A 52,942-nucleotide genomic window follows, 5' to 3' on the forward strand; every position below is an offset into this window, starting at 1 on the left:
GCTGCATGGTTCGACCGTGCTATCGATCGTCAATGGCGTGTCGACAGCCACGCCCAATGTCGATGGCCTGTCGTCTCATCGGCTGGGCGACAAGCTCGTCGACGGTAGCTATGCACCCGCGCTTGTCACCTACGGCAGCGACGACGCGATCGGTGCGCTCAACACCGCCTTTGTCGCCGACGGCTATTTCGTCGACATCGAAGAAGGCACCCAGGTCGAAAAGCCGATCGAACTGCAAAATATCCAGGCCGGCGGCCAGAGCCATGTGCGCCTGCCGGTGCGCGTCGGCGCTGGCGCCAAGGCGACCATCGTTGAACGCCAGACCGGCGACGGTGCTGGCCTCGTCAGCTCCGTCAGCCAGCTATTGCTTGGAGATGATGCCGAGGTGTTGTGGCTGATCGTTCAGGATCAGCCTGAAACCGCGACCCACCTTGCGCAGTTCAAGGCCGAACTCGGCAAGAATTCCAAGCTCACGCTGTTTGTGATGAATGCCGGTGGCAAGCTTGTGCGCCAGGAAGTCATCGTCAAGGCGGCCGGCGAAGGCGCGGATTTCAAGCTGCGCGGCGTCAACCTGCTTGCCGGCGACACCCATGTCGACGTCACCATGGTGCTCGACCACGCGGTGCCTCACACCTCGTCGACGGAAGTGGTGCGCAATGTCGTTACCGGACGGGCCAAGGGCGTGTTCCAGGGCCGCATCAATGTTCACCAGCTGGCGCAGAAGACCGACGCCCGCATGGCCTGCAACACGCTTTTGCTGTCCGACGATGGCGAATTCTCGACCAAGCCCGAGCTTGAGATCTTCGCCGACGACGTCGCCTGCGGCCATGGCGCGACAGTCACCGAGATCGACCGCAACCATCTGTTCTACCTGATGGCGCGCGGCATCGACGAGAAGACCGCTCGCGGCCTTCTGGTTCGGGCATTCCTGGCCGAGGTCATCGAGGAGCTCGATGACGAAACGGTCGTCGAGCCCTTGGAAGAGCTGCTGACCAGCTGGTTTGCGACGCACGCCTGACCACGTCCTTCTCCCCGGGGAGAAGCTGCTGGCGGGTGAATGAAGGCATGGGAACTTGTTGATGGATCAGAAGATCGAAGCCTACGACGTCGAGGCGATCCGCCGCGATTTCCCCATCCTGTCGCGCGAAGTCTACGGCAAGCCGCTCGTCTATCTCGACAATGGCGCCTCGGCGCAGAAGCCGCAAATCGTCATCGACACGATCAGCCACGCCTATTCGAACGAATACGCGAATGTCCATCGCGGCCTGCATTTCCTGTCGAACGCTGCCACCGAAGCCTATGAAAAGGCACGCGAAAGCGTCCGCCGCTTCCTCAATGCCGGCAGCGCCGAGGAGATCGTCTTCACCAAGTCGGCGACCGAGGCGATGAACACGGTCGCCTATGGTTTCGGCATGCCGAACATCGGCGAGGGCGACGAGATCGTGCTCTCGATCATGGAGCATCACTCCAACATCGTGCCGTGGCACTTCATCCGCGAGCGCCAGGGCGCCAAGCTGGTCTGGGTGCCGGTCGATGACCTTGGGGTCTTCCATATCGAGGAATTCGAAAAGCGCCTGACCGACCGCACCAAGCTGGTCGCCATCACCCATATGTCGAACGCATTGGGCACGGTAACGCCGATCAAGGAGATCTGCCGCATCGCGCACGCCCGCGGCATTCCGGTCCTGGTCGACGGCAGCCAGGCCGCCGTGCACATGCCGGTCGACGTACGCGACCTCGACGCCGATTTTTATGTTCTCACCGGTCACAAGGTCTACGGCCCGTCAGGCATCGGCGTGCTCTACGGCAAGCGCGAGATGCTGGAGAAGATGCGGCCCTTCCAGGGTGGCGGCGAGATGATCGTCGAGGTGACCGAAGACAACGTCACCTACAACGAGCCGCCGCACCGCTTCGAGGCCGGCACGCCACCGATCGTCCAGGCCATCGGCCTGGGTGCGGCACTCGACTACATGGACAGCATCGGCCGCGAGCGGATCGCCGCGCATGAAGCGACGTTGCGTGACTATGCCCATGAGCGGTTGCGGGCCATCAATTCGCTGCGCATCTTCGGCGATGCGCCGGGCAAGGGCGCCATCGTCTCCTTCGAGTTGCAGGGTATCCACGCCCACGACGTGTCGATGGTCATCGACCGCCAGGGCGTTGCCGTGCGCGCGGGCACTCATTGCGCCCAGCCGCTGTTGAAACGCTTCGGCGTAACCTCCACATGCAGGGCCTCCTTCGGCATGTACAATACGAAGGCCGAGATTGACGTTCTGGCCGAAGCGCTTGAAAAGGCGCGGAAATTCTTCGGGTGAGCACCATGGAAAACGCAACCGCAGCGACCACTGAAGAGACATTGCCCGATGCCGGCGGCAACGGCGTCATGTCGGCCTCGGCCATTCCCGCCGACGATCTGGCGCGGATGACCGACGACATCGTCTCGGCGCTGAAGACGGTCTACGACCCGGAAATCCCCGCCGACATCTACGAACTCGGCCTGATCTACAAGATCGACATCGAAGACGACCGCACCGTCAAGATCGACATGACGCTGACCGCCCCGGGCTGCCCTGTCGCCGGCGAAATGCCGGGCTGGGTGCAGAACGCCGTCGGCGCTGTCGAAGGCGTGTCGGGCGTCGAGGTCAACATGACTTTCGACCCGCCATGGACCCCCGACCGCATGTCGGAAGAGGCGCAGGTGGCGGTGGGCTGGTACTGACCCTTTGCTGCGGTGAGGCTTGCATGGCAATGCGATCTTCACCATCTTGATTTGAGATGAAACATTCCGCGGGCCTTGAACCCGGCGACGAATGGAGACTGGAATGGGACGCTTCGCCGTCATCAGCATGACCGAAAAGGCCGCCGAACGTGTGCGCGAGATCATGGCCACGCGCGAGAATGCGCAAGGCATCCGCCTCGGCATCAAGAAGGGCGGCTGCGCCGGCATGGAATACACGGTCGACCTGGTGACCGAGCCGAACCCCAAGGACGATCACATCGAGCGCGACGGCGCCCATGTCTATGTCGCGCCCGAGGCGGCGTTGTTCCTCTTCGGCACCGAGATGGATTTCGAGACCACCACGCTGCGCACCGGATTCACCTTCTCAAACCCGAACCAGAGTTCGGCTTGCGGTTGCGGCGAATCCGTCGAACTCAAGCCCGCCGACCTCAAGGCGCTCGCCGAGGCGCGCGCGCAAAGCCCGGCGTAGAACTGTCCGATGAGCGCCGAAGCCTATCGCTGGCGGTGCTCATGTTGCAGCGAAGAGCATGTCGGCTTGCCGATGGACATGATGTTCGGAGAGCCTGTCGATTGGGATGCGCTCGACGCCGCCGCTCGCACTGCCTCCACTCTGGACGACGATTTTTGCGAGGTGCGCCACTCGACCGGTGAGGTCGACCGCTTCATTCGCTGCCTTCTGCCGCTGCCTGTGCCAAAAATGGCGACAGAGTTTCGCCTCGGCGTCTGGATGTCGGTGTCCGAGCGCAGTTGGGATATCTACAGGGAGGGTTTTGTCTCCGGGGCATACGCCGAAGACGGCTGCTTCGGCTATCTCATGCACGACGTCCCCGAATTTCCAGGTTCCCTGCTGCTGAATGCCGACGTCTGGTTCCAGCCAGGGCGGCTTCGACCGCGCGTCGCGCTCCATGAAACACATCATCCGCTGTATCTGGCTCAGTGTGTCGGGATCGAACCGACCCAAATCGAGCGTTGGGCAATCTTGATGCACGACGGTAGTTGAGGGGAAACCGATGAGCGATGAAGCCATTCGCGAGGTTTTCGCAGGGCTCGGTGAAGTCGCCATCCGCAAGATGTTCGGCGGCAAGGGCATCTACCACGAGGCCCTGATCGTCGGTGTCGAGGTGCGCGGCGAGATCCTGCTCAAGGCCGACGCCGTGAGCGCGCCGGATTTCGAGGCGGCGGGCGCGACGCGCTGGACCGACGCCGGCGGCAGGCCGGTCAACATGCCTTACTGGACCATTCCCGAAAGTGCCGTCGACCATCCCGACGAACTGACGGTCTGGACACGCAAGGCCTTCGAGGCGGCGCTGCGCAGCAAGAAATAGTCAGATCGCGCCGGGCGGCACGAAGAAGCAGTTCTCGTGGTCTTCGGTCGGGTGAAGGCAGATGTGGAAGTCGCCGTCGCCCGACGGGATTTCCGAGCCATAGGGCACGAAATAGCGATTGTGGCGGGTTACCTTACGGTGATCGCCGGGCTCCAACTGGATTGACCAGCCGCCGCCTTCCTCCTTGACCGACTTGTCTGGGATGGCCTGGCATTCGCCACTTTCGATGTCGCCGTGACAGCAGGCCGGCGGATATGTCCAGCCGGAGGTTGCCTGATGCGCCGATGCCTGGAGGGTGACCGAAAATGCCGGCAACGTAAGAAGCGCTGTCGCGCAGCGGCGTGCGAATGGCTGCGTTTTGGCGTATCGGCAAAGTCCGTACAAGCCGGACATCATTCCGCTCCGATGATGGGTCCGGAACGCCCGGACGACAGGCTCGCCGCAGCTTATTTTAGGCCTGTACGTCCGGGATGTATATTTTCATCTTCTAATGTAGTTGTGTTGCGAGGGCCGCTCAGGCTTTGGCCAGCGCGATTGCCACCTTCGCCGCCAGTCGCGCATTATTTTCCACCAGCGCGATATTGGTCTTGAGGCTCGCGCCATTGGTCAGCTCGAGGATCTTCGCCAGCAGGAATGGCGTCACCGCCTTGCCCGAGATGTTCTGGGCCTCAGCCGCCTTCTGTGCAGCTTCAATGTAGCCGGCCATTTTTTCGGTCGGGATCTCGTCGATTTCCGGCACCGGGTTTGCCACCAGCATGCCGCCGTCGAGGCCAAGCGCTGCGCGTGTCTCGTGGAGGCGCGCAATCTTTTCGGCGCTGTCGAGCCTGAGCGGAGCGGTGTAGGGCGACTTGCGCGACCAGAAGGCCGGCACGATGTCGGAGCCATAGGCAACGACCGGCACACCGAGCGTTTCCAGCACTTCCAGCGTCTTTTCGATGTCGAGGATCGCCTTGGCGCCCGCCGAAACCACGATGACTGGGGTGCGGGCCAGTTCGTCCAGGTCGGCCGAGATGTCGAACGACTTTTCGGCACCCTTGTGCACGCCGCCGATGCCGCCGGTGGCGAAGACCTTGATGCCGACGAGATGCGCCGCGATCATGGTTGCGGCCACCGTGGTGCCGCCCGTGCAGCCTTCGGCGACGGCAAAGGCGATGTCGGCCCGCGACAGCTTCATGGCGCCACCGGTCATTGCCAGCGACTCGCGTTCACCGTCGGAAAGGCCAACCTTGATGCGTCCGTTGATGACGGCGATCGTCGCGGGCACCGCACCTGCATCGGTTATGATCTTTTCGACATTCGCCGCCATCGCGCTGTTGTCGGGATAAGGCATGCCGTGCGTGATGATGGTGCTTTCGAGCGCAACGACCGGCTTTCCCGCCGCGAGTGCCGCGGCAACGGGGGCGTGGATGTCGATGAAGGGGCGGGCGGTCTCTGGCGTCATGATGGTCTCCTTGGGCCGCGTCATGCCATTTCCGAGGCTTGCGGCACAAGGGCCAGCACCTCGTCGAAGGCTGTTTGGGCGAGTTCGGGCACGGCCGAAGCGCACTCGATGGCGAGCACTGCGGCCGCAATGCCATGTCTCAGCGCGGAGTCGAGCGGTTCTCCGCGCAGCAGTGCGACCGTTGTCGCACCCGCCAGCGCGTCGCCCGCGCCGGTGACGTCGACGACCCGCCGAGGCGGGGGAGGTGCTATGACCAGAAGCCCTTGCGCGTCATAGGCAAAGACAGCGCTGCCGCCGGCCGTCACCACGCCGCGCCGCAATCCCGCCGTCATGAGCCCGCGCACGATATCGGCAGCGTCGGCATCCGCATCGGTGCCCGCAAGCACTGCCGCCTCGCGGCGGTTCATGAACAGGCACGACAGCCTGTCGAGGATTGGCCTTAGCCGCACCGCTTTGGCCGGCGAAATGGCGATGGCAAACAGCGGCGTCGCACCAACGACCTCGGCCAGGCGCCAAAGTGCGACTTCAGGCAGATTGCCATCGCAAAGCACGGCATCTTGCGTAGCGAGTGACTCGCGAAGCTTGGCGCGCCGCATCTGCTTGGGAAAGGCAAGTTCGTAGAGCCCCATGTCGGCAAGGGCAGCCACCACGTCGCCATCGCGGTCGAGCAGTGCCGTGTAGCTCGGCGTCGCGCGGTCGAGAAAAACTGCCGACAGGTCGGTGATGCCATTGGCGCCGATCTCCGCGGCCACGGCCTCGCCGGCGGCATCGCCACCGCGCACCGACATCAGCGCCCCCACCGCGCCGCGCCGCACCGCGCCGCGCAAGGCGTTGAACGCCCCGCCGCCGACCTCTTCGCTCATCGCCCCGGGAATAGAGGCACCCGGCACGAAGGGAGCGGTCATGCGCCCGCGTCGGTCGACATGGGCGCCACCGACGGCGAGTATCCTGGGGTGCTTCATGCTGTTGCTGTCCGTGGGCGTTTCAGGCGGCGAACTTAGTGTTGCAAACGAGAGGCGGCAACCGCCGCCGAATCGCAGTTTGGGCAAATATCGAACGTTGGCTGCTCAGCGTCATGCGACATCGGATCACGTGCGGTCCAAAAACAAAAAAAGAACACGCCACATATTTCTCTTCAATATCAATAATTTGGATACTCTTGCCAAATGCGAACAAAACCGGTACAAATTTACATCGGCATCGGACAGACCGGCCTTCATTGATGACCACGGGGTGATGTATCATGGCTCAAAATTCATTGCGGCTTGTAGAGGAAAATTCGGTGGACAAATCTAAAGCTCTGGACGCGGCGCTGTCGCAGATCGAACGCGCCTTCGGCAAGGGCTCGATCATGCGCCTCGGCGCCAACGAGCAGGTTGTCGAGATCGGCACGGTCTCCACCGGCTCGCTCGGCCTCGACATCGCGCTCGGCGTTGGCGGTCTGCCGCGCGGACGTATTATCGAAATCTATGGTCCGGAAAGCTCGGGCAAGACGACGCTGGCTCTCCACACCGTTGCCGAAGCCCAGAAGAAGGGCGGCATCTGCGCCTTTGTCGACGCTGAACACGCGCTCGACCCGGTTTATGCCCGCAAGCTTGGCGTCGATCTCGAAAACCTGCTGATCTCGCAGCCTGATACCGGTGAGCAGGCTCTCGAAATCTGCGACACGCTGGTGCGCTCTGGCGCCATCGACGTCCTGGTCGTCGACTCGGTGGCGGCATTGACGCCGCGCGCTGAAATCGAGGGCGAGATGGGCGAGTCGCTGCCGGGTCTTCAGGCGCGCCTGATGAGCCAGGCGCTGCGCAAGCTGACCGCATCGATCTCGCGCTCCAACACCATGGTCATCTTCATCAACCAGATCCGCATGAAGATCGGCGTCATGTACGGCTCGCCGGAAACCACCACGGGCGGCAATGCGCTCAAGTTCTACGCTTCGGTCCGCCTCGACATCCGCCGCATCGGCTCGGTCAAGGACCGCGACGAGGTCGTTGGCAACCAGACCCGCGTCAAGGTGGTCAAGAACAAGCTGGCCCCGCCCTTCAAGCAGGTCGAGTTCGACATCATGTACGGTGAGGGTGTTTCCAAGACAGGCGAGCTTGTCGACCTCGGCGTCAAGGCAGGCGTGGTAGAGAAATCGGGTGCCTGGTTCTCCTACAATTCCCAGCGCCTCGGGCAGGGGCGCGAGAACGCCAAGCTTTTCCTGCGCAACAATCCCGACGCGGCGCGCGAAATCGAACAGCTGCTCAGGCAGAATGCCGGGCTGATCGCCGAGAAGTTCCTCGAGAACGGCTCGCGCGAGGAGGACGACGGCGACGAAGCGGGTGCGATGTAGGCATCACCAGGTACGCTCCGCCAGGTGCCGGAGCAGATCCAACACGGACGATCTCAGCGACCGCCGGCCATCGAGCCGGCGGTTTGCGTTTGTGAAGGCGGCTTTGCTGGTCCGGGCTGCTGAATTGCTGGCTTTTGGCGATCCGGTGTTTCTGGACAGGGTCAAGGCGGGCCGCTAAAAGGCCAGTTCCATTTTCCGCCTGCCAGGGGCGGGTGCATCTGTTCAGGGCGGCGATCAAAGGCGACAATATGAGTGGCGTGAACGAGATCCGGTCGACATTTCTCGACTACTTCAAGAAGAACGGACACGAGGTGGTGGCCTCCAGTCCGCTCGTTCCGCGCAACGACCCGACCTTGATGTTCACCAATGCCGGCATGGTGCAGTTCAAGAACGTCTTCACCGGCCTCGAGACACGCTCATATCCACGCGCCACGACGGCTCAGAAAAGCGTCCGCGCCGGCGGCAAGCACAACGATCTCGACAATGTCGGCTACACCGCCCGCCATCTCACCTTCTTCGAGATGCTCGGCAACTTCTCCTTTGGCGACTATTTCAAGGAGCAGGCCATCGAGCTTGCCTGGAACCTGATTACCAAGGAGTACGGGCTCAAGAAGGACAAGTTGCTCGTCACCGTCTACCACACAGACGACGAGGCGGCCGACCACTGGAAAAAGATCGCCGGTTTCTCCGACGACCGTATCATCCGCATCGCCACCTCGGACAATTTCTGGGCCATGGGCGATACCGGTCCTTGCGGCCCGTGCTCGGAAATCTTCATCGACCGCGGCGACCATATCTGGGGCGGCCCTCCCGGCAGCGCCGAGGAGGACGGCGACCGTTTCCTCGAGTTCTGGAACCTCGTCTTCATGCAATACGAGCAGGTGACGAAGGAAGAGCGCATCGACCTGCCGCGCCCATCGATCGATACCGGCATGGGCCTCGAGCGCATGGCCTCCATCCTGCAGGGCGTAGAAACTGTTTTCGAAACCGATCTGTTCCGCCATCTCATCGACGCGGCGTCATCGGCGATCGGGCGCGGTCCGGATGAGAGCAACGTCGCGTCCTATCGCGTGATTGCCGACCACCTGCGCTCGTCCTGCTTCCTCGTCGCCGATGGCGTTCTGCCGTCGAACGAAGGGCGCGGCTACGTGCTGCGCCGCATCATGCGCCGTGCCATGCGCCACGCGCAGCTTCTCGGCGCCAGCGAACCGCTGATGTGGAAGCTGGTGCCGGCGCTCGTCCGCGAGATGGCCCAGGCCTATCCGGAGCTCGGCCGTGGCGAGGCGCTCATCACCGAGACGCTGAAGCTCGAAGAGACGCGCTTCCGCAAGACGCTCGCTCGTGGCCTTGGCCTGCTTGCCGATGCCACCGAGACACTGGGTGCTGGCGACATGCTCGACGGCGAGACCGCCTTCAAGCTCTACGACACCTATGGTTTCCCGCTCGACCTGACGCAGGACGCGCTGCGCCAGCGCAGCATTTCAGTCGATCTTGCGGGATTCACCGAGGCGATGGAGCGCCAGAAGGCCGAAGCGCGCGCCAACTGGGCAGGTTCCGGCGAAGCCGCTACCGAAGTCGTCTGGTTCTCGGTGCGCGAGAAGGCTGGAGCCACTGACTTTTTGGGCTACGAGACGGAACAGGCCGAAGGCGTGATCCTCGCGCTGCTCAAGGACGGTGCTGTCGTCGACGCCGTGGACGAAGGCGATAGCGTCGCCATCGTCGTCAACCAGACGCCGTTCTATGGTGAATCGGGCGGCCAGATGGGCGACACCGGCACTATCACGGGCGAAGGTTTTGCTATCGAGGTGACCGACACGCAGAAGAAGGCCGACGGGCTGTTCGTCCACTATGGCAAGGTCACCAAGGGCAAGCTCAAGACCGGTGCTGCCGTCGAACTGAAGGTTGACCATGCGCGCCGCACGCGCCTGCGTTCGAACCATTCGGCAACCCACCTCATCCACGAGGCGTTGCGCGAGGTGCTCGGCACCCACGTCGCGCAGAAAGGCTCGTTGGTCGCGCCCGAGCGACTGCGTTTCGACATCTCGCACAACAAACCGATCTCGGCCGAGGAGCTCGAGGAAGTCGAGCGCATGTCGAACGAGATCGTCGTCCAGAATAGCCCCGTGACGACGCGCCTGATGAGCGTCGACGATGCCATTGCCGAGGGCGCCATGGCGCTGTTCGGCGAGAAGTATGGCGACGAGGTCCGTGTCGTGTCGATGGGCACTGGCCTGCATGGCGCCAAGGCCAACCGGCCCTATTCGGTCGAGCTTTGCGGCGGCACCCATGTGCGCTCTACAGGCGACATCGGCCTGGTGCGGATCGTCTCCGATAGCGCGGTCGCAGCCGGTGTCCGCCGTATCGAGGCGCTGACCGGCGAAGCGGCCCGCCGCCATCTCGACGAGCAGGACCGTCGCCTGAAGACGGTCGCGGCAACGCTGAAGGTTGCGCCGGCTGACGTGCTGGCCCGTGTCGAAGCCCTCGTCGAGGAGCGCAAGAAGCTTGAGCGCGAGCTCACCGATGCCCGCAAGAAGCTGGCGCTCGGTGGCTCCAATGGCGGCGGTGCAGCTGACGAAGGCGAGACCGTCGCCGGCGTCAGCTTCCTCGGCAAGGTGGTATCAGGTGTGTCGCCGAAGGATCTCAAGCCGCTCGCTGATTCCGGCAAGGCGTCGCTTGGCTCGGGCGTGGTGGTGTTCGTCGGCGCGGGTGAGGACGGCAAGGCGAGCGTCGTTGTCGCTGTCACCGACGATCTGACCAAGCGTTTCAGCGCTGTCGATCTGGTGCGCGTGGCGTCAGCCGCTCTTGGTGGGCAGGGCGGGGGCGGTCGTGCCGACATGGCGCAGGCCGGTGGCCCCGATGCCGCCAAGGCAGCCGATGCGGTGGCTGCCGTTAAGGCGGCAATGGCCGCGGCCTAAACGGTTTGGACTGACACAGCTGTGAACGGGCCCGCTTCGGCGGGCCTTTCTTTTTTCTGGAGCGCCGCCGTAAGTCAGCAGGATTTGTCAAATCGGGCTATGGTCTTGTCCAGCCGATCGATTTGCATGAGGTTTCGGCATGAACGGTGAAGCGGCATGGGCGGTCTATGAAAGCCGCCTGAGAAGGGTTTCGGCCCATATCCACGAGCACCTCGACGAGGAGCTGGATATGGACCGCCTGGCCGAGATCGCCTGCCTGTCGAGCTATCACTGGCACAGGATCTACCGCGCCATCTACGGTGAATCGGCTGCCGCCACGGTCAAGCGCCTCAGGCTGCACCGCGCCGCCGGAGACATCGTGGGGACCGATCTGAGTGTCGGCGATATTGCAAAGCGGTCTGGCTATCCCAATGTCCAGTCGTTCAACCGTATCTTCAAGGCCGCCTACGGCATGCCGCCGGCGCGCTACCGGAGAGAGGGAAGCCACAAGCTCTTCGAAACCCATAGAGGAAAGGCTTCCCACATGTTCGACGTTCAGATCCGCACCATCCCAGACACCAGCCTGGTCGGTGTTTCCCATCAAGGTTCCTACCTGCAGATCGGCCAGGCCTTCGAGCAACTGTTCGGCACGCTCTACGCCCGCGGCCAGGCGCGGCCCGACATGCGCATGATCGGTGTCTATTGCGACGATCCCGATCTGGTCGCCGAGGAAAAGCTACGCTCCGTCGCCTGCGTCAGCACCGATGCCGCCGCACCCGCTGCACCGCCGCTGGAGCGTCGCGCGATCTCGGGCGGCGAATATGCCGTACTGCGCCACAAGGGCCCCTATGCCGAGATGCACATGGCCTACAAATGGCTCTATGCCGAATGGCTGCCGAAGTCGGGCCGCCAGCTGCGCGACGCGCTGATGTTCGAGGAATATCTCAACAACCCGCGAGACGTCGCACCCGCAGAACTCCTGACTGACATCCATATGCCGCTCGCCTGAGCCGCGAGACGCGAGCAAAAAAAGCCCCGGAGCGACCCGGGGCTTTTCTCGTTCAGATCTAGGCAGGCGACGGATCAGCCCATCGCCTTCTGCAGGTTCTCGTCGATCTTGTCGAGGAAGCCGGTCGTCGACAGCCAGGGCTGGTCCGGGCCGATCAGCAGCGACAGGTCCTTGGTCATGAAGCCGCTTTCGACGGTCTGGATGCAGACGCGCTCAAGCGTCTCGGCGAAACGCTTCAGCTCGGCATTGTCGTCGAGCTTGGCGCGGTGCGCGAGTCCGCGCGTCCAGGCGAAGATCGAGGCGATCGAGTTGGTCGAGGTCTCCTCGCCCTTCTGGTGCTGGCGGTAGTGGCGCGTCACGGTGCCGTGGGCGGCTTCCGCTTCCACCGTCTTGCCATCCGGCGTCATCAGCACCGAGGTCATCAGGCCGAGCGAGCCAAAGCCCTGTGCCACCGTGTCGGACTGCACGTCGCCGTCATAGTTCTTGCAGGCCCAGACATAGCCACCCGACCACTTCAGGCTGGAAGCCACCATGTCGTCGATCAGGCGGTGTTCGTACCAGAGCTTGCGCGCCTTGAACTCGGCCTCGAATTCCTTCTCGTAGACGTCCTGGAAGATGTCCTTGAAGCGGCCGTCATAGGCCTTGAGGATGGTGTTCTTGGTCGACAGGTAAACCGGGTAGTTGCGCAACAGGCCGTAGTTCAGCGAGGCGCGGGCGAATTCGCGGATCGACTCGTCGAGATTGTACATGGCCATCGCAACGCCGGCGCCTGGCGCGTCGAACACGTCGTGCTCGATCACCTGGCCGTCGTCGCCGACGAACTTGATTGACAGCTTGCCCTTGCCGGGGAATTTGAAGTCGGTTGCCTTGTACTGGTCGCCGAAGGCATGGCGGCCAACGATGATCGGCTTGGTCCAGCCCGGCACCAGGCGGGGCACGTTCTTCATGATGATCGGCTCGCGGAAGATGGTGCCGCCCAGGATGTTGCGGATCGTGCCGTTGGGCGACTTCCACATCTTCTTGAGTTTGAACTCTTCGACGCGCTGCTCGTCAGGCGTGATGGTGGCGCATTTCACGCCGACGCCGTGCTTGTTGATGGCGTTGGCCGCGTCGATCGTCACCTGGTCGTTGGTGGCGTCGCGGTGCTCGATGCCGAGATCGTAATATTCGAGGTTGAGGTCGAGATAAGGGTGGATCAACTTGTCCTTGATGAACTGCCAGATGATGCGGGTCATCTCATCGCCGTCGAGTTCGACGACGGGGTTGGCCACCTTGATCTTCGCCATAGGAAAATGCCTCTTTTTGCCTGGAACCAGCCGGTCCCGGAGGGTTCACGATTGGGAGTGCGGCCCCTATACCAAAGCGAATCGGACGGTGCAAATGATTGCGATTGCGACCTTCGGTCTGTTCGCTGACATTGTATGAAATGGCTGGCAGCGATGCCGCTCTTCGCGCATCCCCCAGGTCATTTCTGCTTCGCAACCGGCTTTTTCGGCGGCATTGGCCCGACGAAGCGCGAAGCCATTGCGATCCAGCCCTCGATCGCCCTGTCGTCGAGCTTGTCGGCGGCCACCATGATGAAACCCTTCATCTCGCGGCCGGTGAAATCCATACGCTTCGCGCCGGGCAAAGCGAGGGCCGCTGGCTCCTGTTCTTCGCCGACGCGCACCAGCAGGCCGCCATCCTTCAGCGTGCCGACCATCATGTTGCCATTGAGTGTGAAGCGGGTGCCGCCGAACATGCGGATTTCGCCGACATTGGGATCGTCGCTGACAAAGGGCCGGATCTGCTCCGCGAGATCGTCCGACATGGCTGGCCCTTACCGGAACTTCATTTTCGCGCGCAAATATGTCAGGGACGCGCAAAAGGCGCAATTCTCGGTTCAATCGCAACGATGTCAGAAAACCCCATGCCAACAGCGGCCCCCGTGATCATCCTCGTCGAGCCGCAACTCGGCGAGAACATCGGCATGGTGGCGCGCGCCATGGCCAATTTCGGCCTCGGCGAACTGCGCCTGGTCAATCCGCGCGACGGCTGGCCGAACGAGAAGGCGCGCTCCGCCGCCAGCAACGCCGATCATGTCATCGACCGCGTGGTGGTCTTCCCCGATCTCGCTTCCGCGGTGGCCGATCTCAATTTTGTCTTCGCCACCACCGCGCGTGAGCGTGACGGCTTCAAGGAAGTGCGCGGACCCGTCGAAGCCGGACGCATGCTGCGCGGCCATTCCGTTTCGGGACTGCGCACCGGCATCCTGTTCGGGCGCGAGCGTTTCGGCCTCTACAACGAGGAAGTGGGCCTCGCCGACGAGATCGTCACCTTTCCGGTCGATCCAATGTTCGCCTCACTCAACATCGCCCAGGCGGTGCTGCTGATGTCCTATGAGTGGATGAAGTCTGGGCTGGAGGACGAAACCCAGACCAACTTTACCGGCCCCGAAATGACGCCGGCCACCAAGGAACAACTGCACGGCCTGTTCAATCACCTTGAATCGGCCCTCGAAGCACGTGGCTATTTCCGCCCGGCAGCCAAGAAGCCAAAGATGGTGGACAATCTGCGCTCGGTTCTGACACGACCCGGCTTCTTCGCCCCGGAGCTCAAGGTCCTGCGCGGCGTCATTGCCTCGCTCGACTATTTCTCGCCCAAGGAGCCGCGCGGCAAGGGCTACCCCGAACGCAAGGCGAAAGTCGATCATGCCGCACATTCCGGCAGCGCTGGTGCCGATGAGGATGAAACGCCACCCATCGGCGGCAAGGGGACCGACAATGACTGATCGTCCGATCCTGATGTTCGATTCGGGCATCGGGGGATTAACGGTGCTGCGCGAGGCCCGCGTGCTGATGCCCGACAGGCGCTTTGTCTATGTCGCTGACGATGCCGCCTTTCCCTATGGTGCGTGGGAAGAGCCGGCGCTGAGCGCGCGCATCCTGGGTCTGTTTGGCGGTTTGCTGGAGCGGTTCGATCCGGAAATCTCGGTCATCCCCTGCAACACGGCGTCAACGCTCGTCATCGACGCTCTGCGCCAGGCATTTCCGGGGCATCCGTTCGTTGGCACGGTGCCGGCAATCAAGCCTGCTGCCGAACGTACCCGCTCCGGTCTGGTGTCGGTGCTGGCGACGCCCGGCACGGTCAAGCGGCAATACACGCGCGACCTGATCACCCAATGGGCGACGAAGTGCCATGTCCGGCTTGTCGGAAGCGACAGGCTGGCGCAGATGGCCGAAACCTACATGCGCGATGGTTTCGTTGACGAGCAGGCCGTCAAGGCAGAGATCGCACCCTGTTTCATCGAACGGGACGGCCGCCGCACCGACATCGTCGTGCTTGCCTGCACGCACTATCCGTTCCTCGCCAACCGCATGCGCAAGACCGCTCCCTGGCCGGTCGACTGGATCGACCCCGCCGAGGCGATCGCCCGGCGCGCGCTGTCGCTGCTCAAGAGCGACGGGCAGGAAAGGCGTTCCAACACGCCGGCTTTCGGGCACGATCTTGCGATCTTCACCTCTGGCAAGCCGCATTTTGCGACGGCGCGGCTGATGCAGGGGTTCGGTCTCAGCTTGGCTTGACGCCGCCGCTCGCCTGCGAGCGGCGCACCATCGCCGACGCCGTCACGATGAGAAGGATCGTTGCCACATAGGCGGCGATCTGGATGCCTTCGGGCCGCGCCACATAGCCGACAAGTATGTGCAGCAGCAAGCCGAACGCGTTGGTCTGCGGCAGGATTTCAGACGTGTTCCAGATGTCGTAGCCGAGCGGCGGCAGCACGCCGGCCTGCACCAGGAAGGCGGCTGCCTGCGCGGCAAGCCCGGCGGCCAGAAGGACGATGATGACGCCGGTAACGCGGAAGATGTGCTTGAGCGGCACCCGCAGCAGTCCGGCATAAAACAGCGTGCCGACAATGGCAGCGGCCGCCACGCCCAGCAATCCGCCCTGCAGCATCGGCGCCACTCCATATTCGCCGTCAATGGCGATGCCATACAGAAACAGCACCGTTTCCGAACCCTCGCGCAAGACCGCGACTGCGCAGATGATTGCCAGCGCCGACAACGGCCTTGCACCTTCCTTGACCGCCTTGCCGACGGCACGGCTGTGCCCGGCAAGCTCCGCCGCATGCGCACTCATCCAGATCTGGTGCCAGGCCAGCATGGCAACGGCGATCAGCAGGATCGTGGCGTTGAACAGTTCAGTGCCGTTGCCGTCGAACAAATCGGACAGGCCGCTGGCGAAGAAGGCAACGATCGCCGCGCCAGCAAGGCCTCCCGCCACACCGCCGGCCACCCAGCCGGCGCGACCCGGAATGCCCTTGCTCGCGGCCAGCACGATGGAGACGATCAATGCCGCTTCGAGCGTCTCGCGAAACACGATGACGAAGGTCGACAGCATCGGTTTACTCCGCGAAGAGATTGCCGAGTGCGGTTTCCTTGTGTCGGTCGCCAAAGAAGCCGTAGCTTCCTGCCGACAGCGGCCCGACATGCAGGGTGATCTGCTTGCCGCCGGCCACCATTTTTTCGACGTGGAAGTCGTTGCTTTCGAATTCTTCGGCGGTCGGGTCCTCATTGACCACCACCAGATCGAATTCCTTGCCGGCGGGAACAGTCACGCTCTGCGGCTTGAAGCGGTGGTCCTTGATGGTGATCGTGAAGGAGTTTCCGTCGGTTGCGGCATAGGTGAGGCTGCCGGAAGCGACGAGCAGCCCGCTTGCGAGGGCTGTGATTGCGCTACGGAAAGAGAACATGGCTTGGACCTTTTCCACCTCGCCATCGTCGATGAAGCTCGGCGAGAATTGGCGCTAGGATAGAAAGGTGATGGGTCGTGTCAAGTTAATTTGACAGCTTAGAATCGTTATAAATACAATGATTACAGTATGTTAGAGGATTGTTTCCTGTTTGGCTGGATTCCCCGGAACCCAACCGCCGGGCCGGCGTTGAACCAGCATCATGGTCTATGACATCGCCGAAGGAGGCCAAGCCATGCCAGCCGTATCCAAAGCCCAGCAGAAGGCCGCTGGAGCGGCCCTTGCCGCCAAGCGCGGCGAGATCAAGAAGAGCGAACTGTTCGGCGCATCGAAGGAAATGTACGAGTCGATGACCGAAAAGCAGCTCGAAGAGTTTGCCGAGACCAGGCGAAAAGGCCTGCCGGAGCACAAGACGACGCACTGAGCTCCGGCAAGTCCGATCAGTAGCCGACTGTGAAGCGCTTGCCTGCATGCTTTGGCGTTTCTGCCTCGTCGACAATGGCCACCGCCAGATCCTCCACCGAGATGTGGCTTTCGCCCTTGGCGTCGAACACCGGCTGCTCGCCGCCGATGCGGAACTTCCCGGTACGCACGCCGGGCGCCATCATGATAGCGGGCGAGATGAACGACCATTCGAGCCCGGTTTCGGTGCGCAGTGCCGCAAGTGCGTCGCGGGCCGCTCGTGCCCCGTCCTTGTAGGCTTCGGGGAAGTGCGGTCCGTCGACGAGTTGCTTGCCGTCGATCTCCAGGCTGCCGGCCCCGCCGACGATGATCACGCGCTTGCCGGCCGCCTTGGCCGCTTCGACGATAGCCTTGGAACCGGCGCTGTGCTTGGCGTAGATTTCCGGGTCGCCCCAACCGCCGTTGAAGGCCGAGACGACGACATCGGCGTCGGCGATGGCCGCCGTCAGCGCGGCGACGTCGGTGACATCGGCCTTCACGGCGGTGACCCCATCCAGTTTTTCGACCTTGGCCGGGTTTCGGTTGATGGCCGTCACCTTGTTGCCGCGTGATGCGGCCTCCTTGAGTACTGCGCTGCCGACAAAGCCGGATGCACCGATAAGCGCGATTTTCATGGCTGTTCTCCGTTCCGCCCGCTTTGCCTTGGCTATCAATGCGGGTATGATCTGTAATCAAGTTACCAACGATAACTATATAGATGAGACGGCTGGACGCGAAAAGAACGCATGATTTCGTGCCCAGATTACCTCAGGAGAACCGCATGAACGCCAGGATCAAGCCTGCCGGCACTCGAACCGAGCCCGACACGGCTGTCCCGCTGCTGCACACAACGGCCGGCTTCGCCAATGACGGCAGCAGCTGTCCCATCCGCGAGGTGCTCGACCGGGTCGGCGACACCTGGAGCATCCTCGTCATCATCAACCTTCAGGAACAGCCGGTGCGCTTCAACGCGCTCAAGCGTTCCATCGAAGGCATTTCCCAGCGCATGCTGACGGTCACCTTGCGCTCTCTCGAGCGCGATGGGCTGGTTACGCGCACGGTGCGGCCAACGACACCACCGGAGGTCGAATACGGGCTGACCGAACTCGGGCAGTCGATCGCCGTGCCGATTTCATCGCTCGGCAGCTGGGCGGCGAGCAATCGCGACAGCATGCGCCGGGCGCGGGAGGCGTTCGATCTTCAATCGTGAACGCGCGCAGGAAACGGAATGCGGCGGCTGACGGGACGGCCTAGCCTCGGCACAAGCTGAGATGGAGCGCCGCTATGAACACAGACAACATCGTTTCGAATCTGGATTGGGCGCGAATCGCGCGCGACCTTGACGAGTTCGGGGTCACGCCGACTGGCCCGTTGCTCGACCGGCAGGCCTGTCTCGATCTGAGGGCGCTCTACGACAACGATGCACATTTCCGCAGCCGGATCGTCATGCAGCGCCACGGCTTTGGTTCAGGTGAATACAAGTACCTTGCTAACCCGTTGCCCGATGTGATCGGACGGCTTCGGCGCGGTTTCTACGAACGCCTCGCTCCCTTTGCCAACGCCTGGAACGAACGCATGGGGCTAGACAGGCGTTACCCGGCTGAACTCGATGCCTTCCTTGCCGAATGCCATGCCGACGGCCAGACCAGGCCGACGCCGCTTTTGCTGAAATACGGCCCCGGCGACTACAATTGCCTGCACCAGGACGTTTACGGCGCGCACCTTTTTCCGATCCAGCTGGTGATTCTGCTCTCCGACCCCCAGACCGAGTTCGAGGGCGGCGAATTGGTGATGACCGAGCAACGACCGCGCATGCAGTCGCGCGCCGAAGTGGTATCGCTTGGGTTGGGGCACGGCGCGCTGTTTGCCGTCAATGACCGGCCCAAGGCCGGCACGCGCGGCGATTACCGGGTAAAGATGCGCCACGGCGTCAGCCGCATCCGCTCAGGCGAGCGCTTCACGCTCGGCATCATCTTCCACGACGCAAGATGAGCCGGCTGCCGGCCCAGCGTTGACATTCGTAGATGTTTCGCCTAGTTAGCCGCCAACGCCGGGCGGAAACGCTCGGTGTTTCATTTGACGTGTCCCGTGGATCTTTTCCGCAAAGCGTGCGTGGAAGATCCTGTCAGGTCTCGAAAACGGAGGCCAGAGGAGGGCGCGTTTCCTTCACTCGAAACATGAGGTTTCGGGTGTATTGTTTTGAAAGGGAATGCGATGAGCAAGCGCGAATCCGCGAAATACAAGATCGACCGCCGTCTTGGCGAGAACATCTGGGGCCGCCCGAAGTCCCCGGTCAACAAGCGTGAATACGGCCCCGGCCAGCACGGCCAGCGCCGCAAGGGCAAGCTCTCGGACTTCGGTCTGCAGCTGCGCGCCAAGCAGAAGCTGAAGGGTCACTACGGCGACGTTTCGGAGAAGCAGTTCCGCAAGACCTACGAAGAGGCGAACCGCCGCAAGGGCGACACCTCCGAGAACCTGATCGGCCTGCTCGAGTCGCGTCTGGATGCGGTTGTCTACCGCGCCAAGTTCGTGCCGACCATTTTCGCTGCCCGTCAGTTCGTCAACCACGGCCATGTCAACGTCAACGGCAAGCGCACCAACATCTCGTCCTACCGCTGCAAGGCTGGCGACGTGATCGAAGTCCGCGAGAAGTCGAAGCAGCTGGTCATCGTTCTCGAGGCCGTTGCTCTCGCCGAGCGTGACGTTCCTGACTACATCGAAGTCGATCACAACAAGATGGTCGCGACCTTCGCTCGCGTTCCTGGCCTGTCGGACGTTCCGTACGCAGTCCAGATGGAACCGAACCTCGTCGTCGAATTCTATTCGCGCTAATCCTTCGGATAGCATCGGATTCAAGAGAGCGGCCGGCAACGGCCGCTCTTTTCGTTTGAAGAGCATGTCTTGCACGACAGGCGGAATTGCGGAATACCGCAGGCAACGGCATTGCCGCAGCGGATTTTGAAGGACCGGGCAGATGGGCATTCATGAACAGGACGCACTGGTCGAGCCTGCCGAGGGCGCGTTCCCGCTCTATCGCGACGCCCCGTCCTCGGTCGAGTTCAACAAGCTGCGCAAGCGGTTGTTGCGGAATACCCGCCAGGCCATCGAAGACTATGCCATGGTCAAGCCTGGCGAGCGCTGGCTGGTGGCGCTGTCGGGCGGCAAGGATTCCTACGGGCTGCTCGCAGTCTTGTTAGATCTCAAATGGCGCGGTCTGCTGCCGGTCGAGCTGCTCGCCTGCAATCTCGATCAGGGCCAGCCGAATTTCCCCAAGCACATTCTGCCCGACTACCTCAATGCCAATGGCATCGCCCACCGCATCGAATATCGCGACACCTATTCCGTCGTCACCGAGAAGCTACCGGAAGGCAGCACCTACTGTTCGCTGTGCTCTAGGCTCAGGCGCGGCCACCTCTATCGCATTGCGCGCGAGGAGGGCTGTTCGTCGCTCGTGCTCGGCCACCACCGCGAGGACATCCTCGAAACGTTCTTCATGAACCTGTTCCATGGCGGCCGCCTTGCCGCCATGCCGCCCAAGCTGCTCAATGACGAGGGCGACGTCATGGTGCTGAGGCCGCTGGCCTTCTGCGCCGAGGCCGACATGGCCAAGTTCGCCGAGGGCATGAAGTTCCCGATCATCCCATGCGACCTTTGCGGCAGCCAGGAAGGGCTCCAGCGCAACGCCATGAAGGCGATGCTGGACGACATCGAAAAGCGCATGCCGGGCCGCAAGGACACGATGCTGCGCGCGCTGGCCAACACGCGGCCATCGCATCTGCTCGACCGCAAGCTGTTCGATTTCACCAGCCTGATCGCTGGCTGATACCGACCAAGCCACCAAGAAAACAGCCCGAAACCTACTGGGTTTTCGGGCTGCTTCTGTTTCGGAGCGGTGCGCTGCCGGCCCCCTCAGTGCGGCTCGGCCACCATCGGCTTCGGATCATGTTGGCCGCGGAACAGCTTGCCCTTTTCGGCGATCAGCACCATCACTAGGCCGATGACCGCGACGCCGCAGAAGCCGAAGGCCAGCGGAACCGTCGTTCCGTCGAAGGACTGGCCGATGGCTGCCCCGATCAGTCCGCCGCCCAGCGTCTGCATGAAACCCTGCACCGAGGACGCAGTACCCGCGATATGGCCGAGCGGCTCCATGGCGATGGAGTTGAAATTCGAGCCGATCCAGCCGAACTGGAACATTGCGGCGGCAAACAGCACGATGTAGGCCGCAAACGGCACCGGCCCGGTCAGCGACCAGATGAGCCAGATCGTGCTGACCAGAAGGAAGCCGATCAGCGCGCCGTGCGACAGCTTGCGCATGCCGAGCTTGACGACGAGACGCGAGTTGAGGAACGACGATACCGACATCATGCCGGCGATCGCAGCGAACACCAGCGGGAACCACACGCCGAGCCCGTAGAGGCCGACATAGACCTGCTGGGCCGAGTTGATGAAGCCAAACAGCGCGCCGAAGATCGTCATGGAGGCGAGCGTGTACCACAGCGACATGCGCGTGGTGAGCACGATGCGGAAGCCCTTGGCGATGGACAGGATCGACAGTGGCCGCCGGTCTTCGGGGTGCATCGTCTCGGGCAGGCGGATCACCGCCCATAGCGTGATCGCCAGCGCCGACACCGCCATGACGATGAAGATCATGTGCCATTCGGAAAACAGCATGACGATCTGCCCAATCGCGGGCGCCACGACCGGCACGACCATGAACACCATGAAGATCAGCGACATGATCTCGGCCATCTGTCGCCCGCCGAATCGGTCGCGCACCACCGACACCGCGATCACGCGCGTCGAGGCTGCACCGATGCCCTGGACGAAGCGCAGCGCAAGCAAGGTTTCGAAGCTTGGCGCAAAAGCGGCGGCAAAGGCTGCGAGCACATAGATGCCGAGGCCAAACAGCAGCGGCTTGCGCCGGCCGAACCGATCGGAGGCCGGGCCGTAGGCAAGCAGCGCCAGCGCCAGGCCAGCGAAATAGGCGGTAATCACATACTGGCGGTGGTTTTCGCTTTCGACGTTGAGACTGGCGCCGATCTGCTGCAACGCCGGCAACATGATGTCGACGGCGAGCGCGTTGACCGCCATCAGGGCTGCGGCGAGCGCTATGAATTCCCAACGCGGAATCGGGAATGCGTCCTGACGGAGGCTGGGAGCGACTTTCTGTTCCATCTGGAATCCAATTCAAACGGAAATGCGCCGGAAGGCCGGCGCATTTGCCACAAACGGGACCCCGGAACAGGCCGGAGCCGGTACTTCTTAGATCAGGCGGCGCCCTTGACGCTCACGCCCTTCTCTTGAAGGTACGACTGCAACTCGCCGGCCTGGAACATCTCGCGAATGATGTCGCAGCCGCCGACGAACTCGCCCTTGACGTAGAGCTGCGGGATCGTCGGCCAGTTGGAGTAGTCCTTGATGCCCTGGCGAAGTTCGTTCGAGGTCAGCACGTTGACGCCCTTGTAGTCGACCCCGAGGTAGTCGAGAATCTGGACGACCTGGCCGGAAAAGCCGCACTGCGGAAAGCCGGGCGTGCCCTTCATGAACACGACGACGTCCTGGCTCTTCACTTCGCTATCGATGTATTCGTTGATTCCGCTCATGGCGCACCTAAACCTCAGATCTGGCCGGCCGGACCGGCAATGTTCGTTAGACTGCTAGCATCTGCCACTATGTGGTTGCAACAGTCGAGCATTCCAAGCATCGGCGCGACCCGAAATCCGCAAAAGTGACCTTTTTGCCATCTCGTCCTGTCCCGGCCGGGCAGTCAGGTGCTTCGGCGCGCCTTCGAGCGCGAACGCACGGTGCGCTTGCGGCTGGTCTGCTTCTTGGCTGGCCTCAAAAGCTTCTCGATCTGGCGCAGTGTGGCCGAACTCGAAGACGTCGCCCGCTTGCGGCGGCGGGTTCGCTTCGAGGTGCTCGACGGCTTCTTCAGAATGTCCTTCAGCGCGCCGTCGACGGCACCCTGCAAGAGATCGCCGATCAACGACATGCTGGACCTATTCCGGAATGCTGGTTTGCAGGGCGAGCGCGTGCAGCACACCGCCCATGTTGCCCTTCAGCGCGTCGTAGACCATCTGGTGCTGCTGCACGCGGGTCTTGCCGCGGAAACTTTCCGACACGACCTCGGCTGCATAGTGATCGCCGTCACCGGCGAGATCGCGGATGGTTACCTTGGCGTCCGGAATGCCATCTTTGATGAGTTTTTCGATATCACGGGCGTCCATCGCCATGCTGCATGCTCCATAAGTCGTTCACTGAGATATGGCCGTGATAAGGTGCAAGGTCAATGCAACTTGGCGCGCGCAAGCGCTCGCTATGCACCCAGTATCCCGCACGGAGGAAGAACCGTGGAAGTCATAGAGGCAATACACACGCGACGATCCGTAAGGCAGTTCCTGCCACGAAAGGTCGAGCGTGCGTTGCTTGAGCAGGTTATCCTCGATGCGGCGTGGGCGCCCCCTCCAACCAGCCTCCAGGTTCCCTGGACTTTCAACGTCGTCGAGGGACAGGAGCGCATTTCCGCTTACGGCAAGCTGGCAAAGGAATACGCGCGGGCTCACCGTCCGGAAGCAGAGGGATGGTGGACCGAAAATCCCGACTTCGAAGTATTTTGGGATGCCCCGACCATAATCATCATCTCAGGTCCGGTCGAGGATTGTTGCCGTGCCGGCCAGAACCTGATGCTGTCAGCGCATGCCCGCGGGCTGGGTACCTGCTGGGTCGGCGCCCCAATGCTCTGGCTGCGGACGCCCGAAACCAAGGCCGAACTGCATATTCCGCCGGACGTCACGCCGGTTTCCGCACTGTGCATCGGCTATCCGGCACACATCCCGGATGCGCCGCCGCGCGGCCGGCCGGCGATCATCTGGAGCCACTGAAGAACCAGCCTTGCGGCGACGTCAGTCGCCAGCGTACCCGCCGGAGCCGTCGCGGCTCGCACGTTCGAGCGCGAGCCGCGTTATCGACTGCTCCAGGTCAAAGAGTCAGGTCGCCGCCCATGAAGCGGGGGAACCAGGTTTCGTGAGCCTGAGTCAGTTCGTCGATCGCCACGGCCCGTGCCTCGCCCAGCTTCAGGTCCTTGCCGCCGGTCGTTCCGATCCACGGAGCGTGGATGCCGAGCGCCTTGGCTTCATTCCACAATTCCTGCATCTCGGCAGACTTGGGGTCGAGCTTGACGGTCACCAGGTAGCGACCCTGGTCTTCGCCGAAGAATACCGGGATCGGGTTGGTGCCGCTGAGGCCGGGAACGGTCGCACCGATGCCTGAGGCCATCGCCATTTCGGCGAGCGCGACGGCAAGGCCGCCGTCCGACAGGTCGTGCACGGCCGTGGCCGTGCCGCTGCGGATCAGCTTGCGCACGAAGTCGCCGACCTTCTTCTCATGCTCGAGATCGACTGCCGGCGGCGGGCCGTCGGTCCGGCCGTGGATGTCGCGCATGTAGATCGACTGTGCCAGGTGGCTGCCCCACTGGGCCGGCCCGCCGACCAGCAGGATCACTTCGCCCTCCTTGGCAAAGCAGGCCTTGGCCATTTTCGACCAGTCGTCGATCAGGCCGACGCCGCCGATGGTCGGCGTTGGCAGGATGCCCTGGCCGTTGGTCTCGTTATAGAGCGAGACGTTGCCCGACACGATCGGGAAGCCGAGCGCGCGGCAGGCGTCGCCAATGCCGGTCACGGCTTTCACGAACTGGCCCATGATCTCGGGGCGCTCGGGGTTGCCGAAGTTGAGGTTGTCGGTGGCAGCCAGGGGCAGGGCGCCGGTCGCTGTCAGGTTGCGCCAGCACTCGGCCACCGCCTGCTTGCCGCCTTCATACGGATCTGCCTCGCAATAGCGCGGCGTCACGTCGGACGAGAACGCCAGCGCCTTGGTCGCATGACCCTCGACGCGCACCACGCCGGCGTCGCCGCCGGGGCGCTGCAGCGAGTTGCCCTGGATCATCGTGTCGTACTGCTCGTAGACCCAGCGGCGCGACGACAGGTCGGGTCCGCCAAGCATCTTGAGCAATGCATCAGCGACGTCTGCCTGCGGAACGTCATCGGCGGCCAGAGGGGCGCGAGCCTTTGGCTCGACCCACGGACGGTCATATTCCGGAGCCTCGTCGCCCAACTCCTTGATCGGCAGGTTGGCCACTTCCTTGCCCTGGTGCAGCACGCGGAAGCGCAAATCGTCGGTGGTCTTGCCGACGATGGCGAAGTCGAGGCCCCACTTGACGAAGATTGCCTCGGCTTCCGCTTCCTTTTCGGGACGCAGCACCATGAGCATGCGCTCCTGGCTCTCCGACAGCATCATCTCGTAGGCGCTCATGCGCTCTTCGCGCACAGGCACCTTGTCGAGGTCGAGTTCGATGCCGAGGTCGCCCTTGGCGCCCATCTCGACGGCCGAGCAGGTGAGCCCCGCGGCACCCATGTCCTGGATGGCGATGACCGCGCCCGAGGCCATCAGCTCGAGGCAGGCTTCCAACAGACACTTTTCGGTGAACGGATCGCCGACCTGCACGGTCGGGCGCTTCTCGTCGATCTTGTCGTCGAATTCGGCCGAGGCCATCGTCGCGCCGCCGACACCGTCGCGGCCGGTCTTGGCGCCGAGATAGACGACGGGCAGGCCGACGCCCTTGGCCTGCGACAGGAAGATGCCGTCGGTCTTGGCGAGGCCGGCGGCAAAGGCGTTGACCAGGATGTTGCCATTGTAGCGGGCGTCGAAATTCACCTCGCCGCCAACGGTCGGCACGCCGAAGGCGTTGCCATAGCCGCCGACGCCGGCAACCACGCCCGACACCAGATGGCGGGTCTTGGGGTGATCTGGCGCGCCGAAGCGCAGCGCGTTCATCGAAGCCACGGGACGGGCGCCCATGGTGAAGACGTCGCGCAGGATGCCGCCGACTCCGGTCGCCGCACCCTGGTAGGGCTCGATGAAGGAGGGATGGTTGTGGCTCTCCATCTTGAAGACCACGCAGTCGCCGTCGCCGATGTCGACCACGCCGGCGTTTTCGCCTGGGCCCTGGATGACGACGTCGCCCTTGGTCGGCAGCGTGCGCAGCCACTTCTTCGAGGATTTGTATGAGCAGTGCTCGTTCCACATCGCCGAGAAGATGCCCAGCTCGGTGAAGGTCGGTTCGCGTCCGACAAGGTCGAGTATACGCTGATATTCGTCTGGCTTGAGCCCGTGCGCGGCGATGAGTTCGCCGGTGATCTTCACGTCATTCTGAATGGTCATCGTAGATCGCAGAATCCGTTGGGGGAGCGTTGGTGGCTCCATAGCGCATGATTGGCCCGGGATATACCGCCAATGGCCAGAAAGTCACCCTTTATGGCACGGAAACGCCCATCTGCCCCAAGCTGGCGCCGGCTCAACCGAAACTGTCGTAGCCGGCATCGCCCTCGTCGAGCAGGCGACGGACCGTGGCCAGTCCCTTTCCGACGTCACCGCGTGTGCGTGGCGCGGAAATGCCTATCCTGACGCGGTGGAACACCCGGTCCGATCGCCCGGCCTTGAACTCGTCCTCGTCGTCGATAAGCACGCCTTGCCCATAGGCGGCGTTCTTGAAGGTACCGGAGTTCCAGGGTTCGGGCAGGGCCAGCCAGATGAAGGGAATGTTGGGGGTGGTGTTGAAGTCGCTGCCCTCCAGCGCCTTGCGCACGATGTCGAGACGGGCGTTGATCTCGGCGATCGAGCGCGCGCGAATGGATGCGGCCTCACCCGACAGCACCAGTTGAGCGCACAATTCTGCCAATACAAACGGCATGCCGCCGGTGACCATCTTGTGGGCAACCCGGATGCTGTGCCGGAAATGCGCTGGGCAAGACACCCAGCCGCCACGAACGCCGGCTGCCACCGACTTGGACAGGCCGCCGACGACGAAGGAGCGCTCGGGCGCTAACTCCGCCAACAGAGGCGTGCGGTCGTCGGTGAGCGCCCCGTAGATGTCGTCTTCGACCAGCAGCACGTTGTACTTTCGTGAGATCGCTGCAATCGCCGCGCGGCGCTCACCGGGCATGACAACGCCTGTCGGGTTCTGTGCCGTCGGCATCAGGAATGCGAGTTTGGGGTGCTTTTGGGCACAGACAGCCTCGAAGTCGTCGGGGTCGACTCCGTGCGCGTCCGCATTGACCAGTGCCATGCGCCGACCGATCAATCCCGCGCTACGGGCGATCTGGGTGTAGGTCACATGCTCGAACAGGACGTGGTCGCCGGGAGAGGTCACCGCCGCAATGACCGCCATGACCGCGGCATGCGCGCCGAGTGTCGGCACGATCGTGTCGGGTGAGGGGCGAAAACCGTTGCGCGACAGCCAGACGCTTCCAGCCTCGAACCAATGGTCGGGGAAGGTCCTGGTGTAGCTCGTGACCTCGTCGGGATTGTCCCTGCTGATTGCCGCCAGAATTGTCTCGATTGCGCTGCTTTGGCCAACATTGGGTGCTGCCGTGCTGTCGAAGTGCAGCTTTCCCGGCGGGGGTTCCACCGCGCGCGAACCCTCGTGGGGCAGGGGCGGCGGTGTACTGGGTGTCGCCTGGGTGCCGTGCGGGCCAAGAATGTGCTCGCTGCGCTGGGCCAGAATGTAGGTGCCCCTACCTACTTCGCCGCTTACCAATCCGCGTTCGCGCAACAGCGCATAGGCGCGTCCAACCGTGCCGATGGTCACGCCGATGTCATAAGCGAGGTTGCGCTGCGGAGGCAGCTTTGTACCGGCAGGCAGGACACCGCTGTCGATGTCGCTTTCGATGCGCTCTGCCAGGCGCAGGTAGAGCGGGCCGGCGCCGGTTGAGAGGTCGGGTAGCCAAATTGTCATGGTGACAATTCCTATATTGCGATCATCTCTGAGTCAATTCATAGCATTGTTTGTCGAAAATAGATACAATACGGATCGCTATTATGAGTACAATAGATGCAATTGGCGAAGGCGTCACGGCTGCATCTGCTGCGGAGACGCATGGCTCATTCCGAAATCTGGCCAAGGCTCCGCATCGTTTGATGCGCTGGCTGGCGCGCTGCATCGAGCGGCGGCGCACCCGGATGAGCTTGCTGGAGCTCACCGACGAGCAGCTTGCCGACATCGGCATTTCGCGTTGCGATGCCTATCGGGAAGGAATCCGCCGGTTCTACGACTGACCACTCCCATGGTCGCGGACCGTCACGTCCCACTGATGGTCCGATTTGGGTGGAGGCGCATTCGCTGTGCCTCCACCACTTTTGCGGATGATAGAAGTGTCGCTGCGCCCTTACGCAGTGCCGGTGCAGGACGGATTGCCCGAGCTCCAGCGGGTGATGTCCGAACCGATGCGTGCGCCGAGCGCCTGGTCCATCAATGGTCCGAACACCTGCACTTGGCTCGAATTTCCCTGCGCTTGCACGACCAGGAGCGGCCGCGCGCCATATTGCTTGGCCGGCACCAGAAGGAAGCGCGGCGTGCCACCGAAATTGTTGAGCTCGTTGGCCATCTGGTAGCTCTTGAAGGCCGGGTCCTTGCTGGCGAACCAGCACTTGTGGGCAGCGATCGCCACCTGTTCCATGGCGCGCAACGAAGCGCTTTTGCCTGATCCCGAGGGGGCAGGTGTCTTCGGGCCGGAGTTGCAGGCGGCGAGGCCAATGACTGCGGCAGCTGCCGCCAGAATCCGCAGTGACTTCATTCGCCGGTGCCGCCCCTTGTCAAATGGATTGGATCAAAAATTCGTGGCGCCGCTCATGCCGCCTTGGGCAGGCCGAGCGCGCTTTCGAACAGCGCGCGGCCGTCATTGCCGCCATGAGCTGCTTCGATCAGGTTTTCCGGATGCGGCATCAGCCCAAGCACGTTGCCGGCCTTGTTGACGATGCCGGCGATGTCGTTGATCGAGCCGTTCGGATTGGTGCCTTCGGCGTAGCGGAACACCACCTGGCCTTCGCCCTCGATGCTCGCCAGAGTCTCAGGATCGGCGAAATAGTTGCCGTCGTGATGCGCAACCGGGCAGCGAATGATCTGGCCGGCCGAATAATTGCGGGTGAAGGCCGTGTTGGCGTTGGTGACTTCCAGCTTCACCTCGCGGCAAACGAATTTGAGCGAGGTGTTGCGCATCAGCGCGCCGGGCAGAAGGCCTGCCTCGACCAGGATCTGGAAGCCGTTGCACACGCCCACCACCTGCACGCCCTTGGCTGCCTTTTCTGCGACCGCGCGAAGCACGGGCATGCGGGCGGCAATCGCGCCGCAACGCAGATAGTCGCCGAAGGAGAAGCCACCGGGAATGGCGATCAGGTCGACATCGGGAATTTCAGTGTCGGTCTGCCACACCGTCACTGGGGCCTTGCCCGAAATCTTTGTCAGCGCCGCGATCATGTCGCGGTCGCGGTTCAGGCCGGGAAGAAGAACGACAGCTGATTTCATTTCGGTTCGTAAGGCCTCTGAGGTTCGGCGAGTTCGCGCAGTTCCAGACGACGCTCGATGCGTTCGAGGCTTTCGTCGTGTCGATCGAGCTTGGAATAGATATTGTGGACGTCGTTCTGCATCGAGAGCATGTGGCCGCGGATTGAAATGAGTTCCTGCTTCACTTCGCGGATGCCGTGCTGGACGCCATCCAGGCGAGACTGGATATTCTTCAGGACTTCATAAAGCAGTTCGCTCGTGACTTCGGCCACCAAACCCTCCGGTACAACCTCAGGTAAGCGTCACACTATAGTTCTCAATCACCGTGTTCGCCAGAAGCTTCTCGCACATGGCGTTGAGGTCGGCTTCCGCCTTGGCCTTGTCGGCGCCGTCGATCTCGACGTCGAAGACCTTGCCCTGGCGCACCGAACCGATGCCGCCGAAGCCGAGGCCGTCGAGCGCGTGCTCGATCGCCTTTCCTTGCGGGTCGAGGACGCCGTTCTTGAGGGTGACGGTGACGCGGGCCTTGATCACGGGCAATTCACTCCGGAGTCGAATGGAAAACAGTCGGGCGCGAAGTTACTCGCGCCCGTTTTTGGATCTGTCAGTGCTTGACGAGAACCGGACCGCTCGGGCGGGGCGTCTCGTTTTCATTCATGATGCCAAGACGGCGGGCCACTTCCTGGTAGGCCTCGACCAATCCGCCCATGTCGCGGCGGAAACGGTCCTTGTCGAGCTTGTCCTGGGTGGCGACGTCCCACAGCCGGCAGCTGTCGGGCGAGATCTCGTCGGCAACCACGATACGCATCATGTCGCCCTCGAACAGGCGGCCGCATTCGATCTTGAAATCGACGAGCTGGATGCCAACGCCCATGAACAGGCCGGAGAGGAAGTCGTTGACGCGGATGGCGAGCGCCATGATGTCGTCGATTTCCTGCGGGCTTGCCCAGCCGAACGCCGTGATGTGTTCTTCCGAGACCATTGGATCGTCGAGCGCATCGGCCTTGTAGTAGAACTCGATGATCGAGCGCGGCAGCACCGTGCCTTCTTCGATGCCCAGGCGCTTTGCCAGCGAGCCGGCGGCGACGTTGCGCACAACGACCTCGAGCGGGATGATCTCTACTTCCTTGATCAGCTGCTCGCGCATGTTGAGCCGGCGGATGAAGTGGGTCGGAATGCCCATGCGGTTCAGGTGGTTGAAGATGTGCTCGGAAATACGGTTGTTGAGCACGCCTTTGCCATCGACGACTTCATGCTTCTTCTTGTTGAAGGCGGTAGCGTCGTCCTTGAAAAACTGGATCAGCGTACCCGGCTCAGGGCCTTCATAAAGGATCTTGGCCTTGCCTTCGTAGATGCGGCGGCGACTCTTCATTTGATTGTTTCTCTGGTTGGAAGGGTGGACGGCAAGCTACCGGTCCCTTTCTCACGCCGCAAAGCCGCGGCGGCTGTGGGTTTCAAGGCCGGTCTCTACCTTAAACGGGCCCATTGCTCAATCATCATTTCCGGCCAATCAACGCCTTTTGGTACGGAAATGCCGCACCGCACAGGCAAATGGAGCAAAAGAGAGATATTGACCGGGCGGCGGGCTTTTGGTTTGAGGAAGTCGATAACATATACAGCGGAAGTCGAATCGATTTCCCACTCCCTGGAGGATTGCCATGAGCAACATGAAGGACCGCGAACAAGGTTTTGAGCGCAAGTTCGTCATCGACGAAGAACTGCGCTTCAAGGCAAATGCGCGGCGCAACAAGACGCTCGGCCTCTGGGCTGCCGAAAAGCTCGGCAAGTCGGGCGCCGACGCCGAGGCCTACGCCAAGGAAGTCGTCGTTTCCGACATCGAGGAAGCTGGCGATCATGACGTGTTCCGCAAGATTCGCGCCGACTTCGACGCCGCAGGCATCGACCAGTCCGATCATCAGATCCGCCGCACCATGGACGAGCTGATGGCGCAGGCGATCGAGCAGATCAAGAATACCTGATCCGGCCAATGTTGCTGGACTAACAAACCGCCCGGATTCCGGGCGGTTTTTTGTTTGCGCACCAGCCCTCTTCACGATGAAATGGACGGGCCAGAAGGAGAATGAGAGATGTCGCTTGCTCAGAGACTGCACGCCAACGAGACCATTATCACAGCATGGTCCGGCGTGCCGGATGCGCTGACCGTTGAAATACTTGCCGGGCAGGGCTTTGACGCGGTCACCCTCGACATGCAGCATGGCGGCCACAACGAAGACAGCGTTCTGCGCTCGATCGCTCCCGTGCTGCGCGCCGGCAAGCACTCGCTCGTGCGCGTTCCCGTAGGCCGATTCGACATGGCGAGCCGCGCGCTGGATTTCGGCGCCGAGGCGGTCATCGCCCCTATGGTCAATTCGGTGGAGGATGCGCAGCGCTTTGCGGCCGCGATGAAGTACCCGCCGCTCGGCGAGCGTTCCTGGGGCCCCACCTATGCCGCACCTCGCCACGGCAGCAAGGACCCGGTCAAGTGGCTGCAGGAGAGCAATGCCCGCACGGTTTCCTTTGCCATGGTCGAGACGCATGCCGCGGTGGCCGCCCTCGACGGTATCCTGGCGACACCCGGCATTGACGGCATTTTCCTGGGGCCCGGCGATTTTTCAATTGCCTGGACGAAGGGCGATACGGTCAACGGAACGCTCGAAGGCATGATGGAAACGGTGGCCGCGGTCGCCGGGCGCACGCGCGCCGCAGGCAAGCATGCCGGCATCTATGTCACCGATCCCAGGATCGCCGGACGCTTCGTCGACATGGGCTTCCAGTTGCTCGCCACGGGTTCGGAGCACCAACTGATTTCAAGCGGCGCTGCGAACCTGCTTTCCGAGCTCAGGAAGTCGCTGGCCTAGCCTTCCAGCCGCGACAGGAATTGCGCGAACACCATCGATCCCTCGGGCCACGGCCCGAAGCCGGAATCGGCATTGATATGACCGGCGTCACCGGCGTCGATGAATAGCGAGCCCCATGCGGCGGCGATGTCTTCGGCGACATCAAGCTTGCAATAGGGGTCGTTGCGGCTGGCGACCACCACCGACGGAAACGGCAACGGATCGCGTGGATAAGGGCCAAAGGTCATCAGGTGCTTCGGCCGGATCGCAGGATTGGCGACATCTGGCGGAGCCACGAAAAAGCCCCCGGCAACGTATTTCTTGAAGCCGGGAATGGCATGGATCGCCGTCGGAATGCCAAGCGAGTGCGCAACCAGTACCACGGGCTTTTCGGCGGCGTTCACCGCGTCGATAACCTTGGCCGTCCAGTCCTCGCGCACCGGCTTCGACCATTCGTCCTGCTCGACGCGGCGCGCGGTCGACAATTTCTCTTCCCAGCGGCTTTGCCAGTGGGATGGTCCCGAATTGGTGTATCCGGGCACGATGATGATATCGGCGTCTTTTACCTTCATGTCGCGGATGTAGCGATCCGATCGCGCTGGTGCAACTCCCCGCCCGGACGGTGTTCAATTGTTGAACGACGTGTTCGGTCTTTGCTGACTTGTGTGAACGATGCGCTCGGCCGATCTGTGGGTGGAGAAAAACAGCCGTGTTGGCCGGAGAGTGGATTTTGGAACTGACACGACGCAAACTGGTTGGCAGCGCAGCCCTCCTCGCATTGGGAGTGACAGCGGGCGTTGGCCACACGGAGCCCAAGATGAGCAAGATTCCATTTGCCGCCACGACGCCGATCAGCGTGTCCCGCGTTGGCCTCAAGGCCCGCGACGCCGAAGCGATGGCCAAATTCTACCGCGACGTTGTTGGACTGCAGGAAATCGCCCGCGATGGCGAAACCATCACATTGGGTGCTGGAAGCCGCGCACTGCTGGACATCGAGTCCGACAAGGCGGCGAAACCCGACGATCCGCGCACTGCCGGCCTGTTCCACACCGCTTTCCTGTTACCGACCCGTGCCGATCTGGGGCGCTGGATCAAGCATGCAATCGACAAGCGCATTCCTGTCGACGGCGCCTCCGACCATCTCGTCAGCGAGGCACTGTACCTGACCGACCCCGAGGGCAACGGCATCGAGATCTATCGCGACAGGCCGCATGACAGCTGGAACTGGACCGGTTCGCAGGTCGACATGGCAACCGAACAGCTCGACATCGGTGCAATCGTGGCGGAAGTGCCCGAGGGTGATGCCGGCTGGCTGGGCGCGCCCGAAAACAGCATCGTTGGCCATGTCCATCTGCGCGTCGGCGATCCGGCGGCGGCAGCCGAGTGGTGGAACAAGCAGTTCGGCTTCGACACGGTGGCGAAATATGGCAACAGTGCCGTTTTTCTGTCCTCTGGCGGCTACCACCACCACATCGGCGCCAATTCCTGGCAGAGCCCCGGCGCGGGAAAACGCGACGCCTCGCGAACCGGCCGGCCTTGCCTGGGTCGAAATGCGTTCGGCCGACGCCAAGGCGGCTTCGAATTACGAGGATCCCTGGGGTACGGTCATCAAGGCCGTGCCAGGTGCGCCGGCCTGAAATGTTGATCCGGCCCGAAACACCCGCCGACCACGATGCGATCCACGAACTCACGTGGATCGCCTTCAGGCCGATGCCCTACAGCGCCGGAACTGAAGCGGACATCATCAGGCGGCTGCGTGCCGATAGCGTTCTGACGATCTCACTGGTAGCTGAGGACGACGGCGAGATTGTCGGGCACGTGGCGTTCTCGCCCGTCTCGATCGACGGCCGGCATGATGGCTGGTTCGGACTCGGGCCGATCTCGGTGAAACCCGAGCGGCAGCGTCAAGGCATAGGCAAGACGCTGATTGCGGCCGGCCTGACGATGCTGGGCGAGCGTGGCGCAAGCGGCTGTGCGCTGATCGGCAACCCAGAAGTCTACAGCCATGCTGGTTTCGTCAGCGACGGCCGATTGACAGATGGCGACGTTGACGTCCGATACGTCCAGCGGCTGGTTCTGCGTGGACCGGCTCCGAGCGGTGCATTGAAATTCGCTCCCGCTTTCGGCGAGTAGCCTTGGGCAGCCGGGACGTGACAATCCATCCTGACAGGGTTTGGCGGTCGCTTGTGTTATGCGCGATGCCAATGGGCCTGCCGTGTCGGCAGTTCCGATGCCATTGCGGGGCCCCTCCATGCTGAAAGTCATAGCTCAGGATTTCATAAAGCCCGAGTTCATAGAGACCGTGCTGCCGCTCTATGCGGAGCTCGTCGAAAAGACCAAGCTCGAGCCGCTCTGCATCTCCTACGACCTCTTCGTGAACCAGAAGGACCCAGGCCACTTCGTCTTCATCGAGGAATGGCCTGATCGCGCGGCCCTGGACATCCATTGCCAGACCGAGCATTTCACGCGCCTGGTTCCGCTGATCAACAAGCATCAGCGGCAGGACCCGACCTTCATCCTGATGGATGCCTTCGCGGGCTGACAGCGCAACTGTCCCTCATATGGCCCGGCTAGCCGGAGCAAGCGATGCGGCACCGTCGAGCCTGATAACGCAAAAAAGACCCGCGCATTGCTGCGCGGGTCTTTTTGATTTGGAGCTTCGTTCGGCTACTTCCCTTCGAGCTCAAGCTTCGGAACGTCGATCTTCAGTTCAATGCTCTTCTGTTGGTCGAAGTACCCATCATAGTAGAGATAGCCACCAATCAGTGCAGCAATTGCCAGGGCTCCGGCCAAAAACCAGCCGGCCTTGCCGCCATTCACGACCACGACATTCGGATCCGCCATCTTCTGCTCCAATTGTTCAAATCGGAACAGTAACGTCGGATCGCTTCAATGGTTCCAGGATCAGGCTACCCAAATACCCGCTTGAAGATCGTGTCGACGTGCTTGGTATGATAGCCGAGGTCGAATTTCTCTCGGATTTCGCTCTCCGGCAAGGCGGCGGTCACCTCCTTGTCGGCCAAAAGTTCCTCAAGGAAATCCTTGCCTTCTTCCCACACCTTCATGGCGTTGCGCTGGACCAGCCGGTAAGCGTCCTCGCGGGATACGCCTGCCTGGGTGAGCGCCAGCAGAACGCGCTGCGAGTGCACCAGCCCACGGAACTTGTTCATGTTCTTGAGCATATTGTCGGGATAGACGACGAGCTTGTCGATGACATTGGTGAGGCGCGCCAGCGCGAAGTCGAGGGTGACAGTGGCATCCGGGCCGATCATGCGTTCGACCGAGGAATGCGAGATGTCGCGCTCGTGCCACAGCGCAACGTTCTCCATCGCCGGTGCCGCATAGGAGCGGACCATGCGGGCAAGGCCGGTCAGGTTTTCGGTCAGCACCGGGTTGCGCTTATGCGGCATCGCCGACGAGCCCTTCTGGCCCGGTGAGAAATATTCTTCCGCTTCCAGCACCTCGGTGCGCTGCAAATGGCGGATTTCAGTGGCGACGCGCTCGATCGACGAGGCGATAACACCGAGCGTGGCGAAGAACATGGCGTGGCGGTCGCGCGGGATGACCTGCGTCGATACCGGCTCGGGCTTGAGGCCAAGCTTGGCCGCGACATGCTCCTCGACGCGCGGGTCGATATTGGCGAAGGTGCCGACGGCGCCCGAGATGGCGCAGGTGGCGATGTCTTCGCGGGCATGCACCAGGCGCTCGCGGCAGCGGGTGAATTCGGCGAAGGCCAGCGCCAGCTTGACGCCGAAGGTGGTCGGCTCGGCGTGGATGCCGTGGCTGCGGCCGATGGTGACGGTGTCCTTGTGCTCGAAGGCGCGGCGCTTGAGCGCCGCCAAAAGCGCGTCGAGGTCGGCGAGCAGGATGTCGCTCGCGCGCACAAGCTGCACGGAAAGGCATGTGTCGAGCACATCCGAAGAGGTCATGCCTTGGTGGATGAAGCGCGAATCCGGGCCGACGAACTCAGCCAGATGCGTCAGGAAAGCGATCACGTCATGCTTGGTGACGCGCTCGATTTCGTCGATGCGCTCGACGTCGAAGGTGGCAGCGCCACCCTTTTCCCAGATCGTCTTGGCTGCTTCCTTGGGGATCACGCCGATCTCGGCCAGCGCGTCGCAGGCATGGGCCTCGATCTCGAACCAGATGCGGAACCGGGTTTCGGGAGACCAGATGGCAACCATCTCGGGCCGGGAATAGCGAGGGATCATGGCAGGGCTCGTCCAGCTGAGGTTTCGTTGCGGCTCCCCTAACAGAGGTGGGCCCAATGCTCAACGCGAACGGCTAGCAAACCACAGTGCTGCGGCGAAAAGGGCGATAAATCCGCCGGGAAAATAGAGTCGTAGGCCCAAAACGGCAAACTGATAGAGCGCGACAAGCCCGGTAAAGACGAACTGGAACGCCCAGGTGATGGTGAAGGGTGCCTCATGCCACTCGGCATAGTAGCTGCGATACTGCAGGGCATAGAGCAGGGCGGTCAGGCCGATGGTTGCCGTGGCAAATGACACGAAAGCGGCGGCGAAGGCCGTCTCGCCCCGGCGTCCCAGCGAAAGCAGTCTTGCCAGCGTCCAGCCGATCGGGAAGGCGGCAGCCCCGCCGAGCGCGAACAACAGCACGACAATTCGGACGCCAACCGGTGTTTCCCAACGGTCGAGCAAAAGCACGAAAAGTGCGCTTGCCCCCATCGCAAGGCCCCACACAACTGAGCCAGCCAGAGCGAGGCGCAGCGAAGGCAATGCCTGGCGCAGCTTGCCACTGGCAGGCGGCGCGCTCGAATCTTTAGGCAGGCTTGCGCCGGCGGTCATCGACGCTTCGTCATTCACGTCCGGCCGGTCACCGCTATCCAGCGATGGTCGGGTCCTTCAAAGCCGTGGCGGATGACGGTGATGAGCACGGCATAAGTCATCGCGCCGCCTTCGCCGAAGAAGGTCTGCACGCCGCCGATGCGGTAGCCGGTCGGGCAGCCGCGACTAAGCGGCACGTCCTTGTCTTCCTGAAGCACATCGGTTTTGCCGCCGTCGCCGACATGCACCAGCTTGAAGCCCTTGACCGGGCCGATGCCCGGGCAGCGCTCGATCTCGCCGAGCGAAATCTCTTCAAGCCGGAATTCGAGCTGCGGGTCGATGGGTGGGAACACCGGGCGAGGATTGACAACCATCTTGTACGGATCGGCGCTGATTTCGGTCACTGCGTTGAAACCTGCGAGACGGCCTCGATTGGCGGCCAGCACTTCGTCCTTGATGACTTTCTCGCCACGCGTCCGCGCCTCATCGCGTGCTACCTGCAGGCCGACGCTTTCGTCCTCCATCTGCACGCGCACCGGTGTGTCGGGCATGAACTTGTCGGTTTCGGTGTCGATGTAGAAGCGATTCGCATACGCAAAGCCCGAGCCATCCTGGATGCCGAACTCCTCGAAGCCGAAAATCTTGCCGTCGGCGCTGAAACCGAGAATGTTGAGTTCAGCCGCGTCGCCGGCGTGGGCCAGTTGCGAAGTGGCAAACAACGACAGGCCTGCGAGGCAAAGAAGCTTGATCAATCTCACGGCAATCCCTCTCGAACCCGATTGATTCAGTTTGTCAGGCGAAAGCGCTAAGATAGCGTCAATAAAGGGTTTTGGGTCAACCCTTGCGGCTCGACCATACCGGCATCGTGTCGCCTGGAACCGCCGTCGCCTGATGCACGCCGCGTGCGATCGCCCTTGCCATGGTCGAGGCGGCGGCGGCGAAGAAGTCGACGACATCCTCCTGTCCGACCGTGATGCCGCTCGTTCCCGTCGCCAGTGCAAACACCAGGTCGCCATCAAAAGGCGTGTGTACCGGCCAAATCGCGCGGGTGAAGCCGTCATGGGCCGATATCGCCAGCCGCTTTCCTGCCGCCTTGCTCAAAACCGCGTCGGTGGCGATCACCGCAATCGTGGTGTTGGCGGCGGCGCTGTTTGCTTCCTCGTACTTCTTGAACACGCGGGCAGCGTCGTCGGGCAGCGGCGAGGGGTAACCCAGACCGGCGAACTCACCGTCGAGTTCGAATGGCGCCGCCCAGAAATGCCTGGAGCGGCCGACAGTGACTGACCCGGTGGCGTTGACCGCAACCAGCGCGCCGACAGTCACGCCATTTGGCAGCACTGTCGAAGCCGAGCCAAGACCGCCCTTGAGCCCCGCCGTCAGCGCCCCTGTGCCGGCACCCACCGTGCCAAGGGCAAAATCGCGGTCGGCGGCCTGTACGGCATCGTAGCCAAGCTCACGGTAGGGCGGATAGCGGCCCCAATCCTTGTCGCCGCCATTGAGCATGTCGAACAGGATCGCCGCCGGCACGATGGGAATGATCTGGTCGCGCACGGCAAAGCCGACGCCTTTCTCCCGCAAGGCTGCCTGAACGCCCGATGCCGCGTCGAGGCCGAAGGCCGAGCCGCCTGAAAGCACCACCGCATTGACGGTTTCGACCGTATTGTGCGCTTCAAGCAGGTCGGTCTCTCGTGTTCCCGGCGCGCCGCCCAGCACTTGCACCGCGGCCGTTGCCGGCGTGTCGCACAAGACGACTGTCACGCCCGACTTCACCTTGTCGTCAGCGGCATTACCGACCCGCAGGCCGGCAACGTCGGTAATGAGGTTCAGCGGTCCAGATTTCAGCATGCCGGCTTCAACATTATTGCGTCTCTAATGGCACGTAGTTCGAGCCGTCGAAGCGGAACAGCCGATATGGGTTTTCCGTGAGGTCGCCCTTGGCATTGAAACGGATCTTGCCGATAGCCGTATCGAATTCTTGCCTTGCCAGTACTTCGGTGACAGGCGTTCCGCTCGATGTGGCAAGTTCCGCCGCGGCGCGGGCAATTTCCACCGCGGCATAGGCGGGCAGGGAGTAGCCGTCGGGTATCAGCTTTTGCGCTTCGAAGGCGGACAGTACGTCCGAATTGGCGAGATCGGACCATTCGGGGGGAGCGACCATCAGCGTGCCCTCGGCGGGCGGCACCGCTCGGTCGGCGACGCGAAGCGTTTCGCCCCCCGCAAACACCATGCCATCGCCAAGCGTGGCCGCATCGCGGCCCATCACGGCGATGTCCTCACCGTCTCCGCCGACGAATACATGCGTCGCGCCTGCCTTGCGCAGGCGGGCAACGAGCGCCACCTGGTTGTCGAGTTGCGGCCGGTAGGTGTCGACGAACACCGGCTTCAGCCCGGCCTGCTCGACACTTGCCCGGAAGCTTTCGGCCAACTCGCGGCCGTAAATGGTGCCGTCATCGACGATGGCGAACAACTCGTCGTTCCATAGCCGCGTCAGCAGGGAAGCCGCCGCTTCGCGCTCATTGTCACCGCGCGGCCCGAGACGAAATATCTGCCAACCGGTCTTGTCGCGCCGATCGGTCAGGCTGTCGGTGCGCACGCCCACTGATATGACAGGGATCTGGGCATCCTTGAGCACGGGCAGGGCGGCTTCGATCGATTCGGTGCAGAGAAAGCCGGTGGCAACCGCCACCTGGGCGTCGACGAAGCCTTGCGCTGCTATTGCTCCGCCTTCGGTGGTGCAGCGGTCATCGATGATCTCGAGCGATACCCCCAGGCGTTCCGCTGCAAGCATCGCACCGGCCTTGATCTGATCGCCGACCACGGCCGAGGGGCCCGACAAGGGGGCCGCCACGCCGACCTTCAGCGGCTCGGCTTGGGCGGCCAGCGCCAGAAGCGATGCGGCCAGTGCGGCGATGATTGCAGTTGCGGATCGCATTCGGTCCGAGAAACCTCCACGCGCAGGAATTTAGCGCGTTATCACTGCCGTACTGCCTGTCCCGCACAAGCGCAACGTGCTTGTGGCCCACTTGCCTAGAACGTGTTTGCTTGTGACCTGATCTATACGGCCATATATAGCGCAAATGGTTCATTGCAGGAAAATCCGGTGCTGAAGAAGTTTGAAGTCGGGCCGCAGGCCTATCGCGATGCGATGAGCCATTTTGCCGGCGCCGTTCATCTGGTCACCACCGACGGCGTTGCCGGCAAGCGTGGCGCCACCGTGATCGCCGCCTGTTCGGTGTCCGACAGCCCGCCAATGGTGCTTGTCTGCGTCAACCGAGAAAACCCCAAGAACGACGCCTTCATGGAGAATGGCAATTTTGCCCTCAACACGCTGGCCGCTCGCCATGAGCCGCTCGCAGTCGCCTTTTCCGGCGTCACCGGTCTTGCGCCCGAACAGCGATTCGCGCTTGGCGAGTGGGAAGTCCTTTCGTCAGGCGCCCCAGCCCTCATCGGCGCGGTCGCGGTGTTCGATTGCGAACTGGTCGACAGCAAGGAGATGGCCACCCATCGTGTCATGTTTGGCAAGGTGACAGGCCTTCGCATCGGCGATAACCTTCGCCCGCTGATCTATCACGGACGCAGCTACCACGTGCTGTAGACCGTCTTTCCGGAAACGCCATGACCGACCGAACGCCTCGTCCCATCCCCCAAACGATCGACGAGACGCTCGATCTGCTGACCGGCGCGGACTATGTCGCCGACCGCGCGTTGGCGACGGTGCTGTTTCTTTCCCTGCGCATGAACCGGCCGCTGTTTCTCGAAGGCGAGGCCGGCGTCGGCAAGACCGAGATCGCCAAGGTCCTGGCGAGCGCGCTCGGCCGGCGGCTGATCCGCCTGCAATGCTACGAAGGCCTCGACGTCTCCTCCGCAGTCTATGAGTGGAATTACGCCGCGCAGATGATCGAGATCCGCATGGAGGAGGCGACCGGCAAGGTCGATCGCTCCGATATGGAAAGAAACGTCTTTTCCGAAAAATACCTGATCCGCCGCCCGGTGCTCGATGCGCTGACCGGCAAGGCCGGCGCAGCCCCCATCTTCCTGATCGACGAACTCGATCGCACCGACGAGGCTTTTGAAGCGTTTCTGCTCGAAATTCTCTCCGATTATCAGGTGACGGTGCCCGAACTCGGCACGATCAAGGCCGAAGAGCCGCCGATCGTCATCATCACCACCAACCGCACCCGCGAAATCCACGACGCCTTGAAGCGGCGCTGCCTTTATCATTGGGTCGATTATCCCAATGCCGAACGTGAGCTGGAGATAGTTCGCCGCAAGGTGCCGCAGGCCAATCAGCGGCTTTCCCAGGAGGTTGTGCGTTTCATCCAGAGGCTCCGCGAGATCGAGCTGTTCAAGGTGCCCGGCGTCGCTGAAACCATCGACTGGGCCTCGGCACTGACCGAGTTGGACAAGGTCGCGCTCGATCCCGAGACGATTTCGGACACGATTGGCGTGCTGCTCAAATACCAGGACGACATTGCGCGCATCGAACAGGGCGAAGGCCGCCGCATCCTCAACGAGGTGAAGGCGGAGCTTTCAGCAGCGGAGTAGAGATGGACGCGTTCCGATCGGATCCTCGGTTTGCAACGCCTGACGGCCGCATCGGCGACAACATCGTCTATTTCGCCCGCGCTTTGCGCAAGGCCGGCATGCGTGTCGGCCCGGCCTCGGTCAAGGATGCCATCGAGGCGGTGCTTGCAGCCGGCATCGGCTCGCGCGACGATTTTTACTGGACCCTGCATGCCGTGCTGGTTAGCCGGCATGAGGACCACGCCACTTTCGACGAGGCGTTCAGGCTGTTTTGGAAGTCGCGCGAGCTGATCGAAAAGTTGCTGGCGATGTTTTCGCCCGTCGCACCCGACCACCGCGAGAAACAGAAACCTCGCGCCGCCGAAAACCGTGTCAGCCAGGCGATGTTCGAAGGCCACCAAAAGAGCCAGCCACCGCGCGAGATCCCCGAGATCGAGGTCGATGCGCGTTTCACGGTGTCGGGCAACGAGATGCTGCGCGCCAAGGACTTCGCGCAGATGACGGCCCGCGAGATTTCGGAGGCGCGTCGCGAGATCGGCGCATTGCGCTTGCCCTTCGACACCGTGCGCACCCGCCGTTTCAAGCCCGATCCCCATGGCGGCAAGGTCGATCCGCGCGCCATGATGCGGGCGGCCGCCCGCACCGGCGGCCAGTTGATCCTGCCGAAGTTCCGCTCGCCCCGGGAGGTACATCCGCCTTTGGTGGTGCTCGCCGACATTTCCGGCTCGATGAGCCAGTACACCCGCATCTTCCTGCATTTTTTGCATGCACTGACGGAAAAACGGCGGCGCGTACATACCTTCGTCTTTGGCACCAGGCTCACCAATCTGACGCGACAGATGCGCCACCGTGACCCCGATGCGGCACTTGCCGACTGTTCTGCCGTGGTCAAGGATTGGTCAGGCGGCACGCGGATCGGTGACACGTTTGGCGAGTTCAACCGGCTGTGGTCGCGCCGCGTTCTGGGGCAGGGCGCAGTCGTGCTGCTCATCACCGACGGGCTCGAGCGCGACGATGTCGCCGGTCTCTCCGAAGAGATGGAGCGGCTCAAGAAGTCGTGTCGCAGGCTAATCTGGCTCAACCCGCTCTTGCGTTTCGATGGTTTCGAGGCCCGTGCGCGTGGCGTTCGCGCCATGCTGCCGTATGTCGACGAGTTCCGCCCGGTACATAATCTCAACGCGCTAGGCGATCTCTGCGCATCGCTTGGCGCGCCGGCTTCGCGCAGCAGCGACCCCAGATTGTGGATGATCGACGGCCAGCGCCGCGCGGCGTAAGGTCGTGAAGGAGGTTCTATGCCAAGCAGATTTCTCGATGAAGCCCGCGATCCGCTGATCATCGCGGAGAACTGGATGAAAGACGGCAAGGACGTCGCGATCGCAACGGTGGTCGAGACCTGGGGCTCGGCGCCGCGTCCCGTCGGCAGCCATCTCGTCATTGACGCTGAAGGCACCTTCCACGGTTCGGTCTCGGGTGGTTGCGTCGAAGGTGCGGTCATTTCCGAAGCGCTTGACGTGATCGAGAGCGGCAAACCGAAGATGCTCGATTTCGGCGTCGCCGACGAAACGGCGTGGCAGGTTGGTCTGTCCTGCGGTGGTCGCATTCGGGTGTATGTCGAGCGATTGGGTTGAGCCGATGGATCCTTTCGCGCTGAAGACGTTGAATGCCGAGCGCCGCGCGCGCCGGGCGGCCATCCTCGTCACCGACATGGGCGACGGCCGCGACCGTGTGGTCAAGGAGGGCGATGTGGTCGCCGGAGATTTAGGTGCCGCACTGGCCAAGGCGTTCCGCACCGGTCTTTCCGGTACTGCAGAGGCGGAAGGTCGTCAGTTCTTCCTCAATGTGCACCTGCCACAGCCGCGACTTGTGGTGATCGGTGCCGTGCATATCAGCCAGGCACTGGCGCCGATGGCCAGGATTGCCGGTTTTCCGCTGGAGATCATTGATCCCCGCACGGCCTTTGCCAGCGACGATCGTTTTCCTGACGTGACCCTCCACGCCGAATGGCCGGAGGATGTGTTGAAGCATTGCCCGCTCGACCGTTATGCGGCACTGGCGGCGGTGACCCATGATCCCAAGATCGACGACTTCGCGCTCAAGGCTGCACTGGACGCCGAGTGCTTTTACATTGGCGCTCTAGGCAGCCGAAAAACGCATGCCAAGCGCGTCGAACGTCTTCTCGGCATGGGCGCGACACCCGAACAGATCGAGCGCATCAATGCGCCGATCGGTCTCGATATCGGCGCTGCAAATCCGGCAGAGATTGCCGTTGCGGTGCTCGCACAGGTCATTGCCGCGTTCCGGTCACGCGGGCTTGGCGCCAAGGCGAAAAGCGAGGCGGCGTGAAATTTGGCGCGATAGCCGTTGGGCAGGCTGAAGGTGCGGTGCTCGCGCATTCTACAAGTGCCGGCGACCATCGCTACCGCAAGGCACACGTGCTCGCCGCCGAGGATATTGCCATCCTCGCTGCCGCAGGTTTGAAAGAAATCGTCGTTGCGGTGCTGGAACCGGGCGACCTCGGCGAAGACCAGGCCGCCGAAGCGATCGCGGCAATCATGCACCACCGCCACGTCGAGGTGAAGCCTGCGGCGACGGGCCGGGTCAACCTCCATGCGCTGGAAGCCGGCGTCTTTACCGTTGATGCTGGGCTCATCGACGCCATCAACGCCATCGACCCGTCGATCACCGTCGCCACGCTCGCCCAGCATGCCACCGTCGAAAAGGGCCAGATGGTCGCGACGGTCAAGATCATTCCCTTCGCTGTTGCGGGTCATCTTGTGCGCCAGGCAACCGAGCTATGTGCCGCACGCGAAATCTTTGCCGTCAATCCGTTCGTGCCCAAGCGCGTTGGCGTCATCCAGACAATGCTGCCCAGCGTCAAGCCAAGCGTCCTTGACAAGACGACCCGGCTGACCGAGCAGCGGCTGGCACGCTCTGGCAGCCGGCTGACCGCCGAGCGGCGGACGGCGCATGAAACGTCCGAAGTGGCCGAAGCCGCCAAGTTACTTGCCCGCGACCACGACATGGTGGTGATCTTCGGTGCGTCCGCGCTCAGCGATTTCGACGATGTCATCCCGGCTGCGGTCCGGGCCGCCGGCGGCACTGTCGTCCGCTCCGGCATGCCAGTCGACCCGGGCAATCTTCTGGTGCTTGGCCATATCGGAACTACGGCGGTCATCGGCGCGCCTGGGTGTGCTCGCAGCCCCAAGGAGAACGGTTTCGACTGGGTGCTCGACCGGCTGATGTCAGGGCTCAAAGTGACTGCCGCCGACATTGGTGGCATGGGCGTCGGTGGCCTGTTGATGGAAATCCCGACACGGCCACAGCCGCGCGACCTGTCTGCCGTTCCGCCTGTCCCGAAGGTGCACGCCGTACTGCTCGCAGCGGGGCGCTCCAGCCGCATGGGTGGGCCCAACAAGCTGATGGCCCTATTCCAGGGCAAGCCGCTGGTGCGCCGTACGGCCGAGCGCGTACTGGCCTCGAAGGCCGAAAGCACTGTCGTTGTCACAGGCCATCAGGCCCCACGCATTCGCGAGGTGCTTGCCGGTCTCGACATTCCGGTCGCTCACAACGCCGATTTCGCCACCGGTCTCGCCAGTTCGCTCAAGACGGGCGTTGCGGCACTGCCCGAAGATGCGGCTGGCGCACTCATCGTGCTTGGCGACATGCCCGAGGTACTCGCCGCCGACCTCGATCGGCTGATTGACGCCTTCGAACGCGCCGACGCCCGCGCCGTTGTTCGCGCCACCCATGACGGCAAGCGCGGCAACCCGGTTATTTTGCCTCGCGCCTTGTTCCCAGCTGTCGCCCACCTCGAAGGCGACACCGGAGCCCGCCATATTGTCGAGTCCGAAGGCGTGGATGTCATCGATGTCGAAATTGGCAAAGGCGCTGCTGTAGATGTCGATACGCCCGACGCCCTTGAAACAGCGGGCGGGGTTCTGCAGGGCTGATGCCTGCGACATGTCTTTGCGCGGTTGACAGGTTGCCCTGTCAGCACGCAGTCATTGCCGCACAACAGGGGACGACACGTGGCGCTTTCTCGAATGCTTCAGCGATCGGTGTTGCCGTTCGTCCTCGCGACATTTGCGGCGTCGGCCCACGCGCAGACCCTCGCGCCCCACAAGGACGACCTCTTCGCCTATCCGGCCATCCTGTCGTCCGAGGGAGACAGCTATCGTGTCGTCGACTACCGCGAGATGCGCGACATTAACGGGCGCGATCAAATCCCCGAGCGGCGTGCGCAGGCCAAATATGTCGACACTGGCGTGCGCAAGATGCAGCAGGATTTGGTGCTCAGGACCGACGAAGGCAACATCAAGCATGTGGCGGTCGGCAAGACCGAGGGCGCTTCGCTCATCGTGCTATACCTTCACGGCCAGGGTGGCAGCCGCAAGCAAGGCGTCGACGACTTCACCTTCGGCGGCAATTTCAACCGCATCAAGAACCTTATGGTCGCCAATGGCGGGCTTTACCTGTCGCCCGATTTTTCCGACTTCGGCGACAAGGGCGTGGCCCAGATAGCTGCCCTCATCGATCACTACGCAGCCCAATCGCCCGGCGCGAAAGTGATCGTTGCCTGCGGTTCTATGGGCGGGGCATTGTGCTGGGGGCTGGCCCGCGACGCCAAGGCGGCCAAGCAATTGAGCGGCCTGATTCTGCTCGGCTCGTTGTGGGACGACGGGTTCCTGACCTCGCCGGCATTCGCTGCGAAAGTAGCTGTTTTCTTCGGCCAGGGCAGCAAGGACCCGGTCTTCCCCATCGACAAGCAAGAGGCTTTCTTTCGCTCGATCCTTGCCAAGAAGCCGAACTATCCCGCGCGCTTCGTACGTTTCGAAACCGGCACGCATGGCACCCCGATTCGCATGACCGACTGGCGCGACACGCTCAACTGGATGCTGGCTCAGAAATGAAACTTATGGCCCGGTGTTGTAGTCGAGCAAGGTCTCGGGGTTGATCTCGCCGTCATAGGACGCGTCGACGTCGTATTGGATCAGCGCAAACGCGCCGTCGCGGAAAATCCAGGTTCCACCAGACGAAGCGTCGCCGACGCCACGCCACTTGTTGTGCGACAGGATCGTCATGGTCGTTTCGTCAAATGACGAATTGACCAGCGCGCCTTCGGAGCGATAGCCGATGATGGCGACGCTTTCGAGCTTGCCTTCGGAATTGTCGTTTTCGTAATGGATATCGAGTTCGGGCGTGGCGAAATGCTGCTCGGTCAGGCCGTCGGCTTCGTTCCAGAGATAATAGACGTGGGTCTTGTTATAGGCGCCCATCTGGCAAAAAAAGCGGAACAGCCTGGCTTGGCTGGGTGCTGCGTCGGCGGCGTCCGTCTTGTTGTGGTAAGAAATCTTGTAGCTTAATGCTGCGTCATCGCTTTCTTTGGCGGTGTCGCATTGGGCCTGATGGCTGGCCGCGAATGTCTTCCTGGCAAGGTCGAATACCGCGTCGGTTTCGACGGGCGGCGCGTCGCCGCATTGCTTGGGCAGCGCGTCGGCAAGCGTGCCTTCGGCCGGCTTGAGCGTGCCCTTGTCGAGCTGGATCGGCGTAAACGGCGGCTCCTGGATAGAGCCGTTGACCTGACGCGCGGTGTAGCAGCCGGCGAAAATCTTTTCGCTGCCATCCTTGCCGACGGCACGAATGGCGACGGGCACGTTGTAGAAGATACTGCCGGCCGCACCTTCGGAACTGACTGCGCCGGTTTCGACGTCGACGCGCCCGGTCGCTTCGTAACCCTTGACGAAGGTCTCGAAATCCTTGGCCGGCTTGGTTTCGCCGAAATAGTCCCAGGCGCGGCCATATTCCTGTCGGTTCACCGCATTGTAGAGCGAGCGCACGACAGCGGCCGCGTCGGATCGGTCGTCGAGATAGGGCGTTTCAGCAGCCAGGGCGTGAAGGCACGAGAGGCCCGTTAGAACGAGCGCCGAAGCTGTGGGGATTGAATACGTCCTCATTGCGAATCTCCTGCCTGCCGCAATCATGCATCAGCGATTGCGGCGGCGCGGTGACGCGCGGACAATTAGGCTTGGCGCGTCGACATCTCGCGGGCAATGCGAGGAAAATCCGCTGGCTTGATGCCGATGTCGGCGCGGTCGGCGCTGTTCATCGCATTCAGCAAGGCAAGTGCCGCCCGATAGCGGGCCTGCTCCTTGGGGCGAGGGCGGGCGAACAATTCAGTGTAGAAACCCATAACTCAGGCTCCGGTTGTTCCTCCCGACAATAGATATAAGTGATTCCATGGTGATTGTGCAGTGCAGCATAGGCATGGCAGCCATGCAGCGCGACATCTTCGGGCAGCGGAATTTTGTAAGATTCTGCCGAAGCTTCGAAGCGAATTTTAACCTGGCATCATTATGGTCCGGCCAGTTTTTGCGTATCATGCGTTTTCGTTCGGAGGGGCTTGCATGGGCACCGAGACCAATCGCGACTTCGCTTCGTTGCTCGACGATTTGTTCGTCGCATCGGAGCCTGGCGAGATTGCGCCCGCACCGTCCATCCCCTTCGACTATCTGGCGGTTGCCGACGAGTTGCATTCGGGCCGTATTCGCGTTGCCGGCGAGGCGGTTGCCGCGGAATATCGCGAGGCCGGCGCTGCGCTGGAAGACGAGTTCGTTTCGTTGCTCGACATGGTCAAGGCCAAGGCGGCGGCTGTCGAAGAGCCCGAGGCGCCGTCGATCGACCCCGATGCGATTGCCGCCGAGCTCGGCCTCGCCGAGGTCCAGCCCGCCGATCTGGCCAAACTGCGCCGCATCTTTGCGCTCGCCAATCATCCCGACCGCGTGGCCCCGCATCTGCGCCAGCGTGCGATGGTGCGCATGCAACTCGCCAACATGATGATCGACGACGCCAAGCGCCGCGCCGCCAAGAAAAAGATCTGACAACGGCTTCCGTACTGGCTGCCTTGGCCAGCGTGATGGTACGTCCTATCTAGGTGAAGCTGTACTTCCACAGCCGGAAGCCATCATGCTCAGAGTTCAGAAAATACCGCTCAAAGACATCTATGTGCCCGCTGCGCGCAAGAAGACGCTGCATCCCGAAACCGTGCGGCATCTGGCCGAGGACATCGTCGAGAACGGCATGAAGACGCCGATCCAGGTGCGCCATGACGGCAAGCGCTACGTGCTTGTCGAGGGCCTGCATCGGCTAGAAGCGGCCAGGTGGCTGGGCGAGACGTCGATCGATTCCTATCTCGTGCAGGCGCGCAAGCACTAGCTCGTTTTTTTCGCTGCCGCCTGTCGGGATCGCTTCACCTTGCTCGTCCTAGGTCCGAAAGCCGACTTCAACGAGGAGAAGACGAATGACCGCAACTGCCACCGCCGTCCCGGTCAAGGACCGCGAACTGGTGCTCACCCGCATCATCAATGCGCCGCGCGAAAAGGTCTATCGCTGCTGGACCGACGCTCAACTTCTGCCGAAATGGTTCGCGCCGCTGCCCTGGACGACGCCAAGCGCCAAGCTCGACGTCCGCGCCGGTGGCACCAGCTTCATCACCATGCGCAGTCCCGAAGGCGTGGACTATCCCAATTCCGGCGTCTATCTCGAAGTCGTGCCGAACGAGAAGTTGGTCTTCACCGACGCCTATACCGAGGCGTGGGCGCCGTTTGAAAAGCCGTTCATGACGGTTGTGCTGACCTTCGAGGATGCAGGTGCTGGCAAGACCAAATACACCGCCATCGCCAGGCATTGGTCGCTCGAAGACCGCGACGCGCACGAGAAGATGGGTTTCCAGGAAGGCTGGGGCCAGTGCGCCGACCAGCTCGAGGCGCTGGCGAAGACGATCTGAAGCATTCCCTTCTCCCCGTGAGCGGGGAGAAGGCCACACTTATTTACCGCCACGCTCGCTTTCGCGCCTGGCCATTGTCATCCTTCGACCTCATCCTTCGACAAGCTCATCCTTCGACAAGCTCAGGATGAGGAACTCGGGAAGCGGGGCGCGAGGCCGAGCCTTCCGATAGTTTGATAGTGGCGCGAACCTTCGCGCCCCGCCCGGTGTTCTTGCCCCGCTCAGTCGCCTCAGTGCTTGTCGCACCGCCAGCCGCCGCAAGGCCCGGGCTTGGGGGCTCATCACCCAGCGGGAGAACCGACCTCCCACCAGCCCGGCACCGGCGCTTCCCTCCGACACCCGGTGCGCACCGGAGTCCCGTGGAAGATCGCGAGGAGAATGATAAAACGGGTTTCGAGGGCGTGGAAAAACGCGCACGGCTGTCCACGTTGGTTGCTGACAGACTTCCTGACAAGCAGGAGCCAATTTGGTCGCGCGACAGTGCGTTACAAAGCAAACCTTCGGCGTCCCAATCCTTCGCACGCTCGAAATTCCCTCATCCCGTGGAAAAATTATCCAACGCTGTCGGCATGGCAAGTTTCCGTTCGTCCTAGAGGCAAGGGGCCGGAAGGTTCTGAGCGAAAAGGGACGAGGACATGAACAAGCGCAGTTTCATCACCATGCTGGCGGCGGTTGCCTTCGCAGTTGTCACTGGAGGAACGGCAATGGCCGACACGACGAAAACCACCAAAACAGACGTCAAGGCAGGTTATGCCGAGGTCAATGGCGTGAATTACTACTACGAGATCAGCGGCACGGGCGAGCCGTTGCTTTTGCTGCATGGCGGATTGGGCGCGATCGACATGTTCGGTCCGGTGCTGCGTGCACTGTCGAAAAACCGGCAGGTGATCGCGGTCGACCTTTATGGCCATGGCCGCACCGCACTTACTGATCGCAAGATGAGCCTGATCGATATGGGCGACGACATGGCCGGTCTGGTGAAGCAATTGGGCTATGGCAAGGTCGATGCGATGGGCTATTCGATGGGCGCGGGCGTGGCCTTCCGCCTTGCGGTGCAGCACCCTGACGTCGTCCGTCGACTGGCGCTGGTGTCGGCCGGTTATGCCCAGGACGGCTTCTACCCCGAGATGTTGCCGATGCAGGCGCAGGTCGGTGCCGGCATGGCAGACGTGATGAAGCAAACGCCGATGTACCAGGCCTATGCGGCGGTGGCACCGAAGGTCGAGGACTTTCCTGAACTGCTCGACAAGATGGGCGAGTGGATGCGCAAGCCTTATGATTGGGCCGATGACGTCAAGACACTGAAGATGCCGGTCATGCTGGTCTATGGCGACGCCGACATGTACCGCCCCGAGCACATCGTGAAATTCTACCAGTTGCTTGGCGGCGGGCTGAAGGACGCCGGCTGGATGCGCGAGAACATGTCGCAGAACCGTCTGGCGATCATTCCCAACCGCACCCACTACGATGTCTTCTTCGCGCCTGAACTGGCGCAGACTACGCTTCCTTTCCTCAATGGTGAGACCAAGGTGAAGACCTGGGACGAGCAGGTCAGAGCGGTCGATTGAATAATGGCCGCACGCTGCCTGAAACGGCGGCGTGCGGCCAAAATCCTTGCTGGACAAGGGCTTCGGATGTATCGTTTCGGCACGCTGAGAATGCCCCCAACGGGGTTGGAAGATGCGGCCAGCAGGCATATCGACAATGAGCTGGCGATGATGCGGCCAGGCTTCGCCGCGCGGCAGACAGTGCCCCGCCCTCACCATACCGGCCGCAGTGACGCGATGTTACCGCGAAAAGGGAGTTGTCATGGCTATCTCATTGACAATGCAAGAATATCTTGAAGACAACCACATCCGCTACGATGCCGCCAAGCATTCGCGCACCGGTTGCTCGATGATGACGGCGCAAGCCACCCACGTGCCCGGCAACGCGATTGCCAAGGGCGTGGTGTTGAAGTGGGAGGACGGCTATGTGCTCGTCGTGCTGCCGGCTTCGCGCCATGTCGACCTGGCCCGCATGCGCGAGATCATTGGCGACAAGGTGCGGCTGGCGACCGAGGACGAAGCAAGCTCGCTGTTTCCCGATTGCGACGAAGGTGCGGTGCCGATCCTGGGCGTGCCCTATCGCGTTGCCTGCGTGATCGACGAGCAACTGCGCCGCGGCAGCGACATCTATTTCGAAGGCGGCGACCACCGGACGCTGGTTCATGTCACCGGCGATGAGTTCTCGCGCCTGATGTATGGCATGCCGCAAGCGCGCGTCAGTTGGTAGCGCGGGTGCTCCGGTGTGGCCGAACCGGTTCGTGCAGTTGGCTTAACGCATTGAATACAAAAGGAAAGGTTGCCGTCTCGGTAAATTGATTTGAGGCGGCGGGCGGCCTGTGCGGTTAATACGCCCACGAGGTGGTGAGGTTTTGCGCAGTTCCCGAAAATACCCTGCTCCTGTCATGGGAGCGCCATTTGGCCGTCATGGTTCGGAGCTATGGTGCCTAATGTCGAAATGGTCACGGACGGAGGCGACTATGGATGACCATCACGAATTGACACTTGAAGATCTGCTGCATGACCCGATCATTCTGACGGTCATGGAGCGTGACGGTTATTGCCCAGACGATATCAGGCTTTTGGCACGGCACGCCGTCGCCGGAACCCAGGTTTGGGAAAGTGTTTCGCTGCGGGTGAATGCCCGTCGTCAAAACAGGGTGTTTCGCGCGTCGACCTCGTCGGCATGCATCGCTCTTTGTTCCTAGTTGTTCCTGTACTTTGAAGTGACTGTCGGCGGAGGCGGTCACGAACTTTCCCATCGACAATTTCGTTGCGCACCTTATGCCTGAGGCCAGAATCTTAGGGCGAGGGACTTGAGTCATGGCGCAACGGTATGAGGGCGGCTGCATGTGCGGGGCGGTGCGCTATGTCGCGGAGGCCGCGCCGTTGAACGAGCGCATCTGTCACTGCCGCAGCTGCCAGAAGGCAGTGGGAGCAGCGTTCAACGCGCGGCTGATGTTTCGCGCCGACGAGGTCAGGCTGAGCGGGCCGGTGAAGATTGCCTATTCGTCACCGGCGGTAAAGCGCGGTTTCTGTGCCGAATGCGGCACGACGGTGCTGTCCGGGCGTGAGGCGGCGGGCGTGTTGGCCGTGACGTCAGGCTCGCTCGACGACCCAAGCCTGTTTCGTCCCGCCATGCACATCTGGATCTCGTCGAAGCAGCCCTGGCTCAAGCTGGACGATGGCCTGTCTCAGTTTGACGAGGCTGCACCGGCATAGGCGCTGCTCGACAAGTGCCTGGAACCTTGGATGACTGCGCAGGCTGTCAAACTCGGCTGCGCGACATTGGCATGAGCGCTCAGGCGTGAATGCCGGGCGAACGATCCTAATGATCCCTAGGCGCAGATCTCGACGCCGCTGTCGCGCAGCTTGGCAAGAAGAGGCTCTTCCGGTGGCGTATCGGTTACGAGCGTGTGGATGTCGCAGAGCGAGCCGAGCCGCACCAGGGCGCGGCGGCCGAATTTCGAGCCGTCGACAGCCATGATGGTCCGTTCGGCCTGGCGCATGGCGGCTGAGACGGCGGCGACCTCGGCATGGTCGTCGTCGCCGATGTCGCCGTCAAGGTCGACGCCGCTGACCGAAATGATGGCGACGTCGAACTTGAATCGCCTGATGTATTCGGCGGTTTCCTCGCGGAAGACGCCGCCATCGACCTGGCGTACGAAGCCGCCCGGTACCGCGATGGCGAAATCCGTGCTTTCGCTCAGAGTCGTGGCAAC

67 protein-coding genes and 1 pseudogene (2 of these 68 running past the window's edge) are annotated in these 52,942 nt (G+C 62.3%); 39 read left to right on the forward strand and 29 right to left on the reverse strand.

The window, feature by feature from the left end; all coding sequences use genetic code 11:
* The 6 genes from sufD to C8K44_RS16740 form a co-directional block, all read left to right on the forward strand.
* Positions 1-1,018 carry the 3' portion of a Fe-S cluster assembly protein SufD gene (gene sufD / locus C8K44_RS16715; protein ID WP_109576931.1) on the forward strand. The gene continues 248 nt to the left of window position 1, outside the view, so only the last 1,018 of its 1,266 coding nucleotides appear in the window; its start codon lies beyond the left edge, outside the window; its stop codon occupies positions 1,016-1,018.
* A gap of 61 nt (positions 1,019-1,079) precedes the next feature.
* On the forward strand, positions 1,080-2,315 hold the full coding sequence (locus tag C8K44_RS16720) for a cysteine desulfurase (protein ID WP_109576932.1): 1,236 nt from the start codon (positions 1,080-1,082) through the stop codon (positions 2,313-2,315).
* A 5-nt stretch (positions 2,316-2,320) separates the two neighbouring features.
* Entirely contained in the window at positions 2,321-2,719 is a 399-nt protein-coding gene (locus tag C8K44_RS16725; protein ID WP_109576933.1) for an SUF system Fe-S cluster assembly protein, read from the forward strand.
* A gap of 103 nt (positions 2,720-2,822) precedes the next feature.
* Positions 2,823-3,209 (forward strand): Fe-S cluster assembly scaffold SufA, encoded by a 387-nt coding sequence (gene sufA, locus C8K44_RS16730; protein ID WP_109576934.1) that lies wholly within the window; start codon positions 2,823-2,825, stop codon positions 3,207-3,209.
* Between the two features lie 9 nt (positions 3,210-3,218).
* Positions 3,219-3,740, forward strand: a complete 522-nt coding sequence (locus tag C8K44_RS16735; protein ID WP_109576935.1) for a DUF2199 domain-containing protein — start codon at positions 3,219-3,221, stop codon at positions 3,738-3,740.
* 10 nt (positions 3,741-3,750) lie between these two features.
* Positions 3,751-4,065 (forward strand): TfoX/Sxy family protein, encoded by a 315-nt coding sequence (locus tag C8K44_RS16740; RefSeq protein WP_109576936.1) that lies wholly within the window; start codon positions 3,751-3,753, stop codon positions 4,063-4,065.
* Here the strand turns inward: C8K44_RS16740 and C8K44_RS16745 are convergent, their stop codons facing one another.
* From C8K44_RS16745 to C8K44_RS16755, 3 genes are all read right to left on the reverse strand, one after another.
* Entirely contained in the window at positions 4,066-4,458 is a 393-nt protein-coding gene (locus tag C8K44_RS16745) for a hypothetical protein (RefSeq protein ID WP_245417515.1), read from the reverse strand.
* 121 nt (positions 4,459-4,579) lie between these two features.
* Positions 4,580-5,506, reverse strand: a complete 927-nt coding sequence (locus C8K44_RS16750) for a pseudouridine-5'-phosphate glycosidase (RefSeq protein WP_109577006.1) — start codon at positions 5,504-5,506, stop codon at positions 4,580-4,582.
* A 20-nt stretch (positions 5,507-5,526) separates the two neighbouring features.
* Positions 5,527-6,468, reverse strand: coding sequence for a carbohydrate kinase family protein (locus tag C8K44_RS16755; RefSeq protein ID WP_109576937.1), 942 nt, complete (start codon positions 6,466-6,468; stop codon positions 5,527-5,529).
* Between C8K44_RS16755 and C8K44_RS27725 the strand changes: the two genes are divergently transcribed.
* From C8K44_RS27725 to C8K44_RS16770, 4 genes are all read left to right on the forward strand, one after another.
* On the forward strand, positions 6,467-6,802 hold the full coding sequence (locus C8K44_RS27725) for a hypothetical protein (RefSeq protein WP_199227124.1): 336 nt from the start codon (positions 6,467-6,469) through the stop codon (positions 6,800-6,802). The genes C8K44_RS16755 and C8K44_RS27725 overlap by 2 nt on opposite strands.
* The gene (gene recA, locus C8K44_RS16760) at positions 6,750-7,838 is read left to right on the forward strand and encodes a recombinase RecA (protein ID WP_109576938.1); all 1,089 of its coding nucleotides are present in this window, start codon (positions 6,750-6,752) and stop codon (positions 7,836-7,838) included. Before C8K44_RS27725 ends, recA begins: the two co-directional genes overlap by 53 nt.
* 248 nt (positions 7,839-8,086) lie before the next feature.
* Positions 8,087-10,753: an alanine--tRNA ligase gene (gene alaS, locus C8K44_RS16765; protein ID WP_109577007.1), complete on the forward strand. Its 2,667-nt coding sequence runs from the start codon at positions 8,087-8,089 to the stop codon at positions 10,751-10,753.
* A 139-nt stretch (positions 10,754-10,892) separates the two neighbouring features.
* Positions 10,893-11,741 carry an AraC family transcriptional regulator gene (locus tag C8K44_RS16770; protein WP_109576939.1) on the forward strand — a complete coding sequence of 283 codons (849 nt, stop codon included), beginning with the start codon at positions 10,893-10,895 and terminating at the stop codon, positions 11,739-11,741.
* Positions 11,742-11,815: 74 nt separating this feature from the next.
* Here C8K44_RS16770 and C8K44_RS16775 read toward each other — a convergent pair whose 3' ends face one another.
* Together C8K44_RS16775 and C8K44_RS16780 are read right to left on the reverse strand one after the other, a co-directional pair.
* Positions 11,816-13,027 carry an NADP-dependent isocitrate dehydrogenase gene (locus tag C8K44_RS16775; protein WP_109576940.1) on the reverse strand — a complete coding sequence of 404 codons (1,212 nt, stop codon included), beginning with the start codon at positions 13,025-13,027 and terminating at the stop codon, positions 11,816-11,818.
* Positions 13,028-13,206: 179 nt separating this feature from the next.
* Complete coding sequence (locus C8K44_RS16780; RefSeq protein WP_109576941.1) at positions 13,207-13,551, reverse strand: TfoX/Sxy family protein; 345 nt, start codon at positions 13,549-13,551, stop codon at positions 13,207-13,209.
* Positions 13,552-13,650: 99 nt separating this feature from the next.
* On the opposite strand from C8K44_RS16780, the gene C8K44_RS16785 reads away from it, so the two are divergent.
* Together C8K44_RS16785 and murI are read left to right on the forward strand one after the other, a co-directional pair.
* Positions 13,651-14,511 (forward strand): RNA methyltransferase, encoded by an 861-nt coding sequence (locus C8K44_RS16785; protein WP_245417516.1) that lies wholly within the window; start codon positions 13,651-13,653, stop codon positions 14,509-14,511.
* Complete coding sequence (gene murI, locus C8K44_RS16790) at positions 14,504-15,304, forward strand: glutamate racemase (protein ID WP_109576943.1); 801 nt, start codon at positions 14,504-14,506, stop codon at positions 15,302-15,304. Before C8K44_RS16785 ends, murI begins: the two co-directional genes overlap by 8 nt.
* Here murI and C8K44_RS16795 read toward each other — a convergent pair.
* Together C8K44_RS16795 and C8K44_RS16800 are read right to left on the reverse strand one after the other, a co-directional pair.
* Positions 15,291-16,121, reverse strand: coding sequence for an FTR1 family protein (locus tag C8K44_RS16795; RefSeq protein WP_109576944.1), 831 nt, complete (start codon positions 16,119-16,121; stop codon positions 15,291-15,293). The genes murI and C8K44_RS16795 overlap by 14 nt on opposite strands.
* Positions 16,122-16,125: 4 nt before the next feature.
* A complete protein-coding gene (locus tag C8K44_RS16800) occupies positions 16,126-16,473 on the reverse strand; it encodes a cupredoxin domain-containing protein (protein ID WP_109577008.1) in 348 nt (115 codons plus the stop codon).
* A 235-nt stretch (positions 16,474-16,708) separates the two neighbouring features.
* Here C8K44_RS16800 and C8K44_RS16805 point away from each other — a divergent pair, with 235 nt between their 5' ends.
* Positions 16,709-16,897: a DUF3008 family protein gene (locus C8K44_RS16805; protein ID WP_109577009.1), complete on the forward strand. Its 189-nt coding sequence runs from the start codon at positions 16,709-16,711 to the stop codon at positions 16,895-16,897.
* A 16-nt stretch (positions 16,898-16,913) separates the two neighbouring features.
* Here C8K44_RS16805 and C8K44_RS16810 read toward each other — a convergent pair whose 3' ends face one another.
* Positions 16,914-17,585: an NAD(P)H-binding protein gene (locus C8K44_RS16810; protein ID WP_281063000.1), complete on the reverse strand. Its 672-nt coding sequence runs from the start codon at positions 17,583-17,585 to the stop codon at positions 16,914-16,916.
* A gap of 110 nt (positions 17,586-17,695) precedes the next feature.
* Between C8K44_RS16810 and C8K44_RS16815 the strand changes: the two genes are divergently transcribed.
* The 4 genes from C8K44_RS16815 to ttcA all read left to right on the forward strand — a co-directional run bounded on the left by C8K44_RS16815 (position 17,696) and on the right by ttcA (position 20,737).
* On the forward strand, positions 17,696-18,124 hold the full coding sequence (locus C8K44_RS16815) for a helix-turn-helix domain-containing protein (RefSeq protein ID WP_109576946.1): 429 nt from the start codon (positions 17,696-17,698) through the stop codon (positions 18,122-18,124).
* A gap of 74 nt (positions 18,125-18,198) precedes the next feature.
* Positions 18,199-18,906, forward strand: a complete 708-nt coding sequence (locus tag C8K44_RS16820) for a 2OG-Fe(II) oxygenase (RefSeq protein ID WP_109576947.1) — start codon at positions 18,199-18,201, stop codon at positions 18,904-18,906.
* A 222-nt stretch (positions 18,907-19,128) separates the two neighbouring features.
* Positions 19,129-19,746 (forward strand): 30S ribosomal protein S4, encoded by a 618-nt coding sequence (rpsD, locus tag C8K44_RS16825; RefSeq protein WP_109576948.1) that lies wholly within the window; start codon positions 19,129-19,131, stop codon positions 19,744-19,746.
* Between the two features lie 142 nt (positions 19,747-19,888).
* Complete coding sequence (gene ttcA, locus C8K44_RS16830) at positions 19,889-20,737, forward strand: tRNA 2-thiocytidine(32) synthetase TtcA (RefSeq protein ID WP_109576949.1); 849 nt, start codon at positions 19,889-19,891, stop codon at positions 20,735-20,737.
* 86 nt (positions 20,738-20,823) lie between these two features.
* Here the strand turns inward: ttcA and C8K44_RS16835 are convergent, their stop codons facing one another.
* The 4 genes from C8K44_RS16835 to C8K44_RS16850 all read right to left on the reverse strand — a co-directional run bounded on the left by C8K44_RS16835 (position 20,824) and on the right by C8K44_RS16850 (position 23,147).
* Entirely contained in the window at positions 20,824-22,089 is a 1,266-nt protein-coding gene (locus C8K44_RS16835) for a multidrug effflux MFS transporter (protein WP_199227118.1), read from the reverse strand.
* A gap of 92 nt (positions 22,090-22,181) precedes the next feature.
* Positions 22,182-22,517: a Grx4 family monothiol glutaredoxin gene (grxD, locus tag C8K44_RS16840; protein WP_109576950.1), complete on the reverse strand. Its 336-nt coding sequence runs from the start codon at positions 22,515-22,517 to the stop codon at positions 22,182-22,184.
* A 164-nt stretch (positions 22,518-22,681) separates the two neighbouring features.
* On the reverse strand, positions 22,682-22,906 hold the full coding sequence (locus C8K44_RS16845) for a hypothetical protein (RefSeq protein ID WP_109576951.1): 225 nt from the start codon (positions 22,904-22,906) through the stop codon (positions 22,682-22,684).
* Positions 22,907-22,913: 7 nt separating this feature from the next.
* Positions 22,914-23,147 (reverse strand): BolA family transcriptional regulator, encoded by a 234-nt coding sequence (locus C8K44_RS16850; RefSeq protein WP_109576952.1) that lies wholly within the window; start codon positions 23,145-23,147, stop codon positions 22,914-22,916.
* A 117-nt stretch (positions 23,148-23,264) separates the two neighbouring features.
* On the opposite strand from C8K44_RS16850, the gene C8K44_RS16855 reads away from it, so the two are divergent.
* Positions 23,265-23,795, forward strand: a complete 531-nt coding sequence (locus tag C8K44_RS16855) for a nitroreductase family protein (RefSeq protein ID WP_158282746.1) — start codon at positions 23,265-23,267, stop codon at positions 23,793-23,795.
* A 97-nt stretch (positions 23,796-23,892) separates the two neighbouring features.
* Here the strand turns inward: C8K44_RS16855 and purL are convergent, their stop codons facing one another.
* The gene (gene purL / locus C8K44_RS16860) at positions 23,893-26,130 is read right to left on the reverse strand and encodes a phosphoribosylformylglycinamidine synthase subunit PurL (RefSeq protein WP_109576953.1); all 2,238 of its coding nucleotides are present in this window, start codon (positions 26,128-26,130) and stop codon (positions 23,893-23,895) included.
* 133 nt (positions 26,131-26,263) lie between these two features.
* Positions 26,264-27,703: a PLP-dependent aminotransferase family protein gene (locus tag C8K44_RS16865; RefSeq protein WP_109576954.1), complete on the reverse strand. Its 1,440-nt coding sequence runs from the start codon at positions 27,701-27,703 to the stop codon at positions 26,264-26,266.
* An 83-nt stretch (positions 27,704-27,786) separates the two neighbouring features.
* Here C8K44_RS16865 and C8K44_RS16870 point away from each other — a divergent pair, with 83 nt between their 5' ends.
* Positions 27,787-28,023: a DUF1127 domain-containing protein gene (locus C8K44_RS16870; protein WP_109576955.1), complete on the forward strand. Its 237-nt coding sequence runs from the start codon at positions 27,787-27,789 to the stop codon at positions 28,021-28,023.
* Between the two features lie 110 nt (positions 28,024-28,133).
* On the opposite strand, the gene C8K44_RS16875 is transcribed toward C8K44_RS16870, so the two are convergent.
* From C8K44_RS16875 to purC, 5 genes are all read right to left on the reverse strand, one after another.
* The gene (locus tag C8K44_RS16875) at positions 28,134-28,541 is read right to left on the reverse strand and encodes a hypothetical protein (protein ID WP_109576956.1); all 408 of its coding nucleotides are present in this window, start codon (positions 28,539-28,541) and stop codon (positions 28,134-28,136) included.
* A gap of 53 nt (positions 28,542-28,594) precedes the next feature.
* Positions 28,595-29,269 (reverse strand): phosphoribosylformylglycinamidine synthase subunit PurQ, encoded by a 675-nt coding sequence (gene purQ, locus C8K44_RS16880; protein ID WP_109576957.1) that lies wholly within the window; start codon positions 29,267-29,269, stop codon positions 28,595-28,597.
* A complete protein-coding gene (locus C8K44_RS16885) occupies positions 29,266-29,520 on the reverse strand; it encodes a hypothetical protein (protein ID WP_109576958.1) in 255 nt (84 codons plus the stop codon). Before C8K44_RS16885 ends, purQ begins: the two co-directional genes overlap by 4 nt.
* A 19-nt stretch (positions 29,521-29,539) precedes the next feature.
* Complete coding sequence (gene purS, locus C8K44_RS16890; protein WP_109576959.1) at positions 29,540-29,782, reverse strand: phosphoribosylformylglycinamidine synthase subunit PurS; 243 nt, start codon at positions 29,780-29,782, stop codon at positions 29,540-29,542.
* Between the two features lie 70 nt (positions 29,783-29,852).
* Positions 29,853-30,620 (reverse strand): phosphoribosylaminoimidazolesuccinocarboxamide synthase, encoded by a 768-nt coding sequence (purC, locus tag C8K44_RS16895; protein ID WP_109576960.1) that lies wholly within the window; start codon positions 30,618-30,620, stop codon positions 29,853-29,855.
* 286 nt (positions 30,621-30,906) lie between these two features.
* On the opposite strand from purC, the gene C8K44_RS16900 reads away from it, so the two are divergent.
* Together C8K44_RS16900 and C8K44_RS16905 are read left to right on the forward strand one after the other, a co-directional pair.
* A complete protein-coding gene (locus C8K44_RS16900; RefSeq protein ID WP_109576961.1) occupies positions 30,907-31,227 on the forward strand; it encodes a DUF1476 domain-containing protein in 321 nt (106 codons plus the stop codon).
* 108 nt (positions 31,228-31,335) lie between these two features.
* Entirely contained in the window at positions 31,336-32,106 is a 771-nt protein-coding gene (locus C8K44_RS16905) for an HpcH/HpaI aldolase/citrate lyase family protein (protein WP_109576962.1), read from the forward strand.
* Here the strand turns inward: C8K44_RS16905 and C8K44_RS16910 are convergent.
* On the reverse strand, positions 32,103-32,657 hold the full coding sequence (locus C8K44_RS16910; protein WP_109576963.1) for an alpha/beta hydrolase: 555 nt from the start codon (positions 32,655-32,657) through the stop codon (positions 32,103-32,105). The genes C8K44_RS16905 and C8K44_RS16910 overlap by 4 nt on opposite strands.
* 245 nt (positions 32,658-32,902) lie before the next feature.
* Between C8K44_RS16910 and C8K44_RS16915 the strand changes: the two are divergent.
* From C8K44_RS16915 to C8K44_RS16925, 3 genes and pseudogenes are all read left to right on the forward strand, one after another.
* Positions 32,903-33,722, forward strand: a pseudogene (locus C8K44_RS16915) (VOC family protein).
* 1 nt (position 33,723) lies between these two features.
* Entirely contained in the window at positions 33,724-34,218 is a 495-nt protein-coding gene (locus C8K44_RS16920) for an N-acetyltransferase (protein ID WP_109576964.1), read from the forward strand.
* Between the two features lie 118 nt (positions 34,219-34,336).
* Positions 34,337-34,627, forward strand: a complete 291-nt coding sequence (locus tag C8K44_RS16925; RefSeq protein WP_109577012.1) for a putative quinol monooxygenase — start codon at positions 34,337-34,339, stop codon at positions 34,625-34,627.
* Positions 34,628-34,752: 125 nt separating this feature from the next.
* Here the strand turns inward: C8K44_RS16925 and C8K44_RS27530 are convergent, their stop codons facing one another.
* The 6 genes from C8K44_RS27530 to C8K44_RS16950 form a co-directional block, all read right to left on the reverse strand.
* Positions 34,753-34,929, reverse strand: coding sequence for a hypothetical protein (locus tag C8K44_RS27530; protein ID WP_158282747.1), 177 nt, complete (start codon positions 34,927-34,929; stop codon positions 34,753-34,755).
* Positions 34,930-34,994: 65 nt separating this feature from the next.
* Positions 34,995-36,296 carry an adenylosuccinate lyase gene (purB, locus tag C8K44_RS16930; RefSeq protein ID WP_109576965.1) on the reverse strand — a complete coding sequence of 434 codons (1,302 nt, stop codon included), beginning with the start codon at positions 36,294-36,296 and terminating at the stop codon, positions 34,995-34,997.
* A gap of 60 nt (positions 36,297-36,356) precedes the next feature.
* Positions 36,357-36,890, reverse strand: coding sequence for a hypothetical protein (locus C8K44_RS16935; protein ID WP_199227119.1), 534 nt, complete (start codon positions 36,888-36,890; stop codon positions 36,357-36,359).
* Positions 36,891-36,904: 14 nt separating this feature from the next.
* Positions 36,905-37,627, reverse strand: coding sequence for a DUF2259 domain-containing protein (locus tag C8K44_RS16940; RefSeq protein WP_109576966.1), 723 nt, complete (start codon positions 37,625-37,627; stop codon positions 36,905-36,907).
* 76 nt (positions 37,628-37,703) lie between these two features.
* Positions 37,704-38,714, reverse strand: coding sequence for a P1 family peptidase (locus C8K44_RS16945; RefSeq protein WP_109576967.1), 1,011 nt, complete (start codon positions 38,712-38,714; stop codon positions 37,704-37,706).
* A gap of 13 nt (positions 38,715-38,727) precedes the next feature.
* Positions 38,728-39,801 (reverse strand): branched-chain amino acid ABC transporter substrate-binding protein, encoded by a 1,074-nt coding sequence (locus C8K44_RS16950; RefSeq protein ID WP_109576968.1) that lies wholly within the window; start codon positions 39,799-39,801, stop codon positions 38,728-38,730.
* Positions 39,802-39,969: 168 nt separating this feature from the next.
* Between C8K44_RS16950 and C8K44_RS16955 the strand changes: the two genes are divergently transcribed.
* From C8K44_RS16955 to C8K44_RS16985, 7 genes are all read left to right on the forward strand, one after another.
* On the forward strand, positions 39,970-40,464 hold the full coding sequence (locus C8K44_RS16955) for a flavin reductase family protein (RefSeq protein WP_109577014.1): 495 nt from the start codon (positions 39,970-39,972) through the stop codon (positions 40,462-40,464).
* A 20-nt stretch (positions 40,465-40,484) separates the two neighbouring features.
* Positions 40,485-41,414 (forward strand): MoxR family ATPase, encoded by a 930-nt coding sequence (locus tag C8K44_RS16960; protein ID WP_109576969.1) that lies wholly within the window; start codon positions 40,485-40,487, stop codon positions 41,412-41,414.
* Positions 41,415-41,416: 2 nt separating this feature from the next.
* Entirely contained in the window at positions 41,417-42,667 is a 1,251-nt protein-coding gene (locus C8K44_RS16965) for a VWA domain-containing protein (protein ID WP_109576970.1), read from the forward strand.
* A gap of 18 nt (positions 42,668-42,685) precedes the next feature.
* Positions 42,686-43,021, forward strand: a complete 336-nt coding sequence (locus tag C8K44_RS16970; RefSeq protein ID WP_109576971.1) for an XdhC family protein — start codon at positions 42,686-42,688, stop codon at positions 43,019-43,021.
* A 4-nt stretch (positions 43,022-43,025) separates the two neighbouring features.
* The gene (locus C8K44_RS16975) at positions 43,026-43,736 is read left to right on the forward strand and encodes an XdhC family protein (protein WP_109576972.1); all 711 of its coding nucleotides are present in this window, start codon (positions 43,026-43,028) and stop codon (positions 43,734-43,736) included.
* Positions 43,733-45,343 carry a molybdopterin-binding/glycosyltransferase family 2 protein gene (locus C8K44_RS16980; protein WP_109576973.1) on the forward strand — a complete coding sequence of 537 codons (1,611 nt, stop codon included), beginning with the start codon at positions 43,733-43,735 and terminating at the stop codon, positions 45,341-45,343. Before C8K44_RS16975 ends, C8K44_RS16980 begins: the two co-directional genes overlap by 4 nt.
* Before the next feature lie 93 nt (positions 45,344-45,436).
* Positions 45,437-46,303: an alpha/beta fold hydrolase gene (locus C8K44_RS16985; RefSeq protein WP_109576974.1), complete on the forward strand. Its 867-nt coding sequence runs from the start codon at positions 45,437-45,439 to the stop codon at positions 46,301-46,303.
* Positions 46,304-46,306: 3 nt separating this feature from the next.
* Here the strand turns inward: C8K44_RS16985 and C8K44_RS16990 are convergent, their stop codons facing one another.
* Positions 46,307-47,347, reverse strand: coding sequence for a DUF1176 domain-containing protein (locus C8K44_RS16990; protein ID WP_109576975.1), 1,041 nt, complete (start codon positions 47,345-47,347; stop codon positions 46,307-46,309).
* Between the two features lie 65 nt (positions 47,348-47,412).
* Positions 47,413-47,583 (reverse strand): hypothetical protein, encoded by a 171-nt coding sequence (locus C8K44_RS16995; protein WP_109576976.1) that lies wholly within the window; start codon positions 47,581-47,583, stop codon positions 47,413-47,415.
* Positions 47,584-47,797: 214 nt separating this feature from the next.
* Between C8K44_RS16995 and C8K44_RS17000 the strand changes: the two genes are divergently transcribed.
* The 8 genes from C8K44_RS17000 (at position 47,798) to C8K44_RS17030 (ending at position 52,442) form a co-directional block, all read left to right on the forward strand.
* Positions 47,798-48,271 carry a hypothetical protein gene (locus C8K44_RS17000; RefSeq protein ID WP_109576977.1) on the forward strand — a complete coding sequence of 158 codons (474 nt, stop codon included), beginning with the start codon at positions 47,798-47,800 and terminating at the stop codon, positions 48,269-48,271.
* Between the two features lie 85 nt (positions 48,272-48,356).
* Positions 48,357-48,605: a ParB N-terminal domain-containing protein gene (locus C8K44_RS17005; protein ID WP_109576978.1), complete on the forward strand. Its 249-nt coding sequence runs from the start codon at positions 48,357-48,359 to the stop codon at positions 48,603-48,605.
* A gap of 85 nt (positions 48,606-48,690) precedes the next feature.
* Complete coding sequence (locus tag C8K44_RS17010) at positions 48,691-49,176, forward strand: SRPBCC family protein (RefSeq protein WP_109576979.1); 486 nt, start codon at positions 48,691-48,693, stop codon at positions 49,174-49,176.
* Between the two features lie 359 nt (positions 49,177-49,535).
* The gene (locus C8K44_RS27320) at positions 49,536-49,769 is read left to right on the forward strand and encodes a hypothetical protein (RefSeq protein ID WP_146203952.1); all 234 of its coding nucleotides are present in this window, start codon (positions 49,536-49,538) and stop codon (positions 49,767-49,769) included.
* A gap of 42 nt (positions 49,770-49,811) precedes the next feature.
* Positions 49,812-50,744 carry an alpha/beta hydrolase gene (locus C8K44_RS17015; RefSeq protein WP_109576980.1) on the forward strand — a complete coding sequence of 311 codons (933 nt, stop codon included), beginning with the start codon at positions 49,812-49,814 and terminating at the stop codon, positions 50,742-50,744.
* A 241-nt stretch (positions 50,745-50,985) separates the two neighbouring features.
* The gene (locus tag C8K44_RS17020; RefSeq protein WP_199227120.1) at positions 50,986-51,450 is read left to right on the forward strand and encodes a YbaK/EbsC family protein; all 465 of its coding nucleotides are present in this window, start codon (positions 50,986-50,988) and stop codon (positions 51,448-51,450) included.
* A gap of 250 nt (positions 51,451-51,700) precedes the next feature.
* A complete protein-coding gene (locus tag C8K44_RS17025; RefSeq protein WP_109576982.1) occupies positions 51,701-51,928 on the forward strand; it encodes a hypothetical protein in 228 nt (75 codons plus the stop codon).
* Positions 51,929-52,043: 115 nt separating this feature from the next.
* Complete coding sequence (locus C8K44_RS17030) at positions 52,044-52,442, forward strand: GFA family protein (RefSeq protein WP_245417517.1); 399 nt, start codon at positions 52,044-52,046, stop codon at positions 52,440-52,442.
* Between the two features lie 116 nt (positions 52,443-52,558).
* Here the strand turns inward: C8K44_RS17030 and C8K44_RS17035 are convergent, their stop codons facing one another.
* A protein-coding gene (locus tag C8K44_RS17035) for a DeoR/GlpR family DNA-binding transcription regulator (RefSeq protein WP_109576984.1) crosses the window boundary here: on the reverse strand, positions 52,559-52,942 show its final stretch. The gene runs 408 nt beyond the window's last position; the window shows 384 of its 792 coding nt (coding positions 409-792); its start codon lies beyond the right edge, outside the window; it ends in the stop codon at positions 52,559-52,561.

It is taken from the genome of Aminobacter sp. AP02, assembly GCF_003148805.1.
Classification (GTDB): domain Bacteria; phylum Pseudomonadota; class Alphaproteobacteria; order Rhizobiales; family Rhizobiaceae; genus Aminobacter.

What these genes read in the sequence shown, in the direction of transcription:
- C8K44_RS16800 (WP_109577008.1), bottom strand. Translation starts at nt 16,473, where the DNA reads ATGTTCTCTTTCCGTAGCGCAATCACAGCCCTCGCAAGCGGGCTGCTC.
- sufA (WP_109576934.1), top strand. Translation starts at nt 2,823, where the DNA reads ATGGGACGCTTCGCCGTCATCAGCATGACCGAAAAGGCCGCCGAACGT.
- C8K44_RS16845 (WP_109576951.1), bottom strand. Translation starts at nt 22,906, where the DNA reads ATGTCGTTGATCGGCGATCTCTTGCAGGGTGCCGTCGACGGCGCGCTG.
- C8K44_RS16735 (WP_109576935.1), top strand. Translation starts at nt 3,219, where the DNA reads ATGAGCGCCGAAGCCTATCGCTGGCGGTGCTCATGTTGCAGCGAAGAG.
- grxD (WP_109576950.1), bottom strand. Translation starts at nt 22,517, where the DNA reads ATGAGCGGAATCAACGAATACATCGATAGCGAAGTGAAGAGCCAGGAC.
- ttcA (WP_109576949.1), top strand. Translation starts at nt 19,889, where the DNA reads ATGGGCATTCATGAACAGGACGCACTGGTCGAGCCTGCCGAGGGCGCG.
- C8K44_RS16935 (WP_199227119.1), bottom strand. Translation starts at nt 36,890, where the DNA reads ATGACCGCCGGCGCAAGCCTGCCTAAAGATTCGAGCGCGCCGCCTGCC.
- C8K44_RS16965 (WP_109576970.1), top strand. Translation starts at nt 41,417, where the DNA reads ATGGACGCGTTCCGATCGGATCCTCGGTTTGCAACGCCTGACGGCCGC.
- C8K44_RS17010 (WP_109576979.1), top strand. Translation starts at nt 48,691, where the DNA reads ATGACCGCAACTGCCACCGCCGTCCCGGTCAAGGACCGCGAACTGGTG.
- C8K44_RS16805 (WP_109577009.1), top strand. Translation starts at nt 16,709, where the DNA reads ATGCCAGCCGTATCCAAAGCCCAGCAGAAGGCCGCTGGAGCGGCCCTT.
- C8K44_RS16795 (WP_109576944.1), bottom strand. Translation starts at nt 16,121, where the DNA reads ATGCTGTCGACCTTCGTCATCGTGTTTCGCGAGACGCTCGAAGCGGCA.
- rpsD (WP_109576948.1), top strand. Translation starts at nt 19,129, where the DNA reads ATGAGCAAGCGCGAATCCGCGAAATACAAGATCGACCGCCGTCTTGGC.
- C8K44_RS16755 (WP_109576937.1), bottom strand. Translation starts at nt 6,468, where the DNA reads ATGAAGCACCCCAGGATACTCGCCGTCGGTGGCGCCCATGTCGACCGA.
- C8K44_RS16770 (WP_109576939.1), top strand. Translation starts at nt 10,893, where the DNA reads ATGAACGGTGAAGCGGCATGGGCGGTCTATGAAAGCCGCCTGAGAAGG.
- C8K44_RS16865 (WP_109576954.1), bottom strand. Translation starts at nt 27,703, where the DNA reads ATGACAATTTGGCTACCCGACCTCTCAACCGGCGCCGGCCCGCTCTAC.
- C8K44_RS16875 (WP_109576956.1), bottom strand. Translation starts at nt 28,541, where the DNA reads ATGAAGTCACTGCGGATTCTGGCGGCAGCTGCCGCAGTCATTGGCCTC.
- C8K44_RS17030 (WP_245417517.1), top strand. Translation starts at nt 52,044, where the DNA reads ATGGCGCAACGGTATGAGGGCGGCTGCATGTGCGGGGCGGTGCGCTAT.
- C8K44_RS16920 (WP_109576964.1), top strand. Translation starts at nt 33,724, where the DNA reads ATGTTGATCCGGCCCGAAACACCCGCCGACCACGATGCGATCCACGAA.
- alaS (WP_109577007.1), top strand. Translation starts at nt 8,087, where the DNA reads ATGAGTGGCGTGAACGAGATCCGGTCGACATTTCTCGACTACTTCAAG.
- C8K44_RS17025 (WP_109576982.1), top strand. Translation starts at nt 51,701, where the DNA reads ATGGATGACCATCACGAATTGACACTTGAAGATCTGCTGCATGACCCG.
- purB (WP_109576965.1), bottom strand. Translation starts at nt 36,296, where the DNA reads ATGATCCCTCGCTATTCCCGGCCCGAGATGGTTGCCATCTGGTCTCCC.
- C8K44_RS17015 (WP_109576980.1), top strand. Translation starts at nt 49,812, where the DNA reads ATGAACAAGCGCAGTTTCATCACCATGCTGGCGGCGGTTGCCTTCGCA.
- C8K44_RS16785 (WP_245417516.1), top strand. Translation starts at nt 13,651, where the DNA reads ATGCCAACAGCGGCCCCCGTGATCATCCTCGTCGAGCCGCAACTCGGC.
- C8K44_RS16990 (WP_109576975.1), bottom strand. Translation starts at nt 47,347, where the DNA reads ATGAGGACGTATTCAATCCCCACAGCTTCGGCGCTCGTTCTAACGGGC.
- purL (WP_109576953.1), bottom strand. Translation starts at nt 26,130, where the DNA reads ATGACCATTCAGAATGACGTGAAGATCACCGGCGAACTCATCGCCGCG.
- C8K44_RS16725 (WP_109576933.1), top strand. Translation starts at nt 2,321, where the DNA reads ATGGAAAACGCAACCGCAGCGACCACTGAAGAGACATTGCCCGATGCC.
- C8K44_RS16910 (WP_109576963.1), bottom strand. Translation starts at nt 32,657, where the DNA reads ATGAAGGTAAAAGACGCCGATATCATCATCGTGCCCGGATACACCAAT.
- purQ (WP_109576957.1), bottom strand. Translation starts at nt 29,269, where the DNA reads ATGAAATCAGCTGTCGTTCTTCTTCCCGGCCTGAACCGCGACCGCGAC.
- C8K44_RS16985 (WP_109576974.1), top strand. Translation starts at nt 45,437, where the DNA reads ATGCTTCAGCGATCGGTGTTGCCGTTCGTCCTCGCGACATTTGCGGCG.
- C8K44_RS16870 (WP_109576955.1), top strand. Translation starts at nt 27,787, where the DNA reads ATGAGTACAATAGATGCAATTGGCGAAGGCGTCACGGCTGCATCTGCT.
- C8K44_RS27530 (WP_158282747.1), bottom strand. Translation starts at nt 34,929, where the DNA reads ATGGCGGATCCGAATGTCGTGGTCGTGAATGGCGGCAAGGCCGGCTGG.
- C8K44_RS16970 (WP_109576971.1), top strand. Translation starts at nt 42,686, where the DNA reads ATGCCAAGCAGATTTCTCGATGAAGCCCGCGATCCGCTGATCATCGCG.
- purC (WP_109576960.1), bottom strand. Translation starts at nt 30,620, where the DNA reads ATGAAGAGTCGCCGCCGCATCTACGAAGGCAAGGCCAAGATCCTTTAT.
- C8K44_RS16835 (WP_199227118.1), bottom strand. Translation starts at nt 22,089, where the DNA reads ATGGAACAGAAAGTCGCTCCCAGCCTCCGTCAGGACGCATTCCCGATT.
- C8K44_RS17000 (WP_109576977.1), top strand. Translation starts at nt 47,798, where the DNA reads ATGGGCACCGAGACCAATCGCGACTTCGCTTCGTTGCTCGACGATTTG.
- recA (WP_109576938.1), top strand. Translation starts at nt 6,750, where the DNA reads ATGGCTCAAAATTCATTGCGGCTTGTAGAGGAAAATTCGGTGGACAAA.
- C8K44_RS16960 (WP_109576969.1), top strand. Translation starts at nt 40,485, where the DNA reads ATGACCGACCGAACGCCTCGTCCCATCCCCCAAACGATCGACGAGACG.
- C8K44_RS16850 (WP_109576952.1), bottom strand. Translation starts at nt 23,147, where the DNA reads ATGGCGATGGACGCCCGTGATATCGAAAAACTCATCAAAGATGGCATT.
- C8K44_RS16975 (WP_109576972.1), top strand. Translation starts at nt 43,026, where the DNA reads ATGGATCCTTTCGCGCTGAAGACGTTGAATGCCGAGCGCCGCGCGCGC.
- C8K44_RS27725 (WP_199227124.1), top strand. Translation starts at nt 6,467, where the DNA reads ATGCTGTTGCTGTCCGTGGGCGTTTCAGGCGGCGAACTTAGTGTTGCA.
- C8K44_RS16820 (WP_109576947.1), top strand. Translation starts at nt 18,199, where the DNA reads ATGAACACAGACAACATCGTTTCGAATCTGGATTGGGCGCGAATCGCG.
- C8K44_RS17020 (WP_199227120.1), top strand. Translation starts at nt 50,986, where the DNA reads ATGGCTATCTCATTGACAATGCAAGAATATCTTGAAGACAACCACATC.
- murI (WP_109576943.1), top strand. Translation starts at nt 14,504, where the DNA reads ATGACTGATCGTCCGATCCTGATGTTCGATTCGGGCATCGGGGGATTA.
- C8K44_RS16745 (WP_245417515.1), bottom strand. Translation starts at nt 4,458, where the DNA reads ATGTCCGGCTTGTACGGACTTTGCCGATACGCCAAAACGCAGCCATTC.
- C8K44_RS16720 (WP_109576932.1), top strand. Translation starts at nt 1,080, where the DNA reads ATGGATCAGAAGATCGAAGCCTACGACGTCGAGGCGATCCGCCGCGAT.
- C8K44_RS16905 (WP_109576962.1), top strand. Translation starts at nt 31,336, where the DNA reads ATGTCGCTTGCTCAGAGACTGCACGCCAACGAGACCATTATCACAGCA.
- C8K44_RS16945 (WP_109576967.1), bottom strand. Translation starts at nt 38,714, where the DNA reads ATGCTGAAATCTGGACCGCTGAACCTCATTACCGACGTTGCCGGCCTG.
- C8K44_RS16950 (WP_109576968.1), bottom strand. Translation starts at nt 39,801, where the DNA reads ATGCGATCCGCAACTGCAATCATCGCCGCACTGGCCGCATCGCTTCTG.
- C8K44_RS17005 (WP_109576978.1), top strand. Translation starts at nt 48,357, where the DNA reads ATGCTCAGAGTTCAGAAAATACCGCTCAAAGACATCTATGTGCCCGCT.
- C8K44_RS16815 (WP_109576946.1), top strand. Translation starts at nt 17,696, where the DNA reads ATGAACGCCAGGATCAAGCCTGCCGGCACTCGAACCGAGCCCGACACG.
- C8K44_RS16780 (WP_109576941.1), bottom strand. Translation starts at nt 13,551, where the DNA reads ATGTCGGACGATCTCGCGGAGCAGATCCGGCCCTTTGTCAGCGACGAT.
- C8K44_RS16750 (WP_109577006.1), bottom strand. Translation starts at nt 5,506, where the DNA reads ATGACGCCAGAGACCGCCCGCCCCTTCATCGACATCCACGCCCCCGTT.
- C8K44_RS16900 (WP_109576961.1), top strand. Translation starts at nt 30,907, where the DNA reads ATGAGCAACATGAAGGACCGCGAACAAGGTTTTGAGCGCAAGTTCGTC.
- C8K44_RS16775 (WP_109576940.1), bottom strand. Translation starts at nt 13,027, where the DNA reads ATGGCGAAGATCAAGGTGGCCAACCCCGTCGTCGAACTCGACGGCGAT.
- C8K44_RS16925 (WP_109577012.1), top strand. Translation starts at nt 34,337, where the DNA reads ATGCTGAAAGTCATAGCTCAGGATTTCATAAAGCCCGAGTTCATAGAG.
- C8K44_RS16995 (WP_109576976.1), bottom strand. Translation starts at nt 47,583, where the DNA reads ATGGGTTTCTACACTGAATTGTTCGCCCGCCCTCGCCCCAAGGAGCAG.
- C8K44_RS16740 (WP_109576936.1), top strand. Translation starts at nt 3,751, where the DNA reads ATGAGCGATGAAGCCATTCGCGAGGTTTTCGCAGGGCTCGGTGAAGTC.